The organism is Aquabacterium sp., assembly GCF_029946005.1.
In the GTDB taxonomy this organism is placed as follows: Bacteria; Pseudomonadota; Gammaproteobacteria; order Burkholderiales; family Burkholderiaceae_C; genus Aquabacterium.
In genome coordinates this window covers 228,153-285,823 of the sequence record NZ_JAQSDR010000002.1, presented here as the reverse complement: position 1 = coordinate 285,823, position 57,671 = coordinate 228,153, and the positions used below count along the sequence as shown (strand labels likewise).

Sequence of the window (57,671 nt, the reverse complement as noted above, 5' to 3'; positions counted from 1 at the left end):
GCCGCACCCAGACGCTGGAAGGCGAGGACGTCTACACCGCGTTCACGCACCAGCGGGAGTTTGGCTGGACGGTGTCCGTGGCGGTGCCCGCCGCCGAGATGACCGTCGGTGCCACCCAATCCCTCCTGGCCTATGGCGGCGGCGTGCTGCTGTCCGTGGTCATCGGCTTGCTGGCCGCCTTGACCATGGCGCGCCGCATCAATGGGCCGATGGGGCAATTGCGCGATGCCGCGCAAGCCTTGGGCCAGGGTCAACTGGTGCAAGTGCCCAGGGGTGACATCAGCGAGATCCAGGAAGTGGGCGATGCCTTGTTCGATGCGGCCCGCCAGCGCGCCCACAGCGAGGCCGAGCGCGAACGCCTGCTCGCCGCCGAGCGGGTGGCCCACGCCGAGGTGCAGTCTGCCATGTTGCAGGCGCAGACGGCCAACCAGGCGAAGGACGAGTTCCTGGCCATGCTGGGCCATGAACTGCGCAACCCCTTGTCGCCCATCGTCACCGCGCTGCACCTGATGTCGCGCCGGGATGCGCATGCCCATGAGTTCGAGCGGCGCATCATCGAGCGCCAGGTCAAGCACATGGTCAGACTGGTGGACGACCTGCTGGACGTGTCCCGCATCACGCAGGGCAAGATTGAGTTGCGGCGCGAACCGGTGGACATGAAGGCCGTGGTGGACCAGGCGGTGGAGTTGACCAAGCCCTTGCTGGATTCGCGAGCCCGGCCCGTCCGCTTTGAGATGCCCGACCAGCCAGTCATGGTCTGGGGTGACTGGGTCCGGCTGGTGCAGGTGGTGAGCAACCTGCTCAGCAACTCGGCCAAGTTCACACCCCCCGATGGTTTGATCGAGGTGAGCTTGACCCACGGCGTTGATGCCGTGACGCTGTCGGTGCGTGACGAGGGCAACGGCATCGCGCCCGAGTTGCTGCCGCAGGTGTTTGACCTGTTCACCCAAGGCAAGCAGGCCATCCACCGTGGATCCGGCGGTTTGGGCCTGGGCCTGGCCATCGTCAAGACCATGGTGCAGCTGCACGGCGGGCGTGTGAGTGCGACCAGCCAGGGGACTGGCCTGGGCAGCACGTTCACGATCACTTTGTTGCCCATGGATGCCATCATTGCGTGGGCCCAAATCGAAGATGTCCGGGACCCGGCCTTGCAAGGCCAGGAGCGCATCCTGGTGGTCGATGACAACCAGGATGCCGCCGAAACCGTCGCGCTGGTCTTGCGCGACATGGGATATGAAGTCCGCACCGCGCACGATGGCCTGGCCGCTTTGGCTGTGCTGGACGAGTTTGTGCCCGAGTTGGCCATGCTCGACATTGGCTTGCCTTCCATGGACGGGTACGAGTTGGCCAGCCGACTCAAGGCGGATGAGCGCACGCGACACATCCCCTTGATCGCAGTGACCGGCTATGGCGCCGAATCAGACCTGGTGCGTGCCCTGCAGGCGGGCTTCGTGGAGCGCCTGGTCAAGCCAGTGGCCACACCCCAACTGTTGCAAACCATTCGCCGCCTGCTGGCCGCCAAGCCGCTCACGCCACCACCACCTTGACGCGGTTGCGGCCTTCGCGCTTGGCCTCGTACAAGGCCTGATCGGCCTGGGAGACCATCGCTTGCGGTCCGGCCGGGGGCGCTTCCGCGCGCACGGTGACCAGCCCCACGCTCACGGTGACCCATTCGGCCGTGCTGGATCGTTCGTGCGGCAGGCGCAGCGCGGCCACGGCTTCGCGCACGCGCTCGGCGGTGATGCGTGCGGTCTGTTCGCTGGCTTGTTGCAAGAGCACGCCGAACTCTTCGCCGCCCAGTCGCGCCACCAGGTCGTTCGGTCGCCGCGTGCTGTTGGTCAAGGCCTCGGCAATCGATTTCAGGCAAGCGTCGCCGACCTGGTGTCCGTAGAAATCGTTGTACGCCTTGAAGTGGTCCACGTCGATCATCAGCATGGACAAAGGCGAGCCGTCCAGGCTGGCCCGCGACCAGGCCAGCTCAAGGTGCTCGTCAAAGTGGCGGCGGTTGGCCACTTGGGTTAGCGCATCGCTGCGTGACAGCCGCTGCAATTCTTCCTGGGCGGTTTGCAGCTCCGCCAGGATCAGCTGGTCCTGCAATCCCAGCAGGTAGCGGCGCCGGTGGCGTTTTTCCGCGAGGTAGTTGGCCAACAGGCTGATGCCCACCGCAAACAGCACCATGTCCACCATGGGCACCACGATCGCGGTCGGCATGGGTGCGCCGAGCAGCCCGGCCACCCCATGCATGGCCAGGATGCCGGTGGCCGTGACCACCGCCACTGCGAAGCGCGTGGACTGGACCAGGGTGGCGTACAGCAGCACCATCACCAGGCCTGCGTGGTAGAAATAAGCGTGCGGGCTGTGGCTGGCCATGAGCAGCGCCAACAAGGTGCCCGCCGCCGCCCAGCCGCTGACGACCGCGGTCCAATCCGCGAAAGCGGGGCCGAACAACGCCACCAGCCGCGCCATGTTTCGAGTGGCCAGCCAGATGGTCACCAGGCCCAGCGGCGTGATCACGGCCAGGCGCAAGGTCAATGCCAACTCGAACACATCGGGCACCACCAGCCAATCGACCAACAGGAAAGACACGTACAGCACCAGGCCGAAGCCGCCACTGACCAGCGCCGCCTGCGTACGCTGGGGACCAAGGTCTTGCTTGAACTGGTTTTCCAGTGCGGGTGCAAACCGCAGGCCGATGCGTTTGATCGACAAGGCGTGCGCCAGCTCGGCCTTCAACGCGTCGTTCATGCGGCCGCCTGGCCTTGCCGCGCGGTGGCCTGGCGCACGCAGTCCCGCCCGCTGCGCTTGGCATCGTACAAAGCCTGGTCGGCGGCGGCCACCCAATCCTGGACCGAGACCTCGCCCCCGCCGATCTGGCCGTTGCACAGGCCGACGCTGATCGTCACGCGCTGGCTGGGCGAGTCTTCGTGAGCGGCATTCAGGTTGCGCACAGCCTGGACGATGCGTTCGGCGGTCTTCAGGGCTTCGTCGGGAGGCACATCGTGCAGCACGGCGATGAATTCTTCGCCGCCATAGCGGGCCAGCAAGTCCCCGGCCCGGCGCAGGTCGTGCTTCAGGGCTTGGGCCACGGCGCGCAGGCAGGCGTCGCCCGCCGGGTGGCCGTGGCGGTCGTTGTAAGCCTTGAAGTGGTCGATGTCCATCATCAGCACGGCCAAGTGGCCATGGTCATGTTGCGCGCGTTGCCACAGCTGGCCCAGGTGCTCGTCGGCGTGTCGGCGATTGGCCAGCAGCGTCAAGGGGTCCAGGCGCGCCAGTTGGTCCAGCTTGGCGTTGATGCCCGCCAAACGTGTCCTCAGCAAGCGGTGGCGCAGGCTCATGAGGTAGTTGTGGCGCTCTTCGGCTTCCAGGTGGTACAGAAAGTAAAGGCTGCAGCTGGCGGTGGCGAAGATGGCCGCCAGCACGGGCAGCAGCAGCCGCAGGTCCAGCAAGGCTTCGGGCAGCGACACGCCGGTGAAAGTCAAGGCCACCAACATCAAACCGGTGGCCAGGGCGGCCAGTTGAAAGCGGGGGCGCAGGATCACGTTGAGGTAGAGGATCACCAGGGCGCTCCCCAGCAGTACCAGTTGCCGCAGCGGGCTGGTGCTGAGTGACAGCAGGTACAGGTTCAGGCCGACGATGGTCAAGCCAATGCCCACGGCCTGCCAATCAGGTGCCCTGCGGCCCACGTTCCATTTGAAGGTGAGGGCGGTCAGCAGGGCGACCACGGCCACGAAGCCCAAGCGCAGCCACAGCGCGACGGTGAAGACGTCTGGCGTCATGGCGTGATCCGCCAGCAGGAAGAGGCACATGAACGCGCTCATCAACACGCCGGCCAGTTGCGTGGCCTTGAGCCGTTCGCGGCGTGACGCGTCGCGAAAACGCCGTTCGATGCCTGGTTCGAAGCTGAGCAAGCGACGCGGTGCACGCAGCGCCTCATCGACCTGTGTGAGCAAGGTCGGCTCATCGGTGGACAAGGGTGAAGAAGGCAGCATGCGGCGCGGTTCGTGAAGAACAAGGAATGGGGCCATTCCATGATCAGCGAATCGCTGGCCGGAAAACCTGCGCGGCCTGGCGGCTTGGCCCCAGCCGTGCCAACTATCGCACGGTGCGGTCGCCCCACTCCCCTGTTCGGGGGGAGGACCTTTGCTTAGTGGGCCAATGGGAGCTGCCGTCCATGAAAAAAGCCCCTCCATGGGGAGGGGCTCAGGGCCGACAAAAGTGTCAGCAAAAACGCATCAATACTTCACTGGTGCGGGAGGTGCCACGGCGAACGAGTAGGTCTGGCCAGGGCCGGACATGAAGGCCGACAGGATGGCCGAGATGCCGCAACCCTTGATTTGCGGGAAGGTGGTCGTGCCGGAGAAGCTCAAGCCACCATTGCCCAGCGACGAGACGGGGCCCGTGAACTTGATGGGGAAGGCCACCGGCGTGACGGTCTTGCATTCGCCAAAGGAGATGCCTGACAGCGACGTGATGGTGATGTTGGCGTAGACGACACCGTCAATGTTCAGTTGGCCTTGGTTGTCCAGGGCCACGGTGCCCGTGGCCTGGCCCACTGGCGTGATCCGCAGACCGACGGCCGAGCCAATGCCCAGGATCTTCAGCGATTGCTTGAAGTCAGGCACCACCAGGTCACCGGTCAGGCGCTTGGCCGTGACGTCCGCGTTGGCCGAGAAGGTCGACGTGGCCGGCAGGGTCACCGTTTGCGCCAGGCCCTTCAGGCCGACGGTGGCAGTCAGTGGCCATTTGTCCAGCGTGACCACGAAGTTGCCGCCGCTTGGATTGGCGGTGGACTGAGGGTCGGCCGCTGTGGTGGCGCAGGTGCTGACGGCAGCCTTGCCCGCGAAGCGGTCACCCAACCAGGTCAGCACGGTGGGTGCAGCCTGGAACTGGGTCACGATGTGCTCGCTGGGGAACACGTCGAAGCTGACGTTGGAGAACTTGCTGCAATAGGCCTTCTTCAGGTTCACAGCCTGGTCGATCGGGATGAACTCGTCAGCCTTGCCGTGGTATTGGTACAGCGGCACGGAGACTTTGTCGCCGCCCAAGTCCTGCGCCCGCAAGGTCGCGTTGATGGCGGGGATGGCCGTCAACTCGTCCAGCGTCTTGTTGCCCAAGGTGTAGTCGGACAGGTTGTCGTTCATCAACTCGAACAGGGACTCGAACACACACTGTGTCTTGCCCTTCGCGATGGCAGCTTGGCCAGCAGCGTTGGTCAAGGTGTCCAGCGGGATGGCGGTCGGGTATTGTTGAGCCAGGCCAATCACTCCGCCGAACAGGAAGGAAGCACCTGCGCTGCCATCAAGGTAGTCGGCCGTGCGCAGGAAGTCAGCGGGGACACCGCCAGCGGCCACGCCCACCAGGTTCACACCTGGGGCATAGGCGGCGTGACGTTGGGCGGCCCAGGCGGCGCTTTGGCCACCTTGCGAGTAACCCCAAACGGCGGTCTTGGTGCTGGCGCTGATGCCGCCAAACGGGATCTGGGTCGCGGCGCGGACGATGTCCAGCACGGCATTGCCTTGCGAGGCACCGGCCAGGTAGGTGGGGGTGCTGCCCGTGGTGTAACCCTGGTAGTCGGACACCAGCACGGCGTAGCCGGCCTTCAGGGCGGCGGTGATGTTGGCTGCTTCATAGTCAGTGCCACCCACCATTTGCAGCGAAGGTGCGCAATTTTGGGCCAAACCGTGCGTGCCGACGGCGTAGGAAACGGTGGGGCGTGTGCCGCCACCAGTCCACAGGGCGACGGGCACCAGCACGGTGCCGGTGACAACATTGGGCGCGCCCAGCGAGTCGGTCGACTTGTACATCACGGCCCAGGCTTTGGTGCTTGGCGCAGTGGCGCCCAGCTTGACCGTGGTGCTGCGGTAGGAGATCAGGTCGCCGTGGACACCGCTCGGGGTGGACGCTGGGGCTGTGTAGAAAGCGATGCCAGCGGGGCCGACGGTAGGGGCGGCATAGGCGCTCGTCATCGCCAAGGTCAAAGCGGCCAGTGGCAGGGTCAAGGAGGGCTTGCGCAAAAAGGTGCAGTTCATGGTCTCTCCGGAGAGTTGTCAGGCATCGGTCGCTAAAACGCGATCCGGTTATCAGCAATCGGTTAATCGCTGATGGGTAGTCTGACAAAGGGACCAAGCAGTTTTGCAAAGGGTTTTCCGCCAGAAAATTGAGCCAGGCGGCGGCGGCCCCTCAAGCACGGGGTTGGAAAACACCATGGCAGAGGATGAATGCCCGCCTGTCGCCATAAACACCCACTCGCTGGCAGAAAAGATCAGCGCGTTTTGGCCGGGGCGAAGGGCAGGTAGAACTCGCTGGCCACGAACACCTGTCCCTCGCCTGCCGGTCCGGTGATGGCCCGGTGTTCACCCGCGGCCAACACCGCCGTGCTGCCCAAGGCCTGAAAGCCGGCGTCCACCCGATCAGGTTTGGCCCCCGAGGCGGCCAGGTCCAGTCCATGGATGTTGCGGCTGATGGGGTAGTTGAGCACCTTCTCCGTGACGGACGGGCAAGGCGTGGTGATGCAGACGACGCCGCTGTTCCGCAAGGCGGAGAACACCCCGGAAGGTTTGCTCAAGGCCTGACCCACCCACGCTTCGGAGATCACCAGGGTGTCGACTTTGCCGATGCTGTTTTTCAAGGCCACCAGTTTGCCGCCAGCCAGCGCCTGTCCGGGGATGAACGATTGCTCGAAGGCTTCGCGGTCGTCGGCCGACCAGCGCAAGGCGCTGGCATCCAGGGTGGCTACATGGCAATCCTTTTGCAAAGTGCCATTGGCGCAGCGGGTCAGCGCCCGGTTCACCGCCTTGACGAAATAACCGCCGCACACCGGGTAAGCGCATTTGCGCAGATCCACGCGCGTCACGATGTAGTGGCTGGAAAAGGGCATCGGGCTGACGATGGGGGCTGATTGAGCCAGGGCAGTGCTGCTCAGCACCATGCAGGCCAGGGCAGATGAAGCGAGTTTGTTCAGCATGGCGAATTCCTCAGTTTGTGGGTGATCAACCCTGTGAAAAGGGTCGGCGCATCTTAAGAACGATCGATTCGGCTGAACAAGCTCCAATGTGTGTCTGAACGTGGAAACCCCAGCCATTCAGGGGTGATTCTTCATTTTTCACTTCCACACACCATTGCAAGTCCTTATTTCATAAGGACTTTTTTTCTGTGAATCTTCTTGCAAAAACTTCCTAAGTCTTTGATTTCATTGAAGATTTTTTCACTTCTCCCCTTGTTTCGGGGGAGGTGATCGGTTAAAGTGGGATTTAGTGCACTTTTGTGGAGTTTTGTGTGAGTCTGGTCTTTCAGGGTGCTTCGGCGTTGGCGTTGGATGCGAAGGGACGGTTGGCCGTGCCTGCGCGGCACCGTGACGTCCTGCAGGCCCTGTGCGAAGGGCAACTCACCCTGACCAAGCACCCAGAAGGCTGCCTGATGGTGTTCCCTCGCCCCGCCTGGGAGACCTTCCGCGACAAAGTGGCCGCCTTGCCCATGTCCGCCTCCGGCTGGAAGCGCATCTTTCTGGGCAACGCGATGGACGTCGAGATCGATGGCGCCTCGCGCTTCCTGGTCTCGCCTGAGTTGCGCGCCGCCGCCGGTTTGAGCAAGGAAGTGATGTTGCTGGGCATGGGCAGCCATTTTGAACTGTGGGATGCCCAGCGCTACGCCGCGCACGAGGCCGAAGTCATGGCCCAGGCCATGCCCGACGCCCTGCAAGACTTCACCTTCTGACCGCGATGCACCAGGAGCAAACACCTTGGCAGCACACCACCGTCCTGCTGACCGAGGCGGTCAATGCCTTGTGGGATCCGGAAGTGGGCCCGCATCCGCAAGGTCTTTACGTGGACGCTACCTTTGGGCGCGGCGGCCACTCGCGTCTGCTCCTGTCGCAACTGGGCCCGCAAGCCCGGCTGCTGGCGCTGGACCGCGATCCGGACGCCATCGCCCACGCGACCACCGGTGCGCAGGCCATCACCGACCCACGCTTTCGCATCGAACATGCCGCCTTCTCCAATTGGGGCGAGGTGGTCAGCGAGTTGGGCTTGGGCCCCGTGCACGGCTTGCTGATGGACATCGGCGTGTCGTCGCCGCAGATCGACAACCCGGAGCGCGGGTTCAGCTTCCGCTTCGATGCGCCGCTGGACATGCGCATGGACACCACGCAGGGCGAGAGCGTGGCCGACTACCTGGCCCATGCCTCCATCGATGAACTGGCCGAGGTGATTCAGACCTATGGAGAAGAACGGTTTGCTCGCCCGATTGCAAAGGCGCTTGTGGCTCGCCGCGAGGCAGGACAGCCCGTGCGAACCACGGCCGAGTTGTCCAACGTCGTGGCTGGTGCGGTCAAAACGCGTGAAGCCGGGCAGAACCCCGCCACGCGCACCTTTCAAGCTCTACGGATTCACGTCAACCGCGAGCTTGGGGAACTGCAAGACGCGCTGGAGGCAGCCTTGAAGATGCTGGCCCCTGGCGGTCGCCTCGCGGTCATCAGCTTCCACTCGCTGGAAGACCGCATCGTCAAAACCTTCATCGCCAAGCACAGCCGCGACGAGGTCGATCGCCGCGCGCCCTTCGCGCCGCCCAAGGCCAAACTGCTGCATTCGCTGGGCCGCATCAAACCGTCTTACAACGAGGTGGATGGCAATCCGCGCTCGCGTTCCGCCGTGCTGCGAGTAGCCGAGCGCTCCGATGTGCCCTGGTCGCATGAGCTGGCGCAGCCTGAAGGTGCGGGCAAGGCGCGTGGCAAGCGCGACAAGGGCGGGCGCAAGTGATGGCGCGGCTCAATCTGCTCCTCGTGGCGATGCTGCTGTTCAGCTGCGTCTGGTTGATCCGCTCCAGCTACGAGTCTCGGCATTTGTTCGTTGAGTTGGAAAAGGCTCAGAGCCGCGACCATGAGTTGCAAAGCGACCGCGAACGTTTGCTGTTGGACAAGCGTGCGCAGGCCACGCCTTTGCGCGTTGAAAAACTGGCCCGCGAAAAGCTGCGCATGTTCAGCGCCACGCCTGCCGTCACGCACTATGTGAATGAAGCGGCCTCTTCGCCAGCGGAGGCCACGCCATGAGCCGCGTGGGTGACCTGATCCGCAAGCTGCGCCGCCTGCCGCGCCGCCAGAACGCCTCGGCCATGCCCACGGTGCGTTACGCCACCAGCCCCTTGCTGGCCTCGCGCACGCCACCTTGGCGCGTGAAATTTCTGATCGGTGCCATCGGCCTGGGGTTTGCCGTGCTGATCGGACGCGCGGCCTGGATCCAGATCATCCACAACGATTTCTACCTGCAGCAAGGTGCCAGTCGCTACGAGCGCCGCATCGAGCTGCCCGCCAACCGTGGTCGCATCCTGGACCGCAATGGCGAGTTGCTGGCGTCCAGCGTGCCCTCGCCTTCGCTGTGGGTCATCCCCAAGGATTTCGAGGCCACGCCCGCGCAGTTCAAGGCGCTGGCCAAGCTGCTGAACATGAAGTCTGCCGAGCTGAAAAAGCGACTTGATGGCAACCAGAATTTTGCGTGGCTGCGCCGACAGGTGGACGACAGCGTGGCCCAGCAAGTGGCCGCGCTCGGCATCAAGGGCGTGCACGAGATCAAGGAAACCAAGCGCCAGTATCCCGAAGGTGAAGCCGCTGCGCACATCGTGGGCTTCACCAACATTGAGGACGAAGGCCAGGAAGGCATCGAGCTGGCCTATCAAAAGCAGTTGATCGGCCGCGATGGCGTGCGCCACGTCATCAAGGACCGGCTGGGCCGCGTGGTCGAGTCTGTGGGTGATCTGATCCCCGCCGACGATGGCCGCGAAATCCGTTTGTCGATCGACGCCAAGATCCAGTTCTACGCCTACCAGCGCATCCGCGATGCCGTGGCGTTTCACAAAGCCAAGGCGGGCAGCGTGGTCGTGCTGGACGCCCAGACCGGCGAAGTGCTGGCCCTGGCCAACGTGCCCAGCTACACCCCTTCCGATCGGCGCAACCTGACGGGCGCGCAGTTGCGCAACCGGGCGTTGACGGACACCTTCGAGCCCGGCTCCACGATGAAGCCTTTCATCATCTCCTGGGCGCTGGAAACCAACCGCGTCAAGCCCGACACGATCATATCCACCGGCAATGGGCGCATGACCATCGATGGCGCCACCATCACCGATTCGCACCCGCACGGCGACCTGACGGTGGAGCAGGTCATTCAGAAGTCCAGCAACATTGGCACGGCCAAGATGGCGCTGCAGTTCCAGCCCAAGGAAATGTGGGAGCTGTTCACGGCGGTGGGCATGGGCCAGAAGCCGCAGATCGGCTTCCCCGGCGTGGTCACGGGTCGCTTGCGTCCTTACAAAAGCTGGCGCCGCATCGAGCAGGTCACGATGAGCTATGGCTATGGCCTGTCGGCCAGCCTGCTGCAACTGGCCCAGGCCTACACCGTGTTCGCGCGTGATGGCGAGTTGATCCCGATCAGCCTGCTCAAACGCGATGAGGCCGATGACACCGCCACGCCCAAAAAGCTCGCCGTGCGTGCCGATTACAAGCCAGGCCAGAGCGCACCGGCGGACGACCTGGTGCCCGTGCGCGGCACGCGTGTGTTCTCGCCCGAGACCGCGCGCGAAGTCCGCAAGATGCTGGCCATGGTCACCGCCAATGGGGGCACGGCGCCCAAGGCCCAGGCCATGGGCTACAGCGTGGGTGGCAAGACCGGCACGGCGCACAAGCAAGAAGGCAAGGGCTACTCCGGCAACAAGTACCGCTCGTGGTTCGTGGGCATCGCGCCCATCAGCCATCCGCGCATCGTGGTCGCGGTGATGGTGGACGAGCCGGGCAATGGCGTCTACTTCGGCGGTGATGTGGCCGCCCCTGTGTTCAGTCAGGTGGTCGAGCAAACCCTGAACCGCCTGGGCGTGATGCCTGACTTGGACGTGCGGCCCGACATCACGGCCATGCAAAGCGTGGAGGAAAGCTTCTGATGGGCGCCTCGCTGCTGATCCTCACTTCTGTCGATGACGCCCTGGCGTGGCTGCGCCAACAAGGCGTCAAGTCGCTCACGGTGAACAGCCGCGCGGTGGCCGAACAAGCCCGGCAGGGCGTGGGCTTCATTGCCTGGCCTGGTGCGGCGCGTGATGGTCGTGCTTTCGTGAAGCAAGCCTTGCAGGATGGGGCCCGTGCCTGCCTGGTCGAGGCCGAGGGTGTTCAGGCCTTTGGCTTCAGCGATGCCCGCGTGGCCGCGTTCAAGGGTTTGAAAGCTGCCAGCGCCGAGATCGCCCATGGCTTCTTTGGCGAGCCCAGCGCGCAACTGGATGTGGTGGCCGTGACCGGCACCAATGGCAAAACGTCAACCTCGTGGTGGACTGCGCAGGCCCTGAGCGCCGTGGGCCGCACCTGCGGTGTCATTGGCACGCTGGGGGTCGGTCAGCCGGGCGCGGGCGACTTCGTCCCCACGGGTTTGACCACGCCCGACCCCATCACTTTGCACGCCACCTTCCGCCACTTTGTGGATGAGGGTTGCCAAGCCGCTGCGATCGAGGCCTCGTCCATCGGCATCGAAGAGCAGCGCCTGGGCGCCACGCGCATCAGCGTGGCCCAGTTCACCAATTTCACGCAGGATCACTTGGATTACCACGGCAGCATGGCCGCCTACTGGGAGGCCAAGCGGGCCTTGTTCGATTGGCCGGGCCTGCGCGCCGCCGTGGTCAACCTGGACGACCCTGCGGGTGGCTCCTTGGCCGACGGCGTGAGCGCGCGCGGCCTTGATTTGTGGACTTACGGCCTGGTGCACACGGCCCGCCTGCAGGCCACGGGCCTGACGCACCACGCCGAGGGCATGGGCTTCACCCTGGTCGAGCGCGATGCCGATCTGGACGCCACGCTGGACCATGTCGAGGTCCACACCCACCTGGTGGGCGAGTTCAATGCCTCGAACCTGCTGGCGGTGATCGGTGCCTTGCGCGCCTTGGGCGTGCCCTTGAGCCAGGCCGTGGCCGCTTGCGAAAACCTCACGCCCGTGCCGGGCCGCATGCAGCAGGTGTCCCTGCCCAACGTCGCGCCAGAAGGCATGCCGGTCGTGGTGGTCGACTATGCACACACGCCCGATGCCTTGAAGAAAGCGCTGTGCGCCTTGTCGCCCTTGGCCAAGGCCCGGGGTGGTCAGCTGTGGTGTGTGTTCGGCTGTGGCGGCAACCGCGACCCGATCAAGCGCCCGCTGATGGGTGCGATCGCCGAGCAGTTCGCCGATCACCTGGTGCTGACCAGCGACAACCCGCGCGATGAAAAGCCTTGCTTCATCCTCTCGCAGATCATGGCGGGCATCGCGCGCCACGACGACGTCGACGTGCTGGACGACCGCGCTGAAGCGATTGCCGATGCGATCTCGCGCTGCGATCTCAAGGACGTGGTGCTCATCGCTGGCAAGGGTCATGAAACCACCCAGGAAGTGGCGGGCGTCAAGACCCCGTTTTCCGACACCGACCAGGCCACCCAGGCTTTGGTCAGCCGTTTTGGCACCTCTGTTCAAGGCAGTGCACCCATGATGACCCTCGGCCTGGCCCAACAGCTTTTGCCGGGTTCGACCTTGTCCGGTGACCCGGCCACCCCTTTGCTGCGCGCCCACACCGACACCCGCACCCTGCAACGGGGTGACCTGTTCGTGGCCCTGCGTGGTGAGCGTTTCGATGCACACGATTTTCTGCCGCAAGCCAAGGAGGCGGGTGCCGTGGCCGCCTTGGTGCAGCGCGGCCTGGACAGCTCAGGCCTGCCCGGCTTGACCGTCAGCGACACGCGCGCGGCCTTGGGTTGGCTGGCCTCGGGTTGGCGTTCGCGTTTTGACATCCCCTTGATCGCCGTCACCGGCAGCAATGGCAAGACCACCGTCACGCAGATGATCGCCTCGATCCTGCGGGCCTGGGTGGTCGAGCAAGGTCTGCCTGAGGCGGCCTTGTCCACGCAAGGCAATTACAACAACGAGATCGGCGTGCCGCTGACCTTGCTGCGCTTGCGCGAAGGCAAGCACCGTTGCGCCGTGGTCGAGTTGGGCATGAACCACCCCGGCGAGATCGCCCAGCTGTCGGCCATCGCCGCGCCCACGGTGGCCCTGGTCAACAACGCCCAGCGCGAGCACCAGGAATTCATGCACACGGTCGAGGCTGTGGCGCGTGAAAACGGGGCCGTGCTGCAGGCTTTGTCGCGCGGCGGTGTGGCGGTTTTCCCGGCCGACGATGAGCACGCGCCGATCTGGCGCAAGCTGGCCGACGGGTGCCGTGTGATCGACTTCGCCACCGAAGGCCCCGCGGCTGTCACCGGGCAGGCCACCTGGCAAAGCTTGCCCGCACCGCATTGGGTGATCGCGCTGAGCACGCCAGCCGGCCAGGCCAGCGTCAAGCTGCCCATGGCCGGTGCCCACAATGTGCGCAACGCGCTGGCCGCCGCCGCCTCTGCATTGGCGGCGGGCGCGCCCTTGACCGCCGTGGTGACGGGCTTGCAGGCCTTCGAGCCGGTCAAAGGCCGATCGCAATTGCACGGCATCCAGCGCCAGGGCCGCGATGTCACCTTGATCGACGACAGCTACAACGCCAACCCGGATTCGGTGCGCGCCGCCATCGACATGCTGGCCGGCCTGCCGGGCCCGCACTGGCTGGTGCTCGGTGACATGGGCGAGGTGGGCAACCAAGGCCCGGCCTTCCACGAAGAGGTGGGGCGCTACGCCCATGAGCGCGGCATCGAGCAGTTCTGGACCGCTGGCAGCTTGTGCGCACACGCGGCCCAGGCCTTTGGTGCCCACGCCCGTCATTTCAACAGCGCCGCCGACATCGTGGCCGCGCTCCACACAAAGACCGGGGCGCCTGAAGCCGCGTCGGTCCTGGTCAAAGGGTCTCGCTTCATGAAAATGGAACAAGTCGTCGCTGTGCTGCTGGGGGGTGCCCATGCTGCTTAGCCTGACCGAATGGCTGCAGGTGCTGCACCCCGAATGGGGCTTCCTGCGCGTCTTCCAGTACCTGACCTTCCGCTCGGTGATGGCGGCCATGACCGCCTTGCTGATCGGACTGGCGCTGGGCCCCGCTCTGATCCGCAAGCTCACCGAGTTGAAGATCGGCCAGCCCATCCGCGACTACGCGATGCAAAGCCACCTGACCAAGCGCGGCACGCCCACCATGGGCGGCGCGTTGATCCTGCTGGCCATCGGTGTGTCCACGCTGCTGTGGTTCGACTGGTCCAACCGCTTCGTGTGGATCGTGATGATCGTGACCACGGGCTTTGGCGCCATTGGCTGGGCCGACGACTGGCGCAAGGTGGTGCACAAAGACCCCGAAGGCATGCCCTCGCGCGAGAAGTACTTCTGGCAGTCGGTCATCGGCCTGATCGCGGCCTTGTATCTGGCCTTCAGCGTGTCCGAGACCAACAACCTGCGCGTGCTCGAGTTGTTCTTCCGCTGGATTGGTTCGGGCTTCTCGAACGACCTGCCGCCCAAGGCCGATCTGATCGTGCCCTTCTTCAAAACCGTGAGCTACCCGCTGGGCGTGTGGGGCTTCATCGTGCTGAGTTACATCGTGATCGTGGGCACCAGCAATGCCGTCAACCTGACCGATGGCCTGGACGGCCTGGCCATCATGCCGGTGGTGATGGTGGGCTCCGTGATGGGCATCTTCTGCTACGTCACGGGCAACGCCGTGTTCTCCAAATACCTGCTGCTGCCGCACATCCCGGGGGCGGGCGAGCTGTTGATTTTTTGCGCCGCGATGGCGGGGGCGGGGTTGGCCTTTTTATGGTTCAACGCTTACCCGGCCGAGGTGTTCATGGGCGATGTCGGCGCGTTGGCGCTGGGCGGCGCGCTGGGCACCATCGCCGTGATCGTGCGCCAGGAGATCGTGCTGGCCCTGATGGGCGGTGTCTTCGTGCTGGAGGCGCTGTCGGTCATGGTGCAGGTCGGTTACTTCAAGTACACCAAGAAGAAATTTGGCGAGGGCCGCCGCATATTTCTGATGGCGCCCTTGCACCACCACTTTGAAAAGTCCGGCTGGAAAGAAACGCAGGTCGTGGTCCGCTTCTGGATCATCACCATGCTCTTGTGCCTGCTGGGCCTGTCCTCCTTGAAGCTGCGCTGAGCCGCACCGCCACGAACACATGCACTACCTCCGCGACATCACCGTGCTGATCCTGGGTCTGGGCGACTCCGGCCTGGCCATGGCGCGCTGGAGTGCGCGTTGCGGGGCCACCGTGCGCGTGGCCGACACGCGCGAGGCGCCACCGCAGGCCGCCACGCTGGCGCAGGACGTGCCGGGTGCCACCTTGCACGTGGGGCTGGGGCTGGAGTTGCTGGACGGCGTCAAGCTGGTGTTGAAGAGCCCAGGCCTGGCACCCACTTCGCCCGAGGTGGCCGCCCTGATGGAGAAAGCCGATGAACTGGGCATCCCGGTGCGCGGCGAGTTGTCGCTGTTCGCCTCCGCCCTGGCTGACCTGAAAGTTGATCGGGCTTACGCGCCCAAGGTGATCGCCATCACCGGCACCAATGGCAAGACCACGACGACCTCGTTGACCGCGCAGTTGATCGAGCGGGCGGGCAAGCGCGTGGGCATGGCCGGCAACATTGGCCCGACCTTGCTGGACACCTTGGGTGCGGCGTTGGACCTGGAGCCTGAGCCGGTGGGCGAGATCGAAGCACCCGTTGCCGAGGCCGCTCCAGCCACCGACGAAGAAACCGTGGTGGCCGAATCGCTGCCTGAAGTCGCCGCCGACGCTGCGCTGAAACCTGAAGATGCATCGCCTGATGCCGAACACGAACCGGAACCTGAGCGCGAACTGGACGTCCCCAGCGAGGAACCCGCACCCACCGTGATCCCGGATGATGCCGACGCGCCCTTGATCGTCCTGACCCCGCCGCCACCTTCCGCCCCGGTGTTCGAAGTCCTGCCCGAGGTCTGGGTGCTGGAGTTGTCCAGCTTCCAGCTGGATGGCGTGAGCAACTTCGAGCCCAGCGCAGCCGTGGTGCTGAACATCACGCAGGACCACCTGGACTGGCACGGCACGATGAAGGCCTACGCGGCCGCCAAGGCCCGCATCTACGGCAAGCAGGCCACCATGGTCATCAACCGCGATGACCCGGCCGTGCTGGCGATGGTGCCCGAGCCCGAGGTCATCAAGTCCGTCGCCCGCGGCCGTCCGGCCAAGGTGCTGCACCGCCACTTGGTCAAGTTTGGCCTGGATGCGCCACAGCGTCCCGGCGACTTCGGCCTGGTCACTGAAAGCGGCATGGCCTGGTTGATGCGTGCCCTGGAGGCCGACCCCACCATCAAGCGCAAGAAGGGCGACGAGGAAGAGCTCATCCTGCAGCGTCTGATGCCGGCCGACGCCTTGCGGATTCGTGGCCGCCACAACGCGTCCAATGCGCTGGCGGCCTTGGCCCTGGCTACCGCAGTGGGTTGTCCGCTGGCACCGATGCTGCATGGCTTGCGTGAATACCGGGGCGAGCCGCATCGCGTGGAGCATGTGGCCACCGTGGCTGGAATTGATGCCATCGACGACAGCAAAGGCACCAATGTGGGCGCCACCGTGGCCGCGCTGCAGGGCCTGGGCTCCGACCTGTCGCCCGGCAAGCTGGTCCTGATCCTGGGGGGCGATGGCAAGGGCCAGGACTTCGAACCTTTGGTCGACCCGGTGGGGCGCTACGCGCGCGCTGTGGCCTTGATCGGCCGCGATGGCCCGGCCCTGCAAGAGGTCTTGTCAGGCGCGCACCATGCCAACGGCGAGCCTCTGCGCCTGCAAGGCCACGACAGCCTGGAGGCCGCCACGCGCTGGGCTTTCGAGCAGGCCCAGCCGGGTGATGCCGTGCTGCTCAGCCCCGCCTGCGCCAGCCTGGACATGTTCCGCAACTACGGCCACCGCGCCCAGGTGTTCATCGACACCGTGCGCGAGTTGGCCATCGAGCGGGGAGAGGTCGCATGAACGCCAGCGCCTTCAACCCAAGGGCCTGGCTGGGCGGCTTGCGTGATCGCGTGTCGAACTGGCGTGGCCAGCATGGCGAGGGCCACGGTGCCTTGCCCGTGCGCGACCGCATCAACATCCTGGCCCAGCCCTCCAAGGTGATGGGCTTCGACCAGTCGCTGGTGTGGGTGGTGCTGTCGCTGTTGGCCCTGGGCCTGATCATGGTCTATTCAGCGTCGATCGCTTTGCCGGACAGCCCCAAGTTCGCCAAGTACACGCCCACCTATTTCTTCCACCGACACCTGTTCTTCCTCATCCTGTCGATCATGGTCGCAGCCGTGGTCACGCAAATTCCCTTGTCGACGTGGGAGCGGGTGGCACCCTGGTTGTTCGTGCTGTCTTTGCTGTTGTTGATGTTGGTGCTCATCCCGCATGTGGGCAAGGGCGTCAATGGCGCTCGCCGCTGGTTGCCGCTGGGCGTGATGAACTTCCAGCCTTCTGAATTGGCCAAGCTGGCCATCACCCTCTACGCGGCCGACTACATGGTGCGCAAGATGGAAGTGAAGGAGCGTTTCTTCCGCGCCGTGGCGCCGATGGCGGTGGCCGTGGCCGTGGTGGGCCTGCTGTTGTTGGCCGAGCCCGACATGGGCGCCTTCATGGTGATCGCTGTGATTGCCATGAGCATCCTCTTCCTGGGCGGCGTCAACGGGCGCATGTTTTTCCTGATCACGGCCGTGCTGGTGGGTGCCTTCGCGTTGATGGTGTCGCTCAGCCCCTGGCGGCGCGAGCGCATCTTTGCTTACCTCGATCCGTGGGATGAGAAGAATGCCCTGGGCAAGGCCTACCAGCTGACCCACTCGCTGATCGCCTTTGGCCGTGGCGAGATCTTTGGCGAAGGCCTGGGCTCCAGCCTTGAGAAGCTGCACTACCTGCCCGAGGCCCACACCGACTTTCTGCTGGCCGTGATTGGCGAGGAGCTGGGCTTCATTGGCGTGGCCATCGTCATCGGTGCCTTCTTCTGGTTGGTGCGCCGTCTGTTCCACATCGGCCGCCAGGCCATCGCGCTGGACCGGGTGTTCTCCGGCCTGGTCGCGCAAGGCGTGGGCGTGTGGATGGGTGGCCAGGCTTTCATCAACATGGGCGTGAACCTGGGCGTGTTGCCCACCAAGGGCCTGACCTTGCCGCTGATGAGCTATGGCGGTTCGGGCGTGATGCTCAATTGCATCGCGCTGGCCATCGTGCTGCGGGTGGACATTGAAAACAGGCAGTTGATGCGCGGAGGTCGCGCATGAGCACGGCGCACCACCTCGTGATCATGGCCGCCGGTACCGGCGGGCACATCATGCCCGGCCTGGCCGTGGCCAAAGAGTTGCAAGCGCGCGGCTGGACCGTCAGCTGGCTGGGCACCGAGGCGGGCATGGAGAACCGCCTGGTGCCACCCACCGGCATCCCACTGGACACCATCTCCTTCAATGGCTTGCGCGGCAAGGGCCTGGTGCACACCATGACCGGCGGCATGCGGCTGCTCAAAGCCTTCACCGAGTGCTTCAACATCCTGGGCAAGCGCAAGGCGTCGGTCGTGCTGGGCATGGGCGGCTATGTGTGCTTCCCCGGCGGCATGATGGCGGCGGCGCGCGGCTTGCCACTGGTGCTGGTCAATGCCGATGCCGCCATGCTGATGAGCAACCGGGCCTTGCTGCCGGTCGCCGACGCGGTGGCCTTCGGCTTCGACGGCCCGGCGGCCAACAGCACCAAGCTGGCCCGCGTCACCGGCAACCCGGTGCGGGCCGAGATTGAGGCCATCGCCATGCCGACCGATCGGTTCCAGGGCCGCAGCGGTCCTTTGCGCGTGCTGATGGTCGGTGGCAGCCTGGGCGCGGTCACGCTCAACAAGGTCTTGCCCCAGGCCTTGGCGAAGATTCCCGCAGACCAGCGGCCCAAGGTCACCCACCAGACCGGCATGGCCAACTTCGACGACGTCAAGGCCGACTACGCGGCATTGGGCCTGGACACCGTGCGCGACGTCGAGGTCGTGCCCTTCATCAACAACATGGCGCAGCGCCTGGCCGACTGCGATGTGCTGGTCTGCCGGGCTGGCGCCATCACCGTGAGCGAGTTGTGCGCCGCTGGCGTGGCCAGCATTCTGGTGCCGTTGGTGGTGTCGACCACTTCGCACCAACGCGACAACGCCGCCTACATGGCCGGGCATGGCGCCGCCGTGCACCTGCCGCAAGCCGAGCTGACGGCCGACTCGCTGGCCCAGCGCCTGCAGGCCCTGACACGTGACGGCCTGCAGGCCATGGCCACCCAGGCCAGGGCCCTGGCCCGCCCGAATGCGGCCGCAGCCGTCGCCAATGAAATCGAGAAACTTGTGAACACCAGCTCGAAAAAGGCGTCCGCATGAAGCACGCCGTCAAACACATCCACTTTGTTGGCGTCGGCGGGGCCGGCATGAGCGGCATCGCCGAGATCCTGCACAACCTGGGCTACACCGTGTCCGGCTCGGACCAGAGCGACAGCGCCACCTCGCGTCGCCTGGCCTCGCTCGGCATCAAGGTCTTCATGGGGCACGATGCCGACCATGTGCTGGGTGCCGAAGCCGTGGTCACGTCCACCGCCGTGCGGGGCGACAACCCCGAGGTGATCGCCGCGCGCGCCAAGCGCATCCCCGTGGTGCCGCGCGCCGTCATGCTGGCCGAGTTGATGCGCCTCAAGCGCGGCATTGCCATTGCGGGCACGCATGGCAAGACGACGACCACGTCGCTGGTCACTTGCATCCTGGCCGAGGCCGGCGTCGATCCGACCTTCGTGATTGGCGGCAAGCTCAACAGCGCGGGCGCCAATTCGGCCTTGGGCAAGGGCGACTACATCGTGGTCGAGGCCGACGAATCGGACGCCTCCTTCCTGAACCTGCTGCCCATCCTGTCGGTCGTCACCAACATCGATGCCGATCACATGGACACCTACGGCCATGACTTCGCCAAGCTGAAGCAGGCTTTCGTTGATTTCCTGCACCGCATGCCCTTCTACGGCGCGGCCATCCTGTGCGCGGACGACCCGGGCGTGCGCTCGATCATCCCGCTGATCTCTCGCCCTGTCATCAGCTATGGCTTTGGTGAAGACGCCCAAGTGCGCGCGGTCGATGTCGAAGCCTTGCCGGGCGGTCAGATGCGCTTCGTGGTCCAGCGCCGCAATGGCATCGTCATGCCCGATCTGCCCGTCACCCTGAACCTGCCCGGCGTGCACAACGTGCTCAACGCGCTGGCGGCGATTGCCGTGGCCACTGAGATCGAGCTGCCAGACGAGCCGATCGCCAAGGCCTTGTCCGAGTTCACCGGCGTGGGCCGTCGCTTCCAGCGCTATGGCGAGTTGCGCGCGGCCGATGGCGGCCAGTTCACGCTGATCGACGACTACGGCCACCACCCGGTCGAGATGGCGGCTGTGATCAGCGCGGCGCGCGGTGCCTTCCCGGGTCAACGCCTGGTGCTGGCCTTCCAACCGCACCGCTACACCCGCACGCGCGATTGCTTCGAGGACTTCGTGAAGGTGCTGGGCACGGCCGATGCCGTGCTGTTGACCGAGGTTTACTCCGCTGGCGAGCAACCCATCGTGGCCGCCGATGGCCGGGCCTTGACCCGCGCGGTGCGCGTGGCTGGCAAGGTCGAGCCCCTGTTCGTGGACGACATGACCGAGTTGCCCAGCGCCATCGCGCACAACACGCGCGATGGCGACGTGGTGATCTGCATGGGCGCCGGCTCCATGGGTGGCATCCCACCCAAGGTGGTCGAACTGTTGAAGGACTGACCCAAGATGAGCTTGATGAATCTGCCCGCCCCCACCATCGACGTCAAGTCGCTGGGCAAGGTCGCCGTGCTGTTTGGCGGCACCTCGGCCGAGCGCGACATCTCCATCATGTCGGGCTCTGGCGTGCTCCAGGCCTTGCAATCGCAAGGTGTGGACGCGCACGCTTTTGACCCGGCCGACCGGCCTTTGCAGGACTTGAAGACCGAGGGTTTCGACCGCTGCTTCATCGCCCTGCATGGACGCGGAGGCGAAGACGGCACGGTGCAAGGTGCGCTCGAACTGCTGGGCATCCCCTACACCGGCTCGGGTGTGATGGCCTCCAGCATCGCCATGGACAAGATCATGACCAAGCGCATCTGGCGCTTCGAAGGCTTGCCCACGCCTGATTGGCGCACGGTGTCCAGCCCGGAAGAGTGCTCGCAGGCCCTGGCCGTGCTGGGCGCGCCCATGATCGTCAAGCCTTCGCGCGAAGGCTCGTCCATCGGCCTGACCAAGGTGACCGACCCCGCGCAGTGCGCCGCCGCCTATGCAGCCGCCGCCCAGCACGACCCTGAGGTGCTGTGCGAGCAGTTCATCGAGGGCGAAGAGACCACTTGCCCGGTGCTGCTGGTGCAGGGCGAGGCGCAAGCCCTGCCGGTGATCCGCATCGTCGCGCCCGGTGGCAACTACGACTACCAGAACAAGTACTTCACCGACGAAGTGAAGTACCTCTGCCCGAGCCAACTCGGCGCCGACGAAGAGGTCGAGATCCGGCACCAGGTGCTGCGGGCTTTCAAGACCTTGGGTTGCCGAGGCTGGGCCCGCGCCGACGTGATGATCCGCCACACCGACCGCCAGCCCTTCCTGCTTGAGATCAACACCTCGCCTGGCATGACCAGCCATTCGCTGGTCCCGATGTCGGCCAAGGCGGCTGGTCTGAGCTACGAACAACTCTGCCTCACCCTGCTGGCCTCAGCCACGCTGGACTCCGCGCAATAAGGAAGACGATCTGACCATGTTGGCCAACGCCGCCCTCAACCCCCACCTCAGCGAGATGCCGCAAGACGTCCGCTGGATGAATGCCGCGTCCGCCGCGCTGGCAGGGTTGGCGCTGGCCGTGGTGCTGGCCTCCGGTCTGGTCAAGTTGTCGCGCCTGTCCTTCTTCAACATCCAGAACCTGCAAATCGATGGCGAATTGCAGCGCAACAACCTGGCCACAGTGCGCGCCAACGCCTTGCCGCACCTCAGCGGCGGCTTCTTCAACCAGGACCTGTTGAAGGCCCGAGATGCGTTTGAAGCCGTGCCCTGGGTGCGCCGCGCGGTGGTGCGCCGCGTGTGGCCCAACCAGTTGCGCGTCACCCTGGAAGAGCACCGCCCCGCCGCCTACTGGCGCCATGAGGATCGAGACGACCAGTTGGTCAACACCTTCGGCGAAGTTTTTGACGCCAACCTGGGCGACGTAGAAGACGAGCCTTTGCCCACGCTGTCGGCCCCGGCCCACCCTGCGCCCGACCAGGCCCGCGTGATGCTGGACATGTTGCGCCGCCTGCAACCCCTGGTGACCCCGCTGCAAGGCGAGATCGAGACCTTGCGCCTGACTGACCGTGGCTCGTGGAGCCTGCAGCTGGACAGTGGCGCCGACATCGAATTGGGCCGTGGCACCGCCGATGAAGTGGCCGACCGCCTGCAGCGCTTCGTGCGCACCGTGCCCGAGTTGCACCGCCAATACCCCGCGCCGCTGGTACAGGCCGACCTGCGTTATCCCGAAGGCTATGCCGTCAAGCTGCGCGGCGTGTCCACCCTGCAGGAAGCGGCCAGCAAAGCAGCGCTCAAGGCCAAGCTGGCGGCGCAAAACGCGGCCTGGGCCGCACGCCAACGTCAACAGCAGCCACCACAACGTTAACCGAACACAGCACACACACCATGCCCAAGGAATACAAGGATCTGGTTGTCGGACTCGACATCGGCACCGCCAAAGTGATGGCGGTGGTGGCCGAAGTCATGCCCGGTGGCGAGCTGCGCCTGGCCGGTTTGGGCGTGGCGCCCAGCCATGGCCTCAAGCGCGGCGTGGTCGTCAACATCGACGCCACGGTGCAGTCCATCCAGCAGGCCTTGAAAGAGGCCGAGCTGATGGCCGACTGCAAGATCAGCCGCGTCTGGACCGGCATCACCGGCAGCCACATCCGGGGCCAGAACTCGACCGGCATGGTCATCGTGCGCGACAAGGAAGTGGCGCCGATCGACGTGCAGCGCGTGGTCGAAACCGCCAAGGCCATCAATATCCCCAATGACCAACGCCTGCTGCTGGTCGAGCCGCAAGAGTTCATCATCGACGGCCATGAGGTGAAAGAGCCCATCGGCATGAGCGGAGGCCGCCTTGAGGTCAAGGTCCACATTGTGACTGGTGCGCAGAGCGCGGCCGAGAACATCGTCAAGTGCGTGCGCCGCTGCGGCCTGGAAGCCGAACAACTGGTGCTCAACCCCAGCGCATCGAGCGCGGCGGTGCTGACCGAAGATGAAAAATCACTGGGCGTGGCCCTGATTGACATCGGCGCCGGTACCACCGATGTCTCCATCTTCACCGATGGTTCGGTGCGCCACACGGCCGTCATCCCGATCGCGGGCGACCTGATCACCAGCGACATCGCGATGGCCCTGCGCACGCCCACTAAAGACGCCGAAGACATCAAGGTGGACCACGGCGTGGCCAAGCAGATGCTGGCCGACCCGAATGAACAGGTCGAAGTGCCCGGCCTGGGCGACCGCGCCCCGCGCATGCTCTCGCGCCAGGCCTTGGCCGGCGTGATCGAGCCGCGCGTTGAAGAGATTTTCTCGCTGGTTCACCAGGTGATCCGCGAGTCTGGATACGAGGAACTGCTGTCATCGGGCATCGTGCTCACCGGCGGCTCGGCGGTCATGCCGGGCATGGTCGAGCTGGCCGAAGACATCTTCTTGAAACCCGTGCGCAAGGGCATCCCCTTGTACTCGGGTGCACTGCACGACATGGTGGCCAGCCCTCGCTCGGCCACCGTCATGGGCTTGCTCGAAGAGGCAAGACTCGCGCGAACGCGCGGGATGAAGGCGGCGCAGAAGGCCGGGTCGGTTCAGACCTGGTTCGGACGCATCCGCGATTGGTTCATTGGTAATTTTTGAAGAGCTTCACTGGCTCGACTTTTATTCACTGGCAACTGCTTGAAATATTGGAGGTACGACATGGCAATCGAAATGATTGAAAACTTCGACCTGGGAACCCAGATCAAGGTGATCGGTGTAGGTGGTGGTGGCGGCAACGCGGTCGACCACATGATCGCCCAGGGTGTTCAGGGTGTGCAGTTCATCTGCGCCAACACGGATGCACAGGCATTGAACCGCTCCAGCGCGGACATGCAAATGCAACTGGGCAACAGCGGCCTGGGCGCGGGGTCCAAACCCGAAGCCGGGCGCGTCGCGGCGGAAGAGGCTGTGGAGCAGATCAAGGCAGCACTGGATGGTGCGCACATGGTCTTCATCACCGCCGGCATGGGTGGTGGCACGGGCACGGGCGCCGCGCCCGTGATCGCGCGCGTGGCCAAGGAAATGGGCATCCTCACCGTCGGTGTGGTGACCAAGCCTTTCGAGTTCGAAGGCGGCCGCCGCATGAAGCAGGCCGACGCTGGCCTGGCCGAGCTGGAAGCCAACGTCGATTCGCTGATCGTGGTGCTGAACGAGAAGCTGCTGGAAGTGCTGGGCGATGACATCACCCAGGAAGAGGCCTTCAAGCAGGCCAATGACGTGCTGAAGAACGCCGTCGGCGGCATCAGCGACATCATCCACATTCCGGGCCTGGTCAACGTCGACTTCGAAGACGTCAAGACCGTGATGAGCGAGCCTGGCAAGGCCATGATGGGCACGGCCACCGCGTCGGGCCCGGACCGCGCCACCAAGGCGGCTGAATCGGCCGTGGCCTGCCCACTGCTGGAAGGCATCGACCTGTCGGGCGCGCGTGGCGTGCTGGTGCTGATTGCCGCAGGCAAGAGCAACTTCAAGCTGAGCGAGTCGCGCAATGCCATGAACACCATCCGCCGCTATGCCGCAGAAGAGGCGCATGTCATCTACGGCACGGCCTACGACGAAAGCCTGGGCGACCAGCTGCGCGTGACCGTGATCGCCACGGGCCTGAGCGCTGGCCGCCGTGCGCAAGCACCGATGTCGGTAGTGCACAGTGCCGCGCAAGCACATGGTCAGGTCTTTGCCCGCACGGGCACGGACAACCTGCCGGTGTTGAACCACCAGGTGCATGGTGGTTCGTCCGGTCTGGGCATGGGCGCCACCTCGGGCCACAACGACTTCAGCGGTTTGAACACGCCCAGCGTGTGGCGCTCGGGTCGCACCCAGGCGGCCGCGAAGGTGGATGCTTTGGCCAGCAATGGCATGGACGAGATCGAGATCCCGGCCTTCCTGCGTAAGCAGGCGGACTGATCTCTACGTTGCTTAGATAGTCAGTCGTACCGAAGTCCAGTGAACTCCAAGGCGCCCTGCAAATGTGCAGGGCGCCTTGAGTCCACGGTTCAACGCATCAGTGCTTGTGCTCAGCCCGGGATTTCGCCCACGCGATCTCGATGGCCGTGACGCGCGCATCCTGGATCGCCTTGCCGATGGCCGGCCCCTGCTTGCCCGTCTCCATGCACCTCGAAGCCACCTTGGCCGTGTCCACGCCCAAGGCGATGTCCAGTGCCGCCAGCAAATGCGCGGTCTGGGGATAAGGCTGCTCTTCCAGGCCCAGGCGACCCCGTGAGTCGCATTCGCAGGCCAGCAAAACCTGCGTGAAGCGCTGGGGTTTGCGGATGGCGTCGCAGCGCTCCAGCAGCCGCAAGGTGGCCGCCGCTTTCAGTTCCGCGCTGCGGTGGATGTTGCCGTGCTCGCGGGCGACCACGTCGGCCAGTTCTCGGCATTCCACGGGCGCGCGCAGGCGTTCGCTCATGCCTTTGAGCAAGCGGGCGCTGCGCTCTTCGTGTCCGATGTGGCGCGGCAGAATGTGCTCGGGCGTGGTGCCCTTGCCCAGGTCGTGGCACAGGCAGGCATAGCGCACCGCCAAGTCGGCCTCCAAGCGGGCACTCATGTCCAGCACCATCATCAGGTGCACGCCGGTGTCGACCTCGGGGTGGTACTCCGCCCGCTGTGGCACGCCCCACAGGCGCTCGACCTCGGGCAGCAGGCGGGCCAGGGCGCCGCACGCCCGCAGGACGTCGAACAGGCGCGAGGGTTTGCTTTCCATCAGGCCGCGCGACAGTTCTTGCCAGACGCGCTCGGGCACCAGGTGGTCCACCTCACCCTGCTCGACCATGTCTCGCATCAAGAGCAAGGTTTCGGGGGCCACGCTGAAATCGTCGAAACGGGCCGCGAAGCGCGCCAGGCGCAGGATGCGCACCGGGTCTTCCGAGAAGGCCGGTGAAACGTGGCGCAGCACTTTGGCGGCCAGGTCGCGTTGGCCGCCGTAGGGGTCGACCAGTTGACCTGACTCGTCCTCGGCGATGGCGTTGATGGTCAGGTCACGGCGCGCCAGGTCTTCTTCCAGGGTCACGTCGGGCGCGGCGTGAACGACGAAGCCTCGGTAGCCGGGCGCTGTCTTGCGTTCGGTGCGGGCCAGCGCGCACTCCTCCTTGGTGTCGGGGTGCAGAAACACCGGGAAATCGCGGCCCACCGGGGTGTAACCCAGCCCTGTCAATTCATCGGGCGATGCCCCCACCAGCACCCAGTCCCGGTCGCCCGCAGGCCGGCCCAGGAGTCGATCGCGAACAGCACCACCCACTAAAAAACGCTTCATGGCTGCAGTGTATCGGCGCGGGGCGCACTTCTTTGGAAGGGCCGCTGTGCGCATCGTGGTGCGGCATCTCCCCCCTTCTTGCAGGGGGTGTGGGCCATTGCAGTGCAGATTTGGCCGATTTTCTGGGCCTGATGACTGGTCGGGACTTGGCATGTTTCATGCCTAAGGGTTAGCACTGTGTTTGGTTTGTCGTCTTCAAGGGGTCAGTCATGACAACAAGTTTCAAAGTTCCAGTGCTAATCCGATCAACGGTTGTGGGAGCGATGGCGGCCCTGGCCGTGTGTTCCTCTGCCCATGCCTTCACCACCTCGATTGGTGACCTGCAAACGCAGGTGAGTCCTGGCAGTGCCATGTTCCTGGGCCAATTCTCGTTCAATGACACCATCGGCTTCTCGTTGTCCGCGCCCACCATGGCTGCGTTTGCCGTGCAGGGCCAGACCCTGAACCTGGGCTACGTCATCCCGGCGGCCGGGGCCTTGTCTTTGTCCATCTACAAAGGTGCCACCTTGCTGGCCGGGCCGGGCATCAGTTTCTCGGGCTTGAGTCTGGTGGCCGGCACCGATTACAGCTTTCAAGTGGCTGGCAGCGGTTCGGGCCTCTATTCGGTGAATTGGTACTTGTCACCTGTGCCGGAACCTGAAAGTTTGGCCTTGGCGCTGGCTGGCCTGGGCGCAGTGGGCACCTTGATGCGCCGTCGTCGCCACAACGGCGAAACCAGCTGATTTTTTGGGGCTTGCTCAGCCTGTGAAGAACCCGCCAAGCTGCCTTTGATCGGGCTTGGCGCCTTCAGTCATCTCAGGTCTGGCAGTGTTTAGCCAGTGCCAGGTACTCGGCCACGGGCACTTCTTCGGCGCGGCGTGTCACGTTGAAGTCAACGTTCACCCCGCGTGCGGTCAGCCAGGCACCCAGCGTGTGGCGCAGCAGTTTGCGCCGCTGAGAAAATGCCACGGTCACGATCTCGCCCAGCAGTTTCTGGTTGATCCCTTCGATGGGGGCCAAAGGCACCATGCGCACCACGGCCGAATCGACACGGGGGGGCGGGTCAAACGCGGTGGGGGGCACATCCACCACCGATTCCATGTGGTAACGCCACTGCAGCATCACGCTCAGCCGCCCATAGTCTTTGCAGCCCGGCCCGGCCACCATGCGCTCAACCACTTCTTTTTGCAGCATGAAGTGCTGGTCTTCCACCTGATCGGCCCAGGGCAGCAGGTGGAACAGGATGGGCGTGGAGATGTTGTAAGGCAGGTTGCCGATCACGCGCAATTTTTGGGGGGCGTGCTCTTGCGCCAGGGCTCCAAAATCCACCTTGAGGACGTCAGACTCGATGACGGTGAGCTCGGGTCGTTGGCGCAGGCGCTGCACCAGGTCCCGGTCCAACTCGATCACGGTGAGGTGTTCGCACTCGGCGACCACCGGGTCGGTCATCGCGCCCAGGCCGGGGCCGATTTCCACCAGGGCCTGACCTGGCTTGGGTTTGATGGCGCGCACGATGTCTTCAATGACGCCGACATCGGACAGGAAATGCTGGCCAAAGCGCTTGCGCGCGAAATGGCCTTTGTGGCTGCTCTTGCGATCAGGGGGCATCGCGCAATTCCACGTAGGCGGCAGCGCGCAGTTCTTTGGCCCATTCTTCGTAGGTGGCTTCGAATTGCTGCTCGCGCAGCACGCTGCGGGCAGCCTCCTTCTTTTGCTGTTCGCTCAACTCGACTTCCTTGCGCTCGATCAACTGGATCAGGTGCACACCAAACCGTGTCACCACGGGTTCAGAGACCTGGCCAGGCTGCAGCGCCAGCAGGGCCTTCTCGAATTCGGGCACGAACTGGCCGGGGGCCGTCCAGCCCAGGTCCCCACCTCGCATGGCGCTGCCATCTTCAGAGTATTGGCGGGCCATCTGGGCAAAGCTGGCCTGGCCACCCACGATCTGCTTGCGGATGTCGTCCATGCGCTTGGCGGCGGCCCGGGCGTCCAGCTGCGGTGTGGTGCGGATCAGGATGTGGCGGGCCCGTTGCTGGGTGTAGGTGGCCTTGCCCGAGTTTTCGCGCTCGACGAGTTTGACCACGTGAAACCCGGCGCCGGAGCGGACCACGGGAGCCACCTTGCCCACCCCCAGGGTTTTGACCGCATCGACAAACAGGTCAGGCAGGCGACTGGCCGGGCGCATGCCCACCGTGCCACCTTGGTCGCGGGTGTTGGTGTCGGCAGAGTTGGCCTTGACCAGTTGGGCGAAATTCTCGCCCTTGGCGGCCCGCTGTTGCAACTCCTGCGCTTTGGCTTGAAGGGCCTGGATCTGGGCAGGGCTGCTGCCTTCGGGCACGGCGATCAACAGGTGGGCGATGTTGTAGGAGGTTTCTCCCAGGCCATCGGCACCCTTGGCGTAAAACTCGGCCACTTCGGCATCGCTGACCTGGATGCGTGCGTTGACCTCGCGTTGGCGCACGCGCTCCAGCAGGATCTGCTCGCGCAGGCTGTCGCGGTAGCGCTGGTAGTCCAGGCCGTCGGAGCGCATGCGGTCTTTGAGGTCTGCCACGGTGATCTTGTTCTGCGTGGCGATGTTCTCGATCGCCGCGTCCAGCTCGGCTTCGGGCACGTCCATGCCGGAGGTTCTCGCGAAGGACAGCTGCACCTTCTCGTTGATGAGGGCATCCAGCACCTGCTGGCGCAAGGCATCGCCTGCGGGCAAGCGCGAGCCTGTCGGGGCCGATTCCTGGATGCGGCTGACGCGCTTTTCCACCTCCATGTGGGTGATGGGCTCCTGGTTGACCACGGCCACGATGTAGTCAGCGGTGCTCTGCGTCCCGGCCAGCTTGAGCTCGGTGCTCAGGCCTCGGTTGCCCGAGATGCGGGGCGACACCGAGGGCGCGTCGCTGCGTTTGAGCCCCTGCGCCTGGGTCTCGGGGCCGACCATCAGCAGGGTCAGTGCCAGGCACAGGCCTGTGGCAAACCGTTGGCGGCGAGGCTGGCGAGGCGCGGTAGGGGTAGGGGGCTTGGAGTGGTCAGTCATCAGAGAAGTTGGGCAAGGTGCTCGGGGCCGTCAGCACGCTGTTGTCATCGCGCAGCAGCCGGTAGCCAGGGATATTGTCCCTCAAGGCGCGCAGGGGGCTGGAACCCAGGCGGGACAGACCCACCAATTCGAGCTGGAACATGAAACGGGTGCTGGCCTGGTCGCGGCCCACCGACAGGCGTTCGGCCACGATGCGGCCAATCCAGCAGCCAGCGTCGTACTCGAAACCATACAAGGTGTCGGCGAAACGGCTGTCGCGCAGGCTGTAGTTCAGGCGGCCCACGCTGTACCAGGTGCCTTTGCAGCTTGATCCTGATCCGCCGGACGTGGGCTTGTCGAAGTTGAGGGCGGTGGTCTGGGCGATGGCCTGGCGTGCCATGGAGTCGTCCACCGGTGGCTTCTTGCCAAAGATGGGCCATTGCCAGCCCACGGCCACTTGCTCGCTGCTGTTGCGGGTATAGCGGTAGTCGGCGCTGATGGTGCGCCAGGCGCCTGGCGAATAGCGCACGCCGATCACCGAGCGTTCGTTGCGGTGCCCTTGGGCGCTGAACTGGGCGGTGCCGCTCAAAGTCCAGTGCGGGGCCACGGTGGTGGAGCCCAGCACCAGCAGGTCCGACAGTTTTTGCCGCACAGGCGCTTCGTTGTTGGGCGTGATGCGCTGGGTGGAGAACAGCACGCCTTGCACCAGGCCCAGGCGCAGGGCTTCGGCGCCGGTCAGCGGGTTCAGCAGGCGGGTGGTCAGGCCCAGGTTGATCTTGTTGGCATCGGAGATCCGGTCGACACCGGTGAAGGCGTTTTCGTCGAAGCTGGAGTACTGGTTGAAGTCGCGCGGCGCGCTGTCGAACAAGGGCAGGTCCGACTGGTTGCGGTAGGGCGTGTAGACGTACTCCACCCGGGGCTCCAGGGTCTGGATCAGGTCCTGCCCGAAGTAGTTTGCCTGGCGCTCCAGCGTGGCGCTGCTGTCAATGCTGAAGGTAGGGATGAAGCGGGAGGCTTCCTTCTGGCCGGTGGTGAGGGTGCGGTCCAGCGAATAGCTGACGGCGTGCAGAGTGAGCCGGGGGGTGATGGCGATGCCGCTGTCGCCCATCGGGCGTTCCAGCTTGGCGATGGCGTGCACGCGGTCGCCGCTGATGCGGGTGGTGTCTTCGTTGGTGAAGCGGTTGAACTCGCCAGTCATGCTCCAGGCCCAGCCGGTCTCCGAGGTGCTGCGGCTGTGCACGCCCAGTTGGGGTTCTCGCCGATACGGCGAGATCACCTGGGTGGCAGCGTCAGCGGTGGGTGACAGGTCGCGCAGCGTCTGCCAGGTCTGCACATTCGCGTACAGCGAGGTCTGGCTGTTGCCCAGGCCCCAGTTGCGCGTGTTGAGCTGGCGTTCGATGCTGGCGTGGCTGTCGTACAAGCGCGGCGTCAGCGAGGGCAGGTTGCGAGGGAAGTCCTTCCAGTAGTCGTCGTCCGAGACGCGGCGCCAGCGCAATTCGTAGTTGGTCACCGTGGGGTTGCCACTGGTATTCAGGTCGCCCTGGTGCTTGAAGTCGACCAGGCCACGCGAGCGGCCCGCCACATCGTCATGGGGCAGCATATAGGTGTGCAGGGTGCCCGAGTCACTGCGCAACAGGTAGCGGTATTCGGTGTCCAGCCCCGCGCCGCGCCGGGTGGAGATCGTGGGCGTGAGGGTGGCGTCCTGGTTGGGCGCGATGTTCCAGTAGTAGGGCTCGGCCAGCTCGAAGCCGCTCTTGTTGTCGATGTCGAAACTGGGCGGCAGCCAACCCGATTTGCGTGCGTCCGACAGCGGAAAGGTCAGCACCGGGGCGCCCAGGATGGGCACGCCCAGGAAGCGGATGACGGCCCCTTCGGCGCGGCCTTCATTCGCGTCGATGTCCATCGTCACCTTGCGGGTGCTGAGCACCCAATCGGGCTCGCCCGGGCTGCCATCGGCGGTGTTCTCGGGTGTGCAGCTGCTGTAAGTGGCGTTGGTGGCGCGCAGGCGGTTGCCGCCCAGGAACTCGACCAGGTCGGCGTGACCGCCGGCGTTGGTGCGGGCAAAGCGGTAATTGGGGTTGACGAACTCGCCTTCCAGGGTGTCCAGCTTGAGGGTGAGCTCGGGGCCGCTGTAGAAGTCGCCCCGGCGGGTGATGCGCACATTGCCCACCGCCTTGGCGGTGTTGTCGGCATAGGTGTGGGTGACTTCGTCGGCCCGCACGATCAGGTCACCTTGTTTGAGCCGCACCGAACCGGTGGCCCGCATGCGGTCATCGGGCTGGCCCTCCAGGTGATCCGCCTCGAAAAACAAGGGCAGTGCCGGGTTCTCCTGGCCAGCGATGGGCACGTCCAGGTTGAAGGAAAAACGCAGTGGGTCGGCGAGCGTACCGGCCGGGGCCGATGGCTCGGGGGCGGCCGGTACCGATGCGGGGGGGGCTTTCGCCGCAGCAGCCTGCGCATGGGCGGTGGTTGAAAAACCCAGCGGGGCAGCCACCAGGGCGGCGGCCAGGGCGATCGGGGTCCAGCGGGCGGACAGGGGGCGGGCGGTGGATCGGGTCACGGTGTGGGGCGGGCGCTGTCCTGGATGGAAGGGGCGCCGCTTCGGCAGCGGCCTTGCCTACAATCGGGTGATTATTTCACGCGCTCACACCCATGCCTTCTTTTGATTCCATTGTCTGGCTTGAAGCCGATCGCCAGGCGGCGTTTCACCAATGGTTGAACGGGCTGGCGCCCGCCCACGGCCTGCTGCCCGAGACCTTGCGCTTGGCCAGCGCCGATGCCAGTTTCCGCCGCTACTTCCGGGTTGATGCGCAGGGCGCCTCGGCGTCTTTCATCGTCATGGACGCGCCGCCTGCCAAGGAGGATTGCCGCCCCTTCGTGTCGATCGCGCGCCTGCTGCACGCCGGTGGTGTGAATGTGCCCGAGGTGCTGGCCTGGGACGAGGCCCAAGGCTTCATGCTGTTGACCGACCTGGGCGAGCACACCTTGTTGTCCACGCTGAATGCGGGCGTGGAGGTGGGCAACCTGGAGACCCCCGACAGCCGCGCCCGCTATGTGGCGGCCTTGGACGAACTGCTGCGGCTGCAGGCCGTGGCCCCGCCCGCCAACATCCCGCCCTACGACGATGCCCTGCTGCAGCGTGAGCTGGACCTGTTCCCCGATTGGTACCTGACGAAGCTGCGTGGCCAGCAACTCGACGACGTCCAACAGGCCATGCTGGCCACAACGTTCGGCCTGATCAAGTCGCAGGTGCTGTCGCAGGCCACCGTGCTGGTCCACCGTGATTTTCACAGCCGCAACCTGATGGTGAACGTCGATGACACCCAGGCCCGCCCTGGTGTCATCGATTTCCAGGACGCCGTGGTCGGCCCTTTGACCTATGACCTGGTGTCCCTGCTGCGCGACGCCTATGTGTTCTGGGACGAAGAAACCCAGCTGGACCACGCCGTGCGTTACTGGGAGCGAGCCCGCAAACAGGGCCTGGCCGTGCCCGCTGACTTTGGCGATTTCTGGCGTGATCTGGACTGGATGGGCCTGCAGCGCCACCTCAAAGTGCTGGGCATCTTTGCCCGTTTGGCCCTGCGCGACGGCAAACAGGGGTATTTGGCCGACATTCCCCGGGTCTGGACGCATGCGCACAAAGTGTGCACTCGCTATCAAGGATTGGGCCCACTGGCCAAGCTGTTGGAGGAGGCCGAGGCCAGCACCATGGGCATCCAGCGCACCGTGGGCTACACCTTCTAGGCACTGGCTTGCGCTGGGGGTACGCAGAGGGGATAATGTTCGACTTGATGAATCACAACACACCTACTGCGGCAGAGTTGCCGCCCACGCCCTCGACCGTCCCAGAGACAGTTCCCGCAGAGGCCGCTTCCCTTACCAGCGCATTGCCCGCTGATGTGGCACCCGAAGAACCCCTGCGGTTCGACACGCTGCCCCTGGACCCGAAACTGCTGCGCGCCATCGTGACGCAGGGTTACCTGTCCATGACGCCCATCCAGGCCAAGGCGATCCCCCTGGTGCTGGAAGGCCGTGACGTGATGGGCGCCGCCCAGACCGGCACCGGCAAGACCGCCGCGTTTTCGATCCCGCTGTTGCAGAAGATGCTCAAGCACGAGAACCCCAGCATGTCGCCCGCCCGCCACCCGGTGCGCGCCATCGTGCTGGCCCCCACGCGCGAATTGGCCGTGCAGGTGGCCGCCAACGTCACCAACTACGCCAAGCAGACCAATCTGCGCGTGGCCGTGGTGTTCGGTGGCATGAACATGAAAGAGCAAACGCTCGAGCTCAAGGCTGGCGTCGAAGTGTTGATCGCCACGCCAGGCCGCCTGCTGGACCACATCGAAGCCAAGAACTGCAACCTCGGCCAGGTCGAGTACGTGGTGCTGGACGAAGCCGACCGCATGCTGGACATCGGCTTCCTGCCCGACCTGCAGCGCATCCTGAGCTATCTGCCCAAGCAGCGCCAGACGCTGTTGTTCTCGGCCACGTTCTCGCCCGAGATCAAGAAGCTGGCGCAAAGCTACTTGCAAGACCCGATCCTGGTCGAAACGGCCCGCCCGAACGAGACTGCCACCAACGTCGAGCAGCGCTTTTACCGCACCACCGACGACGACAAGCGCGCCGTGATCCGCCAGATCTTGCGCGAACGTGGCATCACGCAAAGCATTGTCTTCGTGAATTCCAAGCTGGGGGCCTCGCGCCTGGCCCGTTCGTTCGAGCGCGATGGTCTGCGCACCTCGGCCCTGCACGGCGACAAGTCGCAAGACGAGCGCCTGAAGGCCCTGGCCGCGTTCAAGGCCGGTGAAGTCGATTTGCTGGTCGCCACCGATGTGGCCGCGCGCGGTCTGGACATCGCGGCCCTGCCCGCGGTGTTCAACTTCGACATCCCCTTTGGCGCTGAAGACTACGTGCACCGCATTGGCCGCACGGGCCGCGCAGGCGCTTCCGGTCTGGCGGTGTCGCTGGTCACATCGTCCGATGCCCGCCTGATGGCCGACATCGAAAAGCTGATCAAGAAGAAGATTGAAGTCGAGCCTTTCGAGCTGGAAGGCGAGCGCCGCCCTCAGCGCGAATCGCGCTACGAAGAACGTTCTGAAGCACGCCCCGCAGCGTCGTTTTCGCCCGATGCCGAGCGCAGCGAAGCCCCGCGGGAGGCAGGCCGCCCGACACGCCCTGTGCGCCCGGCCTACCGCCGCGCCGAGCCCGCCGATCCATTCTTCAACAAACCCTACGAGCCTGCACCCGACGCCGATCCTGTCTGGGAAGACAAGAACGCTGGTCCCACGACCAGCGCTGGCAGCAGTGTGTCGCGCTTCATCAACAAGCCCAAGCGCAAGGTTGCCGCCTTGTTGGGTGGCCCCGGCTCACTCTGCCGCTGAAGTTTCGGCCTGAGCGCTTTGCTGCCGAGTGCGCTGCTGTCGCCACACCGAGGGTGACACGCCGTACTGGCGCTTGAAGGCCTGGCTGAACGCGGTTTCCGAGGCGTAACCCACTTGGTCGGCCACGCGGCTGACCGACAAGCCGCTCTGGTTGCCCAACTGCCGTGCGGCCAGCCGCATGCGGTGGCGCGTCAGGTAGGTCAACGGCGGTTCGCCCAGGGCTTGGCTGAAGCGGTCGGCAAACGCTGATCGAGACAAGCAAGCGTGCTGCGCCAATTCGGGCACGGTCCAGTTGTGGCGCGGGTTCTGGTGCATCTGGGCCAGGGCCACCGACAGGGCCCGGTCTTTCAGGGCGGCCAGCCAGTTGCCCGAATCTTCCGGAATCGATTCCACGTAATCCCTCAGGCATTCCATGAAGAGGATGTCGCCGAGGCGGTTGATGATGGCTTGCTGAGCAGGCCTGCGCGCGGATACTTCCTGGGCCAGGAACTGAAGCCCAATGCCCAGCCAAAGTGGTGGCGCCTCGCCCAGCCCGTGCAGGTGCATCAGAGGGGGCAGGGCGGCGGTCAGGGGGGCGGCCATGTCGATGTCAAAGCGCGCATGGCCACTGATGAGGCGGCACACGGGGCCGCCCCCGCCGAGCTTGAGCGCGTCCAAATCCGAGGTGCTCAGGTAGGGCAAGAGATCCTCTGTCTGCGCCATGGTGTGGGGTTGGTCCTGCACCTTGTGCGCGCTGCCTGCGGGCAGCACCAGCAGGTCGCCGGTTTGCATCAGCAGGGGTTCCTCACCATCGCGGATCAGCCAGCATTGTCCAGCGCCCACCGTGTGAAACGCCGCCAGGCCCGGCGTGTGCAGTTGCAGTGACCAGGGGGCGGTCATCTCGGTGTAGGCGAACACGACACCATTGAAACGCATGTCGTCCAGGATCAGGCTGAGTGGGTCCATGGCGTGAGCATGCCATGTCTTGGGCGGCTGGCTGGACACCCGATCTGCTTGTAAAGTCTGGGGTGATGCCACTCACCCCTTCGGGTCACCAAGGCCTGCGCCACCCATGAGCACCGCTGCTGTTCCGCAAAACGACCTGCTCGACTCGGGTTACCTGAGCGCGCTGCGCCATCAAATGGTGAAGTTCGCCCAGTTGCACCTGGGCGATGTGCACCTGGCCGAAGATGCCGTGCAAGAGGCTTTGGCCGGGGCCTTGGTGGGCGCTCAGCGCTTCGCCGGGCGCGCCGCGCTCAAGACTTGGGTGTTCGCCATCCTGAAGAACAAGGTGGCCGATGTGCTGCGCCACAAGCAGCGCATGGTGGATGCCAGCAGCCTGTGTAAGGAAAACGAGGAAGACGCGACCAATGATTTGTTTGACCGGCGCGGTCATTGGTTGTCGGACAGCCGCCCGACCGCCTGGGCGGACCCGCAGGCCTGCCTGGAGCAACAGCAGTTCTGGTTGGTGTTCGAGGCGTGTCTGGACGGCGTGCCCGCTCAGCAATCGCGTGTATTCATGATGCGAGAGTTCATGGGCTTTGAGACGGACGAGATTTGTGTGACCGTGGGCATCACCTCGGCCAATCTGTTCGTGATGCTGCACCGGGCGCGACTGCGCTTGCAGGAGTGCCTGGGTCAGCGTTGGTTCGCATCGGGCCCAACGTCGAAGAAGAAGGGACGTCGATGAATTGCGATCGAGCCACCCGCCTGATGTCCGAGTCACAGGACCGCCCTTTGACCCATGGCGAACGCACTTCGCTGGAGGTCCACACCTGGATGTGTGTGGGCTGCCGCAACTTTCGCCAGCAGCTTGGCTTCTTGCGCCGGGCGATGCAGTCCTTTGCGGCACGTCACGATGACGACGACGAGCCGCCTCCCGGACGCGTGTAAGAAATGGCCATGCTGCGCGACTCATGGATGAATGACATCTTTCAGGAGCCTTGCCATGATCTCACTCATCGAACGCTGGATTGAACCTGCCGTGCGCCTTGCCCAGCGTGCCGAGCCTTGGGCGCAGTCCCTGGCTTTGCTGGCCGCGCGCCTGTACTTGCTGGACGTGTTCTTCAAATCCGGCTTGACCAAGTTGCAGGACTGGGACTCGACCTTGTTCCTGTTCGCCGAGGAATACCACGTGCCCGTCTTGCCCCCCGAGTTGGCCGCCTGGATGGGCACGGGCGGTGAGCTGATTTTCCCGGTGCTGCTGGCCGTGGGCTTGTTCAGTCGTCCTGCTGCTTTGGGTGTGTTCTTCCTCAACGCGGTGGCGGCCTACAGCTACCCGGACATCAGCGCGGCGGGCTTGAAGGACCACGTGCTGTGGGCGGTGCTGAGCTTCGCCCTGGTGTTGTTTGGCCCTGGTCGGTTGGCCCTGGACGCCTGGTTGATGCGCCGGTGGTGGCCTTCGCTGCGCAGGCGCTGAGGGCGGGCAGGGGGATTTGCTCAGGGCAGCTCGACGCCCTGCAATCGCGCGGCGATGGAGGCGCCCCGGCCCGCCACATACGCGGAATGGGGGTTCTTTTCAAAGCGCTTGGGGGCGGGCAGCATCACCGCCAGGCGGCCCGCAGGCGTGGCACTCAACTGGTTGGCATCGACCCGAAAGTAGTGGCGCGCGGCCGCTTGCGCGCCAAAGATGCCCTCGCCCCATTCCACGTTGTTGAGGTAGATGCCCAGGATGCGTTCCTTGCTCAGCATGCCTTCCAGCATGAAGGTGATCGCGAACTCCTGGCCCTTTCGCAGGAAGTTGCGCTCGCCACTCAGGAGCAGGTTCTTGGCCAGTTGCTGCGTGATGGTCGAGCCGCCAATGACCTTGGGCGTGGCACTGAGGGCGTGCGCTGGCGGTTCCGGCGGCTTGCGTCCGCGTGACTGCGCGCGTGCCACGGCCCGTTCATAGCGGGACTGGGCTTGCGCGCGGGCCTTGTCCACCTTGGCCTGCGCCCGGTTGTTGCGCTTCCAGGCGTTTTCCAGGGCGTCCCATTCGACGCCGCTGTGGTCTGCGAAGTTGGCGTCTTCAGACGCGATCACGGCGCGCTTGAGGTTGTCGGAGATGTCGGCATAGGGCCGCCACTCCTGGCTCCACAGCACCTCGTGCTTGTCGCGGGCCAGCCTGAACACCTCGCTGCGCTGGAAGGTGGTGGACTGAGGATCGACCACGGTCATCAGCGCGATGCGTGCCGCAAAGTACAACTGCAGGGCAATGCTGCCCAGTGCGATCAGGACCACGATTCGCCAGAAGTTGCGCATCACAAGGGGACCTGGGCCCGCAAGGCGGCCAGGACCGGCGCCGTGTCAGGCCGGATGCCCCGCCACAAGGCGAAGCTTTCGGCCGCTTGTTCAACCAACATGCCCAAGCCATCGCGGGCCACGGCATGGTGGTCTCGTGCCCACTGCAAAAAAGGCTGCGCTGCCGGGCCATACATCATGTCCAGGGCCAGGGTGCCGGGGCGCAGCACGCCCGGACCCACGGGCACGCCACCGCCTGAAAGGCTGGCCGCCGTGCCGTTGATGAAGACGTCGTAGGCTTGGCCAGCGTTGTCCAGCGCTCGTGCGGTCAGGCGCACGCCGTGTTCGGCAGCCCAGTCAGCATGCCGGTTGACCAGGGACTGGGCCTTGTCGAAGCTGCGGTTGGCCAGCACGATCTCAAAGGGGCGTGCTTCGATCAACGGCCCTAGGGCACCCGCGCTGGCGCCGCCTGCACCCAGCAGCAGCACACGCTGGCCGCTCAGGGCCACGCCCGCGTTGACAGTGATGTCGCGCACCAGGCCCACGCCGTCGGTGTTGTCGGCCAGCCAGCCGCCGCCTTCTGCGGGCGGGTCAAAACGCAGGGTGTTGGCGGCCTGGGCCAGCTCGGCGCGCGGTGTGCGCCGCGTGGCCATCTCGAAGGCTTCAAACTTGAAGGGCACCGTGATGTTGCAGCCCCGCGCGCCGCTGTCGACAAAGGCTTGCAAGGCGGCTTTGAAACCATCCAGCGGGCACAGCAAGCGCCCATAGTCCACGGCCTGCCCGGTTTGTTGGGCAAACTGCTGGTGGATGGCGGGCGAGCGGCTGTGTTCCACCGGGTTGCCCGCGACGGCATAGCGGTCAGTCATGGGGCGCTGACTCCGTTGGGCATCACGGCCTGGGTCGAGGCTTCCAGGGCGGCATCGCGTGTGAAGCGGAACCGAGATGAGACCAGCAACAGGTCGCGGCCCTGGCTCACTTCCGGCGGCACGGCGCCAAAGGGCCCGGCCTTCTTGACAATGGATTGCGCGCGCTTGTCGAGCTGCTTGTTGCCCGAGCTTTGGGTCACAATCGCCTCGATCACCTGGCCTTTGCGGTCGATCCACACCTCCATCACCAGCTCGCCATACAGCTTCTTGCCGTTGTTGCCGGTGGGGAAGTGCTCGGTGCCGGCCCGCTCGATGATGGTGCGGAAGTGGCTGTAGTACATCGCGTCGGTCGACCTCAGCGTGGCCGGGCTGAGGTAGCGCTTTTTGGGCCGCGAGTTCTCGGCGCGGATGCGCTTGTCGATCTCGGCCAGCAACTCGGTGAGCTGGCGGCGGCGCTCTTCATCGGCGCGGTTCTGGGTGCTTTCCAGCTTCTGGCGGGGCTGGGGCGGTGGCAGGCTTGAGAGCTCGTTCTGGATCTGCGTGAGCAGTTGCTGCTGCTCGACCTGCATCATCTCGACCATGCGCTGTGATTCGTCCAGCGCCTCGCCCACTTCGGTTTGAAAAGCGGGTGGCAGGGGCGAAGTGGCCCGGCCTTCGCCTTCGCCGCCGCCGACCAGGTTGTGCTGCGCCAGTGCCTGCGCCTTGTCAGGCCGCTGCTCGCTGCCGGCATTGACCAGGATCACCTCCAGCGGCGTGTCCTTGAAGACGCGGTTGAAGCCTTCGGGGTCGACGAAGCGCACGGTGATCAGCACCGCATGGACCGCCACGGAGACGATCAGCGTTTTGTGCAGCAGTGTGAGGCGGCTCAAGGCCGCGCGCAGGCGTTCCAGCATGGATGCTCTTCGGGTTGCTTCAGGCCTCGGGGCTGGCGGGGGCCGGGGCATCGGCGTCGGTCACGTCGATGGCCAGCGTCAAGGGTCCTGCATTGTCCAACGCTTCGTCGGCATCATCACCCTCGGCATCACCCTGATCCGCCGGGGCGGCTTCATCGATGCGGCCAATGACGCTAGCGTGCACATCCAGGGTCAGCTCGTCCACGCCGGTGACGCGCACGCGCACCCGGGCATTGCGCGGGAGGCTGTCGGCGCCAATGGCCTTGAAGACCAGCGGCAGGCTGTCAGCGCGCACCAGGCCGTTGATCATCACGGCGCAATCCAGCTCGGTGATGTTCTGCTGGCCCAGGTGGCGCAGCGTCCAGTAGCGCTCCAGGCTGGACTGGAAGCCGTTGTAGGTGCTGTAGGCCGTGTCGAAGTTCGAGATGATCGAGAACAGGTCGGCATCCTTCGGCTTGAAGGGCGCGACGAGGGCTGCGGTGCGGCCATGCTTGGCCACGGCGATGATCTGCCACTGGTTGACCAGGTCCACATAGCGGCGCAGTGGCGAGGTGGCCCAGGTGTACTGCGCCACGCCCATGCCGGCGTGTGGCAAGGCCCGCGTGCCCATGCGCACCTTGATGCCGGGCTGCAGGCTGGCCTGGCTGCGGTAGATGCCGGGCAGGCCGAAATCGTTGAGCCAGCCGCCCCAGGTGCTGTTGGCCAGGATCATGGCCTCGGCCACGATCAGGTCGAGGGGTGAGCCACGTTGGCGCGTGCCGATGATCACCTGCTCGGTGCCCAGGGGCTCCACGCGGTCCTCGTTGGTGTTCTCATCGCCAGCAGGGTTCACCAGCTTGAAGGTGTAGTCGGGGCGGTTGAAGTTCTCGGGCTTGCCGCGCACCACTTCGCGCTGGGCCTTGAGGTGCTTGGCCAGGCGGAAGGCGAAGGTCAGCTCGGGCGCGAAGGCATACGTGGCCTCAAGCTCTCCATTGAGCGTGGCTTCAGTCACCACGCCATCAAGCTGGTCGTGGCGCAGGTTGGCGGCAATCGGCACGGTCTCAAGGCGCGTCTCGCTGCCTTTGACTTCGAGTGTGGCTTCGTCATAGGTAACGTACAGCGACACCGCAGGGCAGTTGCGGCCCTCTTGCAAGGTGTAGCGCTGCACGACCTCGTCGGGCAGCATGGTCAGCTTGTGGCCGGGCATGTAGACGGTCGACATGCGGTTGCGCGCGACCACATCGACCGGCGTGCCGGGCGCGATGGCCAGGCCCGGGGCGGCGATGTGGATGCCGTAGACCACGGTGCCCGTGCCCAGGCCTTGCACCGACAGGGCGTCGTCGATCTCGGTGGTGCTGGAATCGTCGATCGAGAAAGCCTGCACGGCGGCCAGGGGCAGTTCGTCCTTGATGGGCGGTGCGTCCAGGACCGGGAAGCCCGTGCCTTTGGGGAAGTTCTCGAACAAAAAGCGCCGCCAGTGGAACTGGTAGGGGCTGTCGATGGCACCGGCGTCTTTCAGCAAATCCAAAGGCGCGCGTTGCGAGCGCTTGGAGGCCTCGACCACAGCCTTGTACTCGGCGCCGTTCTTGTCGGGCTTGAAGAGGATCTTGTAGAGCTGCTCGCGGATGGGCGCGGGGCAGCTGCCTTTGACGAGGTCGTCGGTCCAGGATTCGATCTGTGCGGCGACCTGCTTCTTGCGCTCGATGGCGACCAGGGCCTGCTTGAGGATGTCTTCGGGCGCCTTGCGGAAGCGGCCCTTGCCACGGCGGTGAAAGTAGTGCGGCGCGTCGTACAGGCGGAACAGCATGGCCGCCTGCTGGATGGCGTCGGCCTTGTCGCTGAAGTATTCCTTGGCCAGGTCTTCGAAGCTGAATTCTTCTTCCGGGGCGACTTCCCAGACCAGGTCCAGGTCGATCTCGCCCGCCTGGGCGGCGCCCTGGGCCAGCACCTCGGCCGGGTTCGGCTTGGCGAACTTGATCAGCACGTTGGCGGTTTTCGCCTTCACGCGCTTGCCCGAATCAAGCTCGATCTGCATCGAGCTGTCGGCTTCGGACATCACACGGCCAGCCTGGAATTTACCGGCGTCGTCAAAGAGGGCAAACATTCAGAAGGTGTCGCTAGGAAGAAAGAAGGGGCAGCGCGTATTGTCCTACGGCTGCTGGCCCAGGCCCAGAAACCGCAAAACGGCGGGCAAATGGGGCGCGAAATCAGTCAGGGCGTGGTCACCGCCTTCCAGCAGCGTCAGTGGCGTGCGGGGGTAGTGCGCGGTCATTTCGCGCCAATCCAGCACTTCGTCGCCCTTGGCGATGATAGGCAGGTAGCGCTCGGGGCGGGTGATGGGGTAGGGCGCGATCGCCTTGAATTCGTCGATGAATTCGGGCCGGAAGAAGAATTTGGCGTCCGGGTCGTGGAAGTTGCTCAGCTCGCCGATGTAGCGGGCCAGGTCGCGCGCCGGGGCCACGGCGGGGTTGATGAGCACCGCAGGGCAGCCGAGTTTTTCTGCCAGCACCGTGGCATAAAAGCCGCCGAGCGAGGAGCCCATGACGGCCATGGTGCCATGAGGCCAGTGGGCCACCTGTGCCTGGATGTCAGCCCAGGCCTGCGCCGGGGATGGGGGTAACTGAGGGCAGGCCCAGGTGACGGACTGGCCTTGCGCGTTCAAGGCGGCAACGATGGCGGCCATCTGCTGCGCTTTGGCAGAGCGAGGCGAGGAGCGAAAGCCGTGCAGGTAGAGCAGGTGCGTGGTGGTCATTGGCCACCACTATGACACCCGTCAGCGATTTACTTGGGTTGCTTGTCGGTTTTGGACGGTTGCACCATCACGGGCTGAATGACATGCCCGGGTGCCAGTTTTTGGGGGCCGCTGCTTGCAAAGACAGGTGGTTTCGCGTCAGCAGGTGTCTTCAAACAACCGCGCATGAACTCGGCATGGGCGTCTCCGCTGAACGATTGATCTCTCGACTGTTGAGCGCAAGACCGCAATACGTCTTGGCGTGCCTCTTTTGTTGCCGCCTGAGCTTGCAGGGCGGTCGCCAGTAAAACCGACCATCCCAAATATTTCACTTTCATCAGCTACTCCCAAAGTTTGATTTGATGGTGCCATTCGAGCATGTCGGGATGACAACACCAAGTCGAGATGCCCTGGCAATCTGTTTGGATTCATGTCCTGTCGCATAGATGACTTGTTGGCCCCATAGATTGAAGGCATAAATTTAAATCAGGGAATGTCATGCGGAAGCTCACTATATTGCTGTTGGTATCCATGGCTCCGGCGTGGGCTTTTGCAGCCAGCCAAGCAGAGTTGGACGTGGCCAGAGACAAGGCAGTGGCTTGGCTCATCAAGGGGCAACAGCCAGATGGGCGTTGGTCCGCAGGTGAAGGCTTGGATGTCCAGGCCACTTCTGCTGTTGTGGAGGCGCTGATCGCTTCCTCGCACACCAAGCTGCCCCAGTTTGCCGCCGCAGTTTCCTGGTTGCAGAATGCCGAGGCTGGAAGTACCGACGCCCTGGCCCGGCAAGTGATGGCGCTCAAGAAAGCCGGGGCAGATGTCACAGCCCTGCGCCTGGCCAAAACCCTCCAGGATCGACGCAATGCCGCTGACAAAGGCTGGGGTGCTTACCCAGGGTATCGGGCCAGTGTTCCAGACACGCCGCTGGCGATGATGGCGTTGAAGTCGGCAGGCCTCACGGTCACCGACTCCGCGGCTTTGGGCACCACTTTTGAAACGTCTAGCTATGCACCTGCCACTGGGCAGCGCTACTGGCTACACCGATTGGATGCTTTAGGGGGGTCTCCAGGCGAAGCCAAAGGAGAACCTGTTTTGCCCACGGCGCTCACGGTCTTGGCGTTGCAATCGCTGAGTCTGTCGCCAACGGCGCGCGCCGAGGCGGTGGTTTATCTGAAGGCCAAGCAAGGGGCCTCTGGCACCGGGCAAGGCGCCTTCACTGGCGTGGACGGCTTGTACACGCCGCTTGACACCGCTCTGGCCGGCTCCGCGCTCGTGGCCAGTGGTGCCCGATCGGATGCGCCTGTCCAAGCTGTGTTGGACTACCTCAAGCGAAGCCAAAGCTCGAGCGGGGATTGGGGCGATGCGCTCTCGACGGCATTGGCACTGCAACTGGTGGGAAGCGGGTCCACGGCCGTTGTGGACACGGATGGGGACGGAACGCCTGACTCGGTCGAGGCGTACGTGGGCACTGACGCCACCAAGGCAGATGGCAAGCAATTGGCCTCTGCCAACACAGGCGTCAACACCCCGGCGAATCAGAATGCCGTCTCGTACACCTATTCAGGTTTGCGTGGCAAGCCGGTGTCGTTCAAGCTTCCTGTCGCTGATGCCGCCACTTGCTGCACCATCACCTCAGGTGCCTTGCCGCCGGGCGTAAGCTTGGTTGCCTCAGGTTCTCCGTTGGTGCTCAAACTGAGTGGCTCGCCAACGGAAGTTGGCGGTTTTTCTCAACGCTTCTCCTATAAAACCGCAGCAGGGGTTGAGAAAGTTGTTCAGCTTCGTTTGGAAATTGAGCCCACATTGTTCCGGGTGGATGCAGATCCATACGACCTGCCTGCGCTTTTCGCCTCCGACGCAGGATTGAACAAGTTGAAGGCCGGGTGGCAGGCCGTGGTCGATGACTTCAATAACGATGGTCGACAAGACATCGTGGCCTATTTCAGCGGTGCCAATGAAGCGTTCAATCGACTCAATTGCTCGCCTTGCACCTCATACGCTGGCCCTGACTGGGGGCAGATCACGGCTTTCCAGAACTTTGGCGGCAGCTTGGCCTACGTGAATCAACTGGTCGCCAATGTCAAGTTCACGGGTGATTTGAAGAACCTTCAAGTAGTCGACTTCAACAACGATGGCAAGAAGGACCTGGTTCTGAACCTCAACAAGGTCGTCACCACCAGTACTGACGCCGCCAACAAATCGACCTTGCCATTCAGGCCGGTGGTTTTGCTGCGCAATGACACGCCTGCGGGTGGTGTCCTGCTGTTCACGGATGTGACCGTGGCCTTGAAGCTCGACACCGCTCCAGACGGTGATGTGGTCGTCCTGGACGCGAACAAGGACGGCGTTCCGGATTTCGTGGTCAGCAACGGCAACGCAGCGGCCAAGCTCTACGTCTACAACAACACCCTGCTGGCGTATGAAGACAAGAGCGCAAGCTCTGGCCTTGGTGCGGCCAAGACGCCCGTTGGGTTCAACGTTGATGCGGATGCATTCCAAACCATTGACCTGGTGTCATTGGATGCGGCCACAGGCATCAAGTTTTACCGCAACAACGGTAACAGCACATTCTCGGCGGTAGCCAACGAGACCAGTTTGCCCACCTTGGCCAGCAAGCGAATCAACCGCATCGTGCCGGCGGATGTGGATGGTGATGGAAAACTGGATCTGGTGATGTTCGAGACGGCCACGCAAGGCACTGGCGCCACCGAAGCCTATGCAGGCAGCCTGGTCACCATCCTGACTCACGGTGGACTCAATGCCAGTTTGCAACCCAAGTTTGTGATTCGCCCTGATGCGACCTTGGCTGCGGTCAGCAATCTGGCGGACGCAGTCAACCGTGGTGGCCTGGTGGCAGATGTGGATGACGATGGCCGACTTGACATCGTGGTCTCTGCCAAAGACGTTTCTGCCACCCAGTTGGAGAACACGATCTTCAAGCAGCAACTGGACGGCATTTTTGTGAAGGTGGTGGCCGAGGCAGGCTTCCCCACCGCAGTCACTGCGCACGACTCTCCCGTGTATGTCGATCTGGATGACGACGGGAAGGCCGATCTGTTCTGGCCTAACTCGGCCAACACGGGCTACCGCTTGATCAACGAAGGTAATTTGCACCATGCCATTGACGTGATTGTCAAAGGCAAGGCCGGGAACCGGAGTGCTTTGGGGGCCCAGGTGCAAGTCACTGCGGCTGGGCAAACGCAAACCAAGCAGGTTCTGGCGCAACACGCCGCCACGAGTGCACTGCACTTTGGGCTGGGCAATGCACTGGGTGCATCGATTGTCGTGAAGTGGCCGGATGGCACGCAGAAAGCGGTGGATGTGACTGCCGTGGACCGCGTGGTCACCATCACTCAGCCTTGAACACATAACCAATATCACAGGGAATCCCCATGCAACAGCGATACCTTGCCAGGTTCGTCGGCAGCGCCTTGGCCTCTGCACTTCTGCAAATGAATGGCTTGCCGGCTCTGGCAGCGCACCGAGACGTCGCCCCCATCCCGGCCGAAGTGATCGAGGCAGTCGTCAATCGGCCTGCTTCACCAAAGGCCGTGTTGGCCGACCAGGTCAGCCAGTTGCTTTGGCAAATGAGTTCGGTGCTTGACCGGCATGTCACGCCACCCAAAAGCACGCTCAGTCCTGAGCAGCTGCGGTCCTACTTGCAAACGGCCAGGGCGGACTTGCAGAGCCAGCAGCTGATGTTGACCTCACTGAGGTCGGTCGTTCAACAGAGCTTCCATGACAAGGTCAAAAGCAGTTTGGCCTTGCGTGAATTGGATCAGCTCAATCGATTTCTTTCATCTGGCGCAAAGGCGGAGAAGCTGACCGAACTCGTTCAGGCTTCATCTGCGGCTCAAGCGTTGGTAAAGCGCTACCAGGTCAAGAATGGCGAAGGCGTGGCGGACCCGCTGGTACTGCCTGCCACACCGACCATTTCTGGTGCCACAGAAACTTTTCTGGCCACACCGTTGGTCCAAGCCGATCGGCCGCCTGCCTATGCCCAGTACAGCCAGGATGGCTACCCTGTTTTGGCACTTGCTGCGGCCGGTGGGGCCGCCATCTTGTTGCCGACGCCTTCAGAGGCGAGCTTTTGTTCATACAACGCCGGTGATCTGGCCAAGACGCAGGAAGAGGTCAACACCACCAAGTACCCGGAACTGGCCGATTTGGCCAAAAGCCTGGACTACAACCCTGTCAAGATCTTTGATTACGTTAACAAGAACATCAGGTATCAGTCCAACTACTCTGGCTCATTGAAAGGGGCTTATGGCGCTTATCTGAGCAAGGCTGGCAATGACTACGACCATGCGTCTTTGCTGATTGCGTTGTTGCGGGCATCCAACGTCCCGGCCCGCTATGTGTTCGGGCAAATTGAAGTGGTCGATCCGCAGCCCATGGGCGCCGATGGGCAAATCAATCGGTGGCTGTCCGTGAAGGACTATCCGGCGGCGGCTCGCGCCAATCTGGCTGGCTTGCAAAATGAAGTGCTCAAGAACGCTGGTGGGCAAGCCATCGGGGTCAAAACTTTGCACGTCTGGGTGCAGGCCTGTTTGCCCTATGCAAGCTACCGGGGTGTCAAGCTCACAAACCGCGGACACCGTTGGTTGCCTCTGGACCCCAGCTACAAAGACAAGGTTCATCAGCCTGGCATTCAGCACAATGTCGCGTTCGATCTGAATGCCTACCTTGCCAAGCGGACCAACGGCCCCGACAGCCTGCCTCACGAGAAGTACCTCAAGGACATCGAGAGCGCGATCACGACCTCCAACCCCGGGGCCAGCCTGGCCGATGTGCCCTACAAGGCCACCGTGCAAGGCAGCACCTTCGATGTGCTGCCAGCATCATTGCCTTACAAGGTCAGCCAATTCGTGACTTTTGTAGGTGGTGCTGCCGACGTGGCCACGCTGCCGGACGCGCAGCGCAATGTCCTCAAGGTGGTGATCAAGAACTCGGCCGGAACATCAATCCTGGCCGAGAAATCGGTGCCCATGGTTGAAGCGATCTTCAAGCGGATGACCGTGTCGTTCAAGGGCATTGATGCCACGCACCAGGGCCGAATTGATGCATGGCGCAACACCAGCACCATGGATTCGCCAGAACCAAGTTGCACGGCGGCGGACATGACGCGTGTGGTGCCGTCCATCAAGGCGGACGGGGTGGAGTTGGCGGCGGGCGCAGTTGGCAGCCCCGTCGATTTCTGCGCCAAGAACGTCAAGATGGACATGTTCGTTTCCTTGCCCGTGATGGCGTGCACGGTCAACTCGGTTTCAACGACCGAAGGCTGCATCAACAAGGCATCGTTTTCAAACATCGAAGCGCCCAACATCTATGCACTGCTGGCATCCGGCTTTCATGCGTCAGATGCGTTTCTTCAGAAAAGAATTGCCAGATTGCAGGCCGCGATCAAAGCCTCTGCATTGGCACCTAACAGCAACGTTGAAGAAATAGAGGGTGAGTTTCTCAACGTGGTGGCGCAGAAATATGGCCGCTATCTGTCCGACACCGCAGCGAAGATCGGCCAGAACTCCGGACATCTGGCCGGTGAGGGAACGCACCTGGGTGTGACCACGTCCAAGTCAAAAATATCGTATGTTTTTGACCAGCCGTTTGCCATCACCCGCAAAGGTTTTTTGGTGGATGTACCTGGCGGGCGTGTCGGTTACTTCAACCTGACTACGGGTGTTTCGAACAATGACTTGTTTTTTCTGGCAGGTCGCAGCATGTCTGCCCTCGAGTCGTACATCTGGCAAGAGAACGCGAAGGTTGACGCCGTGTCGACCCTCCGTGGTTTGCAATTCGCCAACGAGACCGGTAACACCGTGCTCAAGCTCACAAGCGCCAACTGGGCGACTGACAGTGCGCAGCTGACCTATACCGCTGCAGAGAAGGTGCCGCTGAAAGCCGAAGTCGATGCGGGCGCCACCCTGTACATCCCCAAGTCCAAGATCACCTACGAAAATTGGGTGGGCACGGTCTACATCTCTGAGAACCCGACCAAGGGTTCCGGCTTGTATGCGATATCTGGTGGGTACAGTGGAGGCTATTCGCTGTCCAACCCCATTTCATACAACTACAGCTCCCTGCTGAATACAGGCTACAACTACTACACCCCGCCCATCGCGCCGGTGTCGTTCAATAGCATTGTTCAGTCCTACACCCCACCGCCTGTTGTCAACTCCTACATCAACTACGGCAGTTCGCTGGGCAACACGTATTCGGGTGACCCAGTGAACATGGTCACTGGCAACATGTACCACAACGAGACCGATGTGGACTTGACGGTCCGTGGTGGTCAGCGTTTGGTTTTCCAGCGTGCTTACAACAGCCGCAAGGGCACGGATGGCCCCCTGGGTTTTGGTTGGACGCACAGCTTCAACCAGTTCATCACCTTCCGCGACGATAACGTCAACGGAACCACGGATGCACCCGATACCGATGGTTTGACCTCCTCGGTGACCTGGACCGAAGGTACCGGCAGCGAGAAGTACATGGCCGTCACGGCGGGCGCCAGCGCCGCTGGCCTGGCCGCCACATCCACGTTCAAAACGCCCGATGGCTACTACTTCACCTTCAAGAAAAACGCCGACAACACCTATACCCTGAGCGACAAGGGTGGCGTGTCTTACACCTTTGAGTCCATGGCGGGTACCAAGGATCAGCGCGCCAATCTGGTCAACATCAAAGACCGCAATGGCAACACCATCACCTTGAACTATGACGGCAGCAAACGCCTGTCAACCGTGACCGATGGCAGCCGCACGCTGACCTTGTCTTACGATGGCACGTCCACGCGCATCAAGGATGTGACTGACCCGCTGTCTCGCAAACACAGCTTTGCTTACGATGCCAGTGGCAACTTGATCAAGGTGTGGAAGCCAGGCCTGAACGTGGCCTCCGACACACCCACGGTGGCTTACGAGTACTACACCACCGCCGATGGCCCCAATCTGGACCACGCCATGAAGCGCTACACCCTGGCGCGCGGCAACTACATGAATTTTGTGTATTACCCCAATGGCCGAGTGCTGAGCCACACGAATTCCAAGGGCGAGTCCATGTCCTTCTCGTACAACGACTTCCGCCGCGAGACGGTGCAGGTCAATGAGCGAGGGCACGAGCGCCGTTTCTTCTTTGACAAGAATGGCATGCCACTCAAGACGGTGGAAGAAAACCTGGCCAGCCGTGAGTTCACCTACGGCGGTGCTGATACGGCACAGCGCTTCAACCTGGCCGAGTCGGTGGATCCGCGTGGTGCGCGTTTGAAGTATTCGTACGAAAGCGCCACAGGCAACCTCCTGACCACCACCTACGCCTCTGGTCGCATTCAAGGGCGCAGCAACTACAACACTTTTTCCCAACCAGGCAAGATCAAGGACGTGCGCGGGCTCTACACGCTGCTGAAGTACGACGCGCGCGGCAACGTGCTGGAAACCATCCAGCTCAAGAGCGGATTTGGCGCCACGACTGACCCGACGACCTACGCCCCGTCTGCCACCGATGCCGTGGCCCAGATCGCGGCGTGGACCATCAACACCTACGACAGCTACGGCAACTTGCTGACCAGCAAGAAGGTGCGCGACATGGCCACCAAGGTTGGCCCCTCGGTAGAGTACGGCTACGAGGCCACCAACACCTACCGCAACAAGATCACCCGCCGAGGTGACAAGAACGGTGACGGCACCATTGCCACCGACGAGTTCGACACCGCCACCCTGGTGCCCGACGCCGTTGGGCAAACCAAGACTGGCGTGGATGGCCGCTGGTCAACCGTGACCTATGCCTACGACGACCAAGGCCGCGTCAAGTCGGTGACCAATGCCGCCAACGTGACCTCGCGCATTGAGTACGATGGCAATGGCAACGTCAAGCTGGAGAAACTGGAGGCCACGGTGGCGGGTGCGGTGCGCCAACTGCAGGTCACCGCGAATGAGTACGACGATGCCGACCGCAAAGTGCGCGTCATGGCCAACGGCCTGACCGCATCGTTCGAGTATGACGCCGCAGGCAACCTCACCACGCAGACCGACCCGGACGGCCGCACGCTGAGCTACACCTACGACGAGATGAACCGCATGGTGGCCGCGCAGGACAAGGAGGGCAACCGTGTTGCCAAGACCTTGGACATCGATGGCCGCCCTTTGGCCGTGACCGACCCGAACGGCCTGACGGTGAACTACAGCTACTGGGATGCCAGCCGAGACTTCCGCCTCAAGCGGGTGATCCAACCCAAGGCCGCAGGCTTTGCCAATGCACGCGCCGTGGAATATGACTACGATGAAGTGGGCAACGTCAAGAGCACCAAGGTGATCCCCGCCGACGGCAGCGCCGCGCGAGAAACGCTGAGCACCTACGACGAACTCAGCCGCCCAACCCGTGTGGTGGGGCCTTTGGTCAACGATCCGGTCAACGGCAACATCCGCCGAGTCACCAAGTACACCTACGACAACCTGGGGGGGCTGACGCAAGTGAACGCCGGGCGCACAGATGCCACGGGCACCAACGCGGCGAGCGACAACGTCACGCTGCAGGCCAGCTATACCTACGACGACTTTGGCCGCAAGCTCAAGGACAAAGACGGCGTTGGCCGTACCTGGGCCTACACCTACAGCACAGCAGGCGATGTGCTGACCGTGACAGACCCGCGTGCCAAGGTGACCACCAACACCTGGAACACGGACGGCACACTCAAGACGCGCAGCAACGAAGTGGGCACGGTGACCTTCACCCGCGACGTGCTGGGCCTGCCCACCAAAGTGGTCAACACCAACCCGGTGTACACCCAAGACTTCACCTACAACGGCCAACGCCGCCTGGAAAGCGTGCGCGACAGCCGAGGCAACAAGACGCTGTACTACGAGTACAGCCCGGCGGGCCAGCTCAACGCCATGCGCGACAGCGAAGGCGCAGAGACCAACTACCTGTACGACCGCGCAGGGCGCTTGTCGGGCCTGTGGGCGGCCAACTACGACTACCTGACCTTTGCTTACGACAAGGGCGGGCGACTGAGCGAGAAGTGGTCACCCAACGGTGTGAAGGCCGAGTACACCTACAACGACGACGGCAGCTTGCAAGGCATCCGCCACGTGGTGGCCGGGGCCGAGAAAGCCAAGCACAGCTACCTGTACGACGCCTGGGGCAACCGCAAAGAGCATGCCGAGAACCTGGCCGGCAGCGAGCTTAAATACGGCTACGAGTACGACGAGCTGAACCGCCTGATCAAGGCGCAATACAGCCAGAGCGTGGGCGGGACGCCCACCACCAACCTGATCGGCCAATACCGCTACGACATCCTGAACAACCGCACACGTCAGACCGACAAGGACGGCAACTACCTGAACTACGTGTACGACAACGTCAACGGCGTGCCCACCAACGTGGGGGCGCACCAGCTCAACCAGATCGACCTGTACAACCTGGCCGGAGTCAAGCAATCGACGCAAGCCACGCTGAACTATGACGCGGCCGGCAACCTGACCAGCAAGACGGCCGGCAACACAGTGCAAGTGTTGAACTGGGATGCCAACAATGACCTGCGCCAGGTGGTCAGCCAAGTCAGCACGGTGGCTGGCGGTACCACCACCGTCACGGCCTACAACGAGATCTACAACTACGACCACGAAGGCAGGCGCACGGTCAGGCAGATGCAAACGGGCAACACGCTGTACCAAAGCCAGTACCTGTACAACGGGCAAGACATCCACAAGGAATACGCGCTGCAGTGGCTGACGCCCGTGGCCGCCTACACGCACGGCCCGGCCGAAGACGACCCGCTGATCCACCAAAGCAGCGCGGGCAACAAGTACTACCATGCCGACGGCCTGGGCAGCCCCACGCTGCTGACGGACGTGGCGGGCAACGTGCAGGCGTACAAGCGCTTTGACCCCTGGGGCAAGGTGATCGGCACGGGCGGGGCGATGCCCACCTACGGCTACACGGGCCGTGAGCCAGACCTGAGCACGGGGTACATGTACTACCGGGCGCGGTACTACGACCCCACGCTGGGGCGCTTCCTAGGGCGTGATCCGATTGGGCTGGAAGGCGGGCTCAATGTCTATGCATATGTGGACAACAACCCGGTGAACTTCACGGACCCCAGTGGCTTGTATGCCAAGAGCATCAGCAACACGATGAGTGGGATTGGGAGTGCGGCGAGCAATTACTACGACACGGCCAGCAGTTCATTGAACAGTTGGGGGCAGCAGGCCTACAGCGCATTGCCGAGCAGCCAAACCGCCACCCGTTGGTTGGACAACACCCAAAAGACTTTGGACTATGTCGGCATGTTTGCGCAGGGGCCACTGGAGGTTGCCGGACCGTTCATCGACTTGGGGAATGCGGCGATTTCCTTGGGGCGGGGAAATTGGGCGGATGCCGGGTTGTCAACGCTGGCTGCGGTGCCCTTTATCGGGGCTACAGGCAACATTGCTAAGATGTCTAAGGGGGCAGATTTCTATCGAGGTGCTAAGTCTGGTGAGTTGCCCAGTTTTGTTCCTAGGCCAAATGACTTCAAGGTTGATTCGAGAACTGGTTTTGTTAAAGATTCCCACGGAGTGTCCGTCTTTGACAATGCGGCGAGCGTTAGTTCCAAGGGTTTTGTGCCACATCGGGTGGATCAAAGTTCGGTTCCGGATTCGCTGCGAATCATCCAGCGTGGCGCCGACCCACACCACTTTGAAATATCTCCAATGCCCGGCGCCAACTTGACGCCGCAGCAATTCATCAATGCGTGTAGCAGCATTGTTTGCCGAAAGTGACGATGGAGAAGACCGCTATGTCGAATTTTTCGTTTGTTTTGCCCGCGGACTTCTCGGACTATGAGTGGGAAGTTCAGTCGAAAGGTTGCTTTTCCGAGGCACGAATGACCGTCTCAGGAAAGCATTATCGATTGAACTTTTACGACTCAGCGCGGCTTGCACAGGAGATAGCGAGCGAACTTGAGCGGGGGGGGGTGTTTTTCGAGCCCAATCTAGTGATTGTCCAGTCGGTGACAAGATTGGACATGGAGCGGGCTGCGGACATTTTGATGCAATCCGAGCAGAGCGTTGCTCTAGTGGCTGAATAGTCACCATCAGGGTAATGGTCGCCTTCAACAACATTGTTCAGACTGGTCGGACGCGGTGCCCCGTCCAAGTGTCCACGGCACCGATCCGACTCAGTCAAAGCGATTTTTTTGATGGGCGGGAGCGGATTTGCAATGTGCCCCGTCCACATGTCCACGGCACCGATCCGGCTCAGCCAAACCGATTTTTTGATAGGCGGGAGCGGATTTGCAGGGCCTTTCATTGGCGGAGTGTTTCACTTCAGTGAATTCATCATTCAGAGCCATGGTCCATTGAGATCACGTCGGCTCCTGGCATGCGAGTTGGCCCCTGACCAGACTGGGCCATGGCGCGGACATTGAGCTTAGGAAAGCGCCCAGGCGGTGGCTACCGCCGCAGATGGAACCCACAAAGCAGCCCGTCCCATGCCTGGAACCATTCTTCGCGTTTGACTGGTGCGGCCCATGGGTCCACACCTGCCCATGCTTCAGCCGGGGTTCGCCCCTGCAAATGCTGATGAGGGCGCACGAAGTTGTAGAAGAAGCTGAACTGGCCCAGCACCTTGTTCAAGGCATGCAAGCCGGGGACTTCAATCTGATCAAGCTTGTGCTTGAGTGTGAGGAACAAACGCTCGATGCGGCCGTTTTGCCAAGGGCAGCCGGGATCGGTGAACTGCTGGCGAATGCCCATGCAGGCCAGTGCCGAGCGGAACACCCTGCTCTTGAACACAGGTTCATTGTCGGTGCGGATGGCCAACGGTTTGCCATGGCGCCCAATGGCCAGGCACACATGCCCCAGCAGCGTCCATGAAGTCTTGTTGGGCAAGGCCTGCAATGCCATCAAAGCACGCGAGCCGTGGTCGATCAAACCCAGGATGATGTGAGTGTGCTTGGCCGCGTCAGTTTTTGCGGTGAGGTCCAATGCCCAAACGCGATTTCGCGCCATGGGCACCGGGACGCGGTGCTTGATGTGGCGACGCATGACCTTGATCTCGTAGTGATGTTGGCGCACCAGATCGGCCACGTACGATTTGCCCACGGTGGCCCGGCGGGCCGTGTCCAGATGGCAGGCGTGGCGCCGGTTGAAGATGGTGGCGATGGTGCGGCAGCCCGCGTTGGGCATCAACGCCTTCAAGCGAATGATTTCATGCTTGAGCCAATCGGGCTTGGCTTGCTGGCGGCAAGGCGAAGGCGTGGTTGTGTTGCGCCACAGTAGTGGTGGGCGATGCGGTAATCGACGCAAGCCACGCTGAACTATGACGCGGCCGGCAACCTGCTGAGCAAGGTGGCCGGCAACACGGTGCAAGTGTTGAACTGGGATGCCAACAATGACTTGCGCCAGGTGGTCAGCCAGGTCAGCACTGTGGCGGGAGGTACCACCACCGTCACGGTGCCCCGTCCACATGTCCACGGCACCGATCCGGCTCAGCCAAACCGTTTTTTTGATAGGCGGGAGCGGATTTGCAGGGCCTTTCATTGGCGGAGTGTTTCACTTCAGTGAATTCATCATTCAGAGCCATGGTCCATTGAGATCACGTCGGCTCCTGGCATGCGAGTTGGCCCCTGACCAGACTGGGCCATGGCGCGGACATTGAGCTTAGGAAAGCGCCCAGGCGGTGGCTACCGCCGCAGATGGAACCCACAAAGCAGCCCGTCCCATGCCTGGAACCATTCTTCGCGTTTGACTGGTGCGGCCCATGGGTCCACACCTGCCCATGCTTCAGCCGGGGTTCGCCCCTGCAAATGCTGATGAGGGCGCACGAAGTTGTAGAAGAAGCTGAACTGGCCCAGCACCTTGTTCAAGGCATGCAAGCCGGGGACTTCAATCTGATCAAGCTTGTGCTTGAGTGTGAGGAACAAACGCTCGATGCGGCCGTTTTGCCAAGGGCAGCCGGGATCGGTGAACTGCTGGCGAATGCCCATGCAGGCCAGTGCCGAGCGGAACACCCTGCTCTTGAACACAGGTTCATTGTCGGTGCGGATGGCCAACGGTTTGCCATGGCGCCCAATGGCCAGGCACAAATGCCCCAGCAGCGTCCATGAGGCCTTGTTGGGCAAGGCCTGCAATGCCATCAAGGCACGCGAGCCGTGGTCGATCAAACCCAGGATCATGTGAGTGCGCGTGGCCGCGTCAGTTTTTGCGGTGAGGTCCAATGCCCAAACGCGGTTGCGCGCCATGGGCGCCGGGACGCGGTGCTTGATGTGGCGGCGCATTACCTTGATCTCGTAGTGATGCCGGCGCACCAGATCGGCCACGTACGATTTGCCCACGGTGGCCCGGCGGGCCGAGTCCACATGGCAGGCGTGACGCCGGTTGAAGATGGTGGCGATGGTGCGGCAGCCCGCGTTGGGCATCAACGCCTTCAAGCGAAGGATTTCATGCTTGAGCCAATCGGGCTTGGTTTGCTGGCGGCAAGGCGAAGGCGTGGTTGTCTTGCGCCACAGAAGCGGGGCCCGATGCGGGAAACCACTGGTGCAGTGCGACATCAGCCAACACCACAGCATTTGCAATGCGATCCACATGGCCCGCTCCCTGGTGATTGGTGTGGCGGGAACACTAAACGCAGGCCGTGGCGCCGCCGTTGTGGCCGGACATCCGTTCGGCTCGTGGCGTGGACATGCTCCTTGCATGTCTGTGGCGCACCGTGGGCCGCGCGTGGGCCTACACCCCACCAACCACCAAGCCTTCTTCGCTCCAGTCAAACTGGAAGGCCTCGCCCAACTCAAAGCTCAGCGGCACGAAGGCCTTCGTGATGGCCGTGCCCACGCGCTCGCGCCACCCACGCACAAAGTCCGTCACTGCGCTGTAGCCGCCTCCATAGCCTTGCGCTCGAATCTGCACAAACAACGCTCGACCACTGCGCCTGCCGTGTTTGGGACGGTGGGCATCCACCTTCAGTGCCTGCTCCGGCGTGGCCACAAACGCCGTGAGCTTGCCAGGCACAACCTCGCGCCGGTAAGGCAGCAACACATTGAAGCGGTGCGGTATTGGAGCCGTGTGATTCGTGAGTTGCGCGAGGGCAAGTCTGGTTGATGCCAGAGCTAATACAAAGGGCCGCTGAAAGCGGCCCTTTGTTCGTCTGGGATGTGCTCAAGCCTCGGTGCCCCGTCCACATGACCACGGCACCGATCCGGCTCAGCCAAACATCATGGCCGCGCCAAGGGGGCCAGTTGACTCCTGACCAGCCTGGGCCATGGCGCGGACATTGAGCTATGAAGTCGCTCAGACGGGCGCTGCCGGAGCGGAGCCGTAGATTGGCATCTTTCAGTGATCAATCCGCTGCATGGAAAGCTCCGCTGTGCTGTGCAGGCCGCGCGCGGTGAGGTGCACAAAAATGGGGATCATGACGAGTGACATCAGGGCAATGGTCAACATAGGGCCTCCTATTTGTGAGAAACCCAGCATGCGCTCATCCAGTACCCCGCGAATGAGGGATTTACCTTAATAAAAATGTCATATTTATTTGCCAAGGCTGTTTGGGCCGCGTTCCGGCCACCGACCATGAGCCGTTCGGCTCATGGCAGCTTGAAAGCATGGCGCCAGACGGCCGCGCCGTAGGCCACCACCGACAGGCCAAAGAAGCATTGCAGTGTGAACAGCGCGTTGAAGGCCACGGTAAAACGCACCAGGCGGCTTGCTTGCACGTCGTCGCGGTGAAAGAGCCGGGACTCTGGCCGCAGTTGTTTTTCGTACACCGGCAGAAAAACGACAAAGCCACCCAGCAGGATCAGGACGATCGGGTGGGTGGTTTTGTCAAAAGCGGTGAAGACGCCGCCGTTGGCAAAGATCGAAAACACCACGAAGAAGTTGAAGGCCTTCAAACGTTGGTCGGCGTTGAACTTCCAGTGCTCCCAGAGGTAGTTCTCTTCGTTCGCGCTCATCCAGTCAAGGGCGCCGACGCGACAGCAGCATGGAGCTCAGCCCGGCCAGGATCAAGGCGGCGGTCGCAGGCTCGGGCACGGTGGCGGCCGAGTCCACGCCCGACAGGTTCAGTCGCCAGAAGGTGCCTTTCTGATCGTTGGCGTTGATGTTGTAGCTGGGTTGGTTCCACTGCGAGATCAGGATGGGGGTGTCGCCGTCCAGGGCAAAGCCTTGGGACAACTGCGCGCCGTTGGCGTAGTTCGGGGCTGCGCCTAGGGTGACCAGGTATTGGCCCG

42 protein-coding genes and 1 pseudogene (2 of these 43 cut by a window edge) are annotated in these 57,671 nt (G+C 63.4%); 23 read left to right on the top strand and 20 right to left on the bottom strand.

Translation table 11 applies throughout. The features are described from left to right. A protein-coding gene (locus tag PSV38_RS01580) for an ATP-binding protein (protein WP_300544067.1) crosses the window boundary here: on the top strand, positions 1 to 1,547 show its 3' portion. The gene continues 673 nt to the left of window position 1, outside the view; 1,547 of the gene's 2,220 nt are visible here — the last part of the coding sequence; the start codon falls outside the window, past its left edge; its stop codon occupies positions 1,545 to 1,547. Here the strand turns inward: PSV38_RS01580 and PSV38_RS01575 are convergent. The 4 genes from PSV38_RS01575 to PSV38_RS01560 form a co-directional block, all read right to left on the bottom strand. After that, positions 1,528 to 2,745 (bottom strand): diguanylate cyclase, encoded by a 1,218-nt coding sequence (locus tag PSV38_RS01575; protein ID WP_300544065.1) that lies wholly within the window; start codon positions 2,743 to 2,745, stop codon positions 1,528 to 1,530. The genes PSV38_RS01580 and PSV38_RS01575 overlap by 20 nt on opposite strands. After that, positions 2,742 to 3,989 carry a GGDEF domain-containing protein gene (locus tag PSV38_RS01570; protein ID WP_300544062.1) on the bottom strand — a complete coding sequence of 416 codons (1,248 nt, stop codon included), beginning with the start codon at positions 3,987 to 3,989 and terminating at the stop codon, positions 2,742 to 2,744. The genes PSV38_RS01575 and PSV38_RS01570 overlap by 4 nt, the downstream gene beginning before the upstream one ends. A 243-nt stretch (positions 3,990 to 4,232) precedes the next feature. Next, positions 4,233 to 6,029, bottom strand: coding sequence for a lipase family protein (locus PSV38_RS01565; protein ID WP_300544060.1), 1,797 nt, complete (start codon positions 6,027 to 6,029; stop codon positions 4,233 to 4,235). Positions 6,030 to 6,262: 233 nt separating this feature from the next. Beyond that, positions 6,263 to 6,964 (bottom strand): DUF6748 domain-containing protein, encoded by a 702-nt coding sequence (locus PSV38_RS01560; RefSeq protein ID WP_300544058.1) that lies wholly within the window; start codon positions 6,962 to 6,964, stop codon positions 6,263 to 6,265. A 317-nt stretch (positions 6,965 to 7,281) separates the two neighbouring features. Between PSV38_RS01560 and mraZ the strand changes: the two genes are divergently transcribed. From mraZ to ftsZ, 14 genes are all read left to right on the top strand, one after another. Next, entirely contained in the window at positions 7,282 to 7,713 is a 432-nt protein-coding gene (gene mraZ, locus PSV38_RS01555; protein WP_230180713.1) for a division/cell wall cluster transcriptional repressor MraZ, read from the top strand. A gap of 5 nt (positions 7,714 to 7,718) precedes the next feature. Beyond that, positions 7,719 to 8,753 (top strand): 16S rRNA (cytosine(1402)-N(4))-methyltransferase RsmH, encoded by a 1,035-nt coding sequence (gene rsmH / locus PSV38_RS01550; RefSeq protein WP_300544056.1) that lies wholly within the window; start codon positions 7,719 to 7,721, stop codon positions 8,751 to 8,753. Beyond that, positions 8,753 to 9,043, top strand: a complete 291-nt coding sequence (gene ftsL / locus PSV38_RS01545) for a cell division protein FtsL (protein WP_300544054.1) — start codon at positions 8,753 to 8,755, stop codon at positions 9,041 to 9,043. The genes rsmH and ftsL overlap by 1 nt, the downstream gene beginning before the upstream one ends. 62 nt (positions 9,044 to 9,105) lie before the next feature. Beyond that, positions 9,106 to 10,920, top strand: coding sequence for a penicillin-binding protein 2 (locus PSV38_RS01540; RefSeq protein WP_300544326.1), 1,815 nt, complete (start codon positions 9,106 to 9,108; stop codon positions 10,918 to 10,920). After that, a complete protein-coding gene (gene murF / locus PSV38_RS01535; RefSeq protein ID WP_300544052.1) occupies positions 10,920 to 13,880 on the top strand; it encodes a bifunctional UDP-N-acetylmuramoyl-L-alanyl-D-glutamate--2,6-diaminopimelate ligase MurE/UDP-N-acetylmuramoyl-tripeptide--D-alanyl-D-alanine ligase MurF in 2,961 nt (986 codons plus the stop codon). Before PSV38_RS01540 ends, murF begins: the two co-directional genes overlap by 1 nt. Then, the gene (mraY, locus tag PSV38_RS01530; RefSeq protein WP_300544050.1) at positions 13,870 to 15,048 is read left to right on the top strand and encodes a phospho-N-acetylmuramoyl-pentapeptide-transferase; all 1,179 of its coding nucleotides are present in this window, start codon (positions 13,870 to 13,872) and stop codon (positions 15,046 to 15,048) included. The genes murF and mraY overlap by 11 nt, the downstream gene beginning before the upstream one ends. 19 nt (positions 15,049 to 15,067) lie before the next feature. Then, on the top strand, positions 15,068 to 16,885 hold the full coding sequence (murD, locus tag PSV38_RS01525) for a UDP-N-acetylmuramoyl-L-alanine--D-glutamate ligase (protein ID WP_300544048.1): 1,818 nt from the start codon (positions 15,068 to 15,070) through the stop codon (positions 16,883 to 16,885). Continuing rightward, positions 16,882 to 18,156 carry a putative lipid II flippase FtsW gene (gene ftsW / locus PSV38_RS01520; RefSeq protein ID WP_300544045.1) on the top strand — a complete coding sequence of 425 codons (1,275 nt, stop codon included), beginning with the start codon at positions 16,882 to 16,884 and terminating at the stop codon, positions 18,154 to 18,156. Before murD ends, ftsW begins: the two co-directional genes overlap by 4 nt. Next, entirely contained in the window at positions 18,153 to 19,268 is a 1,116-nt protein-coding gene (gene murG / locus PSV38_RS01515) for an undecaprenyldiphospho-muramoylpentapeptide beta-N-acetylglucosaminyltransferase (RefSeq protein ID WP_300544041.1), read from the top strand. Before ftsW ends, murG begins: the two co-directional genes overlap by 4 nt. Continuing rightward, positions 19,265 to 20,668, top strand: a complete 1,404-nt coding sequence (gene murC, locus PSV38_RS01510) for a UDP-N-acetylmuramate--L-alanine ligase (protein WP_300544038.1) — start codon at positions 19,265 to 19,267, stop codon at positions 20,666 to 20,668. Before murG ends, murC begins: the two co-directional genes overlap by 4 nt. 6 nt (positions 20,669 to 20,674) lie before the next feature. Then, positions 20,675 to 21,646, top strand: coding sequence for a D-alanine--D-alanine ligase (locus tag PSV38_RS01505; protein WP_300544036.1), 972 nt, complete (start codon positions 20,675 to 20,677; stop codon positions 21,644 to 21,646). Between the two features lie 16 nt (positions 21,647 to 21,662). Further along, on the top strand, positions 21,663 to 22,550 hold the full coding sequence (locus tag PSV38_RS01500; protein WP_300544035.1) for a cell division protein FtsQ/DivIB: 888 nt from the start codon (positions 21,663 to 21,665) through the stop codon (positions 22,548 to 22,550). 20 nt (positions 22,551 to 22,570) lie between these two features. Then, on the top strand, positions 22,571 to 23,800 hold the full coding sequence (gene ftsA / locus PSV38_RS01495) for a cell division protein FtsA (RefSeq protein WP_300544033.1): 1,230 nt from the start codon (positions 22,571 to 22,573) through the stop codon (positions 23,798 to 23,800). 60 nt (positions 23,801 to 23,860) lie between these two features. Further along, complete coding sequence (gene ftsZ / locus PSV38_RS01490) at positions 23,861 to 25,105, top strand: cell division protein FtsZ (RefSeq protein WP_300544031.1); 1,245 nt, start codon at positions 23,861 to 23,863, stop codon at positions 25,103 to 25,105. Positions 25,106 to 25,202: 97 nt separating this feature from the next. On the opposite strand, the gene PSV38_RS01485 is transcribed toward ftsZ, so the two are convergent. Further along, entirely contained in the window at positions 25,203 to 26,450 is a 1,248-nt protein-coding gene (locus PSV38_RS01485) for a multifunctional CCA addition/repair protein (RefSeq protein ID WP_300544028.1), read from the bottom strand. Between the two features lie 263 nt (positions 26,451 to 26,713). Between PSV38_RS01485 and PSV38_RS01480 the strand changes: the two genes are divergently transcribed. Then, on the top strand, positions 26,714 to 27,172 hold the full coding sequence (locus PSV38_RS01480; RefSeq protein ID WP_300544026.1) for an FxDxF family PEP-CTERM protein: 459 nt from the start codon (positions 26,714 to 26,716) through the stop codon (positions 27,170 to 27,172). A gap of 73 nt (positions 27,173 to 27,245) precedes the next feature. On the opposite strand, the gene rsmA is transcribed toward PSV38_RS01480, so the two are convergent. The 3 genes from rsmA to lptD are packed head-to-tail and all read right to left on the bottom strand — an operon-like array spanning position 27,246 to position 31,993. Then, complete coding sequence (rsmA, locus tag PSV38_RS01475) at positions 27,246 to 28,037, bottom strand: 16S rRNA (adenine(1518)-N(6)/adenine(1519)-N(6))-dimethyltransferase RsmA (protein ID WP_300544023.1); 792 nt, start codon at positions 28,035 to 28,037, stop codon at positions 27,246 to 27,248. After that, positions 28,027 to 29,454 (bottom strand): peptidylprolyl isomerase, encoded by a 1,428-nt coding sequence (locus PSV38_RS01470; RefSeq protein WP_300544020.1) that lies wholly within the window; start codon positions 29,452 to 29,454, stop codon positions 28,027 to 28,029. The genes rsmA and PSV38_RS01470 overlap by 11 nt, the downstream gene beginning before the upstream one ends. After that, positions 29,447 to 31,993: an LPS assembly protein LptD gene (gene lptD / locus PSV38_RS01465; RefSeq protein WP_300544018.1), complete on the bottom strand. Its 2,547-nt coding sequence runs from the start codon at positions 31,991 to 31,993 to the stop codon at positions 29,447 to 29,449. The genes PSV38_RS01470 and lptD overlap by 8 nt, the downstream gene beginning before the upstream one ends. A 92-nt stretch (positions 31,994 to 32,085) precedes the next feature. Here lptD and PSV38_RS01460 point away from each other — a divergent pair, with 92 nt between their 5' ends. Then, positions 32,086 to 33,177: a phosphotransferase gene (locus tag PSV38_RS01460; RefSeq protein ID WP_300544016.1), complete on the top strand. Its 1,092-nt coding sequence runs from the start codon at positions 32,086 to 32,088 to the stop codon at positions 33,175 to 33,177. A 47-nt stretch (positions 33,178 to 33,224) separates the two neighbouring features. Next, positions 33,225 to 34,814 (top strand): DEAD/DEAH box helicase, encoded by a 1,590-nt coding sequence (locus PSV38_RS01455; RefSeq protein WP_300544014.1) that lies wholly within the window; start codon positions 33,225 to 33,227, stop codon positions 34,812 to 34,814. Here the strand turns inward: PSV38_RS01455 and PSV38_RS01450 are convergent. Continuing rightward, positions 34,800 to 35,759: an AraC family transcriptional regulator gene (locus tag PSV38_RS01450; RefSeq protein WP_300544012.1), complete on the bottom strand. Its 960-nt coding sequence runs from the start codon at positions 35,757 to 35,759 to the stop codon at positions 34,800 to 34,802. The genes PSV38_RS01455 and PSV38_RS01450 overlap by 15 nt on opposite strands. Before the next feature lie 106 nt (positions 35,760 to 35,865). Here PSV38_RS01450 and PSV38_RS01445 point away from each other — a divergent pair, with 106 nt between their 5' ends. The 3 genes from PSV38_RS01445 to PSV38_RS01435 are packed head-to-tail and all read left to right on the top strand — an operon-like array spanning position 35,866 to position 37,212. Then, entirely contained in the window at positions 35,866 to 36,483 is a 618-nt protein-coding gene (locus PSV38_RS01445; RefSeq protein ID WP_300544010.1) for a sigma-70 family RNA polymerase sigma factor, read from the top strand. Beyond that, positions 36,480 to 36,686 carry a zf-HC2 domain-containing protein gene (locus PSV38_RS01440; RefSeq protein WP_300544008.1) on the top strand — a complete coding sequence of 69 codons (207 nt, stop codon included), beginning with the start codon at positions 36,480 to 36,482 and terminating at the stop codon, positions 36,684 to 36,686. Before PSV38_RS01445 ends, PSV38_RS01440 begins: the two co-directional genes overlap by 4 nt. Positions 36,687 to 36,741: 55 nt before the next feature. After that, on the top strand, positions 36,742 to 37,212 hold the full coding sequence (locus PSV38_RS01435; RefSeq protein ID WP_300544006.1) for a DoxX family protein: 471 nt from the start codon (positions 36,742 to 36,744) through the stop codon (positions 37,210 to 37,212). A gap of 20 nt (positions 37,213 to 37,232) precedes the next feature. On the opposite strand, the gene PSV38_RS01430 is transcribed toward PSV38_RS01435, so the two are convergent. Genes PSV38_RS01430 through PSV38_RS01405 form a run of 6 tightly spaced genes read right to left on the bottom strand, consistent with a single transcriptional unit; the run spans position 37,233 to position 42,819 of the window. Beyond that, entirely contained in the window at positions 37,233 to 38,033 is an 801-nt protein-coding gene (locus PSV38_RS01430; RefSeq protein ID WP_300544004.1) for a transglycosylase domain-containing protein, read from the bottom strand. Further along, positions 38,033 to 38,878, bottom strand: coding sequence for a shikimate dehydrogenase (aroE, locus tag PSV38_RS01425; protein ID WP_300544002.1), 846 nt, complete (start codon positions 38,876 to 38,878; stop codon positions 38,033 to 38,035). The genes PSV38_RS01430 and aroE overlap by 1 nt, the downstream gene beginning before the upstream one ends. Then, the gene (locus PSV38_RS01420; protein WP_300544000.1) at positions 38,875 to 39,771 is read right to left on the bottom strand and encodes an energy transducer TonB; all 897 of its coding nucleotides are present in this window, start codon (positions 39,769 to 39,771) and stop codon (positions 38,875 to 38,877) included. Before PSV38_RS01420 ends, aroE begins: the two co-directional genes overlap by 4 nt. Before the next feature lie 19 nt (positions 39,772 to 39,790). Next, positions 39,791 to 41,854, bottom strand: coding sequence for an RNB domain-containing ribonuclease (locus PSV38_RS01415; protein WP_300543997.1), 2,064 nt, complete (start codon positions 41,852 to 41,854; stop codon positions 39,791 to 39,793). Positions 41,855 to 41,899: 45 nt separating this feature from the next. Then, positions 41,900 to 42,502, bottom strand: a complete 603-nt coding sequence (locus PSV38_RS01410) for a YqiA/YcfP family alpha/beta fold hydrolase (RefSeq protein ID WP_300543994.1) — start codon at positions 42,500 to 42,502, stop codon at positions 41,900 to 41,902. Positions 42,503 to 42,531: 29 nt separating this feature from the next. Beyond that, positions 42,532 to 42,819 (bottom strand): PsiF family protein, encoded by a 288-nt coding sequence (locus PSV38_RS01405; protein ID WP_300543992.1) that lies wholly within the window; start codon positions 42,817 to 42,819, stop codon positions 42,532 to 42,534. Positions 42,820 to 43,057: 238 nt separating this feature from the next. Here PSV38_RS01405 and PSV38_RS01400 point away from each other — a divergent pair, with 238 nt between their 5' ends. Continuing rightward, positions 43,058 to 45,838, top strand: a complete 2,781-nt coding sequence (locus tag PSV38_RS01400; RefSeq protein WP_300543990.1) for an FG-GAP-like repeat-containing protein — start codon at positions 43,058 to 43,060, stop codon at positions 45,836 to 45,838. 29 nt (positions 45,839 to 45,867) lie between these two features. Continuing rightward, positions 45,868 to 53,229 (top strand): RHS repeat-associated core domain-containing protein, encoded by a 7,362-nt coding sequence (locus PSV38_RS01395; RefSeq protein ID WP_300543988.1) that lies wholly within the window; start codon positions 45,868 to 45,870, stop codon positions 53,227 to 53,229. Between the two features lie 672 nt (positions 53,230 to 53,901). Here PSV38_RS01395 and PSV38_RS01390 read toward each other — a convergent pair. From PSV38_RS01390 to PSV38_RS01370, 5 genes and pseudogenes are all read right to left on the bottom strand, one after another. Next, complete coding sequence (locus PSV38_RS01390; protein ID WP_300544324.1) at positions 53,902 to 54,918, bottom strand: integrase core domain-containing protein; 1,017 nt, start codon at positions 54,916 to 54,918, stop codon at positions 53,902 to 53,904. Between the two features lie 215 nt (positions 54,919 to 55,133). Beyond that, a complete protein-coding gene (locus tag PSV38_RS01385; RefSeq protein WP_300543986.1) occupies positions 55,134 to 56,036 on the bottom strand; it encodes an integrase core domain-containing protein in 903 nt (300 codons plus the stop codon). A gap of 142 nt (positions 56,037 to 56,178) precedes the next feature. Continuing rightward, positions 56,179 to 56,472, bottom strand: a pseudogene (locus PSV38_RS01380) (IS21 family transposase); the annotation flags it as partial. A 557-nt stretch (positions 56,473 to 57,029) separates the two neighbouring features. Beyond that, entirely contained in the window at positions 57,030 to 57,395 is a 366-nt protein-coding gene (locus PSV38_RS01375) for a hypothetical protein (RefSeq protein WP_300543984.1), read from the bottom strand. Between the two features lie 4 nt (positions 57,396 to 57,399). Next, on the bottom strand, positions 57,400 to 57,671 hold the end of the coding sequence (locus PSV38_RS01370; protein WP_300543982.1) for a DVUA0089 family protein. It continues 331 nt past the right edge of the window; 272 of the gene's 603 nt are visible here — the last part of the coding sequence; the start codon falls outside the window, past its right edge; its stop codon occupies positions 57,400 to 57,402.

Bases quoted from the DNA above. Each gene is read 5' to 3' on its own strand.
- PSV38_RS01450 (WP_300544012.1), bottom strand. From the start codon at position 35,759: ATGGACCCACTCAGCCTGATCCTGGACGACATGCGTTTCAATGGTGTC.
- PSV38_RS01460 (WP_300544016.1), top strand. From the start codon at position 32,086: ATGCCTTCTTTTGATTCCATTGTCTGGCTTGAAGCCGATCGCCAGGCG.
- PSV38_RS01540 (WP_300544326.1), top strand. From the start codon at position 9,106: ATGCCCACGGTGCGTTACGCCACCAGCCCCTTGCTGGCCTCGCGCACG.
- PSV38_RS01470 (WP_300544020.1), bottom strand. From the start codon at position 29,454: ATGACTGACCACTCCAAGCCCCCTACCCCTACCGCGCCTCGCCAGCCT.
- PSV38_RS01375 (WP_300543984.1), bottom strand. From the start codon at position 57,395: ATGAGCGCGAACGAAGAGAACTACCTCTGGGAGCACTGGAAGTTCAAC.
- mraY (WP_300544050.1), top strand. From the start codon at position 13,870: ATGCTGCTTAGCCTGACCGAATGGCTGCAGGTGCTGCACCCCGAATGG.
- PSV38_RS01410 (WP_300543994.1), bottom strand. From the start codon at position 42,502: ATGACCACCACGCACCTGCTCTACCTGCACGGCTTTCGCTCCTCGCCT.
- PSV38_RS01455 (WP_300544014.1), top strand. From the start codon at position 33,225: ATGAATCACAACACACCTACTGCGGCAGAGTTGCCGCCCACGCCCTCG.
- PSV38_RS01445 (WP_300544010.1), top strand. From the start codon at position 35,866: ATGAGCACCGCTGCTGTTCCGCAAAACGACCTGCTCGACTCGGGTTAC.
- ftsZ (WP_300544031.1), top strand. From the start codon at position 23,861: ATGGCAATCGAAATGATTGAAAACTTCGACCTGGGAACCCAGATCAAG.
- PSV38_RS01485 (WP_300544028.1), bottom strand. From the start codon at position 26,450: ATGAAGCGTTTTTTAGTGGGTGGTGCTGTTCGCGATCGACTCCTGGGC.
- ftsA (WP_300544033.1), top strand. From the start codon at position 22,571: ATGCCCAAGGAATACAAGGATCTGGTTGTCGGACTCGACATCGGCACC.
- rsmA (WP_300544023.1), bottom strand. From the start codon at position 28,037: ATGCCCCCTGATCGCAAGAGCAGCCACAAAGGCCATTTCGCGCGCAAG.
- PSV38_RS01575 (WP_300544065.1), bottom strand. From the start codon at position 2,745: ATGAACGACGCGTTGAAGGCCGAGCTGGCGCACGCCTTGTCGATCAAA.
- PSV38_RS01565 (WP_300544060.1), bottom strand. From the start codon at position 6,029: ATGAACTGCACCTTTTTGCGCAAGCCCTCCTTGACCCTGCCACTGGCC.
- PSV38_RS01415 (WP_300543997.1), bottom strand. From the start codon at position 41,854: ATGTTTGCCCTCTTTGACGACGCCGGTAAATTCCAGGCTGGCCGTGTG.
- murG (WP_300544041.1), top strand. From the start codon at position 18,153: ATGAGCACGGCGCACCACCTCGTGATCATGGCCGCCGGTACCGGCGGG.
- ftsW (WP_300544045.1), top strand. From the start codon at position 16,882: ATGAACGCCAGCGCCTTCAACCCAAGGGCCTGGCTGGGCGGCTTGCGT.
- rsmH (WP_300544056.1), top strand. From the start codon at position 7,719: ATGCACCAGGAGCAAACACCTTGGCAGCACACCACCGTCCTGCTGACC.
- PSV38_RS01430 (WP_300544004.1), bottom strand. From the start codon at position 38,033: ATGCGCAACTTCTGGCGAATCGTGGTCCTGATCGCACTGGGCAGCATT.
- PSV38_RS01420 (WP_300544000.1), bottom strand. From the start codon at position 39,771: ATGCTGGAACGCCTGCGCGCGGCCTTGAGCCGCCTCACACTGCTGCAC.
- PSV38_RS01560 (WP_300544058.1), bottom strand. From the start codon at position 6,964: ATGCTGAACAAACTCGCTTCATCTGCCCTGGCCTGCATGGTGCTGAGC.
- PSV38_RS01385 (WP_300543986.1), bottom strand. From the start codon at position 56,036: ATGTGGATCGCATTGCAAATGCTGTGGTGTTGGCTGATGTCGCACTGC.
- aroE (WP_300544002.1), bottom strand. From the start codon at position 38,878: ATGACTGACCGCTATGCCGTCGCGGGCAACCCGGTGGAACACAGCCGC.
- PSV38_RS01505 (WP_300544036.1), top strand. From the start codon at position 20,675: ATGAGCTTGATGAATCTGCCCGCCCCCACCATCGACGTCAAGTCGCTG.
- PSV38_RS01390 (WP_300544324.1), bottom strand. From the start codon at position 54,918: ATGTGGACGGGGCACCGTGACGGTGGTGGTACCTCCCGCCACAGTGCT.
- PSV38_RS01480 (WP_300544026.1), top strand. From the start codon at position 26,714: ATGGCGGCCCTGGCCGTGTGTTCCTCTGCCCATGCCTTCACCACCTCG.
- PSV38_RS01440 (WP_300544008.1), top strand. From the start codon at position 36,480: ATGAATTGCGATCGAGCCACCCGCCTGATGTCCGAGTCACAGGACCGC.
- murF (WP_300544052.1), top strand. From the start codon at position 10,920: ATGGGCGCCTCGCTGCTGATCCTCACTTCTGTCGATGACGCCCTGGCG.
- PSV38_RS01500 (WP_300544035.1), top strand. From the start codon at position 21,663: ATGTTGGCCAACGCCGCCCTCAACCCCCACCTCAGCGAGATGCCGCAA.
- murC (WP_300544038.1), top strand. From the start codon at position 19,265: ATGAAGCACGCCGTCAAACACATCCACTTTGTTGGCGTCGGCGGGGCC.
- PSV38_RS01570 (WP_300544062.1), bottom strand. From the start codon at position 3,989: ATGCTGCCTTCTTCACCCTTGTCCACCGATGAGCCGACCTTGCTCACA.
- ftsL (WP_300544054.1), top strand. From the start codon at position 8,753: ATGGCGCGGCTCAATCTGCTCCTCGTGGCGATGCTGCTGTTCAGCTGC.
- PSV38_RS01435 (WP_300544006.1), top strand. From the start codon at position 36,742: ATGATCTCACTCATCGAACGCTGGATTGAACCTGCCGTGCGCCTTGCC.
- PSV38_RS01405 (WP_300543992.1), bottom strand. From the start codon at position 42,819: ATGAAAGTGAAATATTTGGGATGGTCGGTTTTACTGGCGACCGCCCTG.
- PSV38_RS01395 (WP_300543988.1), top strand. From the start codon at position 45,868: ATGCAACAGCGATACCTTGCCAGGTTCGTCGGCAGCGCCTTGGCCTCT.
- murD (WP_300544048.1), top strand. From the start codon at position 15,068: ATGCACTACCTCCGCGACATCACCGTGCTGATCCTGGGTCTGGGCGAC.